Origin of the sequence: Verrucosispora sp. WMMD1129 (assembly GCF_029581255.1) — a bacterium.
GTDB lineage: Bacteria > Actinomycetota > Actinomycetes > Mycobacteriales > Micromonosporaceae > Micromonospora > Micromonospora sediminimaris.
Window position 1 is genome coordinate 1,029,915 of sequence record NZ_CP120741.1, and the last position, 57,671, is coordinate 1,087,585.

At 69.9% G+C, this 57,671-nt stretch carries 51 protein-coding genes, 1 tRNA gene and 2 rRNA genes (1 of these 54 only partly in view); 17 read left to right on the forward strand and 37 right to left on the reverse strand.

The window, feature by feature from the left end; genetic code table 11:
* Positions 1–448: the 5' portion of a GntR family transcriptional regulator gene (locus O7624_RS04635; RefSeq protein WP_282239070.1), read on the reverse strand. Its footprint begins 296 nt before the window's first position; the window shows 448 of its 744 coding nt (coding positions 1–448); it begins with the start codon at positions 446–448; its stop codon lies beyond the left edge, outside the window.
* Between the two features lie 441 nt (positions 449–889).
* On the opposite strand from O7624_RS04635, the gene O7624_RS04640 reads away from it, so the two are divergent.
* The 8 genes from O7624_RS04640 to O7624_RS04675 all read left to right on the forward strand — a co-directional run bounded on the left by O7624_RS04640 (position 890) and on the right by O7624_RS04675 (position 9,405).
* The gene (locus O7624_RS04640; protein ID WP_282239071.1) at positions 890–2,275 is read left to right on the forward strand and encodes an extracellular solute-binding protein; all 1,386 of its coding nucleotides are present in this window, start codon (positions 890–892) and stop codon (positions 2,273–2,275) included.
* Between the two features lie 44 nt (positions 2,276–2,319).
* On the forward strand, positions 2,320–3,219 hold the full coding sequence (locus tag O7624_RS04645) for a sugar ABC transporter permease (protein WP_282239072.1): 900 nt from the start codon (positions 2,320–2,322) through the stop codon (positions 3,217–3,219).
* On the forward strand, positions 3,219–4,130 hold the full coding sequence (locus O7624_RS04650) for a carbohydrate ABC transporter permease (protein ID WP_093409632.1): 912 nt from the start codon (positions 3,219–3,221) through the stop codon (positions 4,128–4,130). Before O7624_RS04645 ends, O7624_RS04650 begins: the two co-directional genes overlap by 1 nt.
* Positions 4,130–5,197 carry an ATP-binding cassette domain-containing protein gene (locus tag O7624_RS04655; protein ID WP_093409635.1) on the forward strand — a complete coding sequence of 356 codons (1,068 nt, stop codon included), beginning with the start codon at positions 4,130–4,132 and terminating at the stop codon, positions 5,195–5,197. Before O7624_RS04650 ends, O7624_RS04655 begins: the two co-directional genes overlap by 1 nt.
* Positions 5,197–6,273, forward strand: coding sequence for an ABC transporter ATP-binding protein (locus O7624_RS04660; protein WP_282239073.1), 1,077 nt, complete (start codon positions 5,197–5,199; stop codon positions 6,271–6,273). The genes O7624_RS04655 and O7624_RS04660 overlap by 1 nt, the downstream gene beginning before the upstream one ends.
* Before the next feature lie 132 nt (positions 6,274–6,405).
* Positions 6,406–7,866, forward strand: coding sequence for an NAD-dependent succinate-semialdehyde dehydrogenase (locus O7624_RS04665; RefSeq protein WP_282239074.1), 1,461 nt, complete (start codon positions 6,406–6,408; stop codon positions 7,864–7,866).
* Complete coding sequence (locus O7624_RS04670; protein WP_282239075.1) at positions 7,863–8,150, forward strand: hypothetical protein; 288 nt, start codon at positions 7,863–7,865, stop codon at positions 8,148–8,150. The genes O7624_RS04665 and O7624_RS04670 overlap by 4 nt, the downstream gene beginning before the upstream one ends.
* A 1-nt stretch (position 8,151) precedes the next feature.
* A complete protein-coding gene (locus O7624_RS04675; protein ID WP_093409645.1) occupies positions 8,152–9,405 on the forward strand; it encodes an iron-containing alcohol dehydrogenase in 1,254 nt (417 codons plus the stop codon).
* Positions 9,406–9,541: 136 nt separating this feature from the next.
* Here the strand turns inward: O7624_RS04675 and O7624_RS04680 are convergent, their stop codons facing one another.
* A complete protein-coding gene (locus O7624_RS04680; protein ID WP_282239076.1) occupies positions 9,542–10,120 on the reverse strand; it encodes a DinB family protein in 579 nt (192 codons plus the stop codon).
* Positions 10,121–10,544: 424 nt separating this feature from the next.
* Entirely contained in the window at positions 10,545–11,006 is a 462-nt protein-coding gene (locus tag O7624_RS04685; protein ID WP_282239077.1) for an SRPBCC family protein, read from the reverse strand.
* A gap of 217 nt (positions 11,007–11,223) precedes the next feature.
* On the opposite strand from O7624_RS04685, the gene O7624_RS04690 reads away from it, so the two are divergent.
* Positions 11,224–11,661: a hypothetical protein gene (locus O7624_RS04690; protein WP_282239078.1), complete on the forward strand. Its 438-nt coding sequence runs from the start codon at positions 11,224–11,226 to the stop codon at positions 11,659–11,661.
* 138 nt (positions 11,662–11,799) lie between these two features.
* Here O7624_RS04690 and O7624_RS04695 read toward each other — a convergent pair whose 3' ends face one another.
* Positions 11,800–12,120, reverse strand: a complete 321-nt coding sequence (locus O7624_RS04695) for a metalloregulator ArsR/SmtB family transcription factor (protein WP_282240535.1) — start codon at positions 12,118–12,120, stop codon at positions 11,800–11,802.
* 15 nt (positions 12,121–12,135) lie between these two features.
* Here O7624_RS04695 and O7624_RS04700 point away from each other — a divergent pair, with 15 nt between their 5' ends.
* Positions 12,136–12,975, forward strand: coding sequence for an SDR family oxidoreductase (locus tag O7624_RS04700; RefSeq protein ID WP_282239079.1), 840 nt, complete (start codon positions 12,136–12,138; stop codon positions 12,973–12,975).
* A 427-nt stretch (positions 12,976–13,402) separates the two neighbouring features.
* Here the strand turns inward: O7624_RS04700 and O7624_RS04705 are convergent, their stop codons facing one another.
* Genes O7624_RS04705 through O7624_RS04715 form a run of 3 tightly spaced genes read right to left on the reverse strand, consistent with a single transcriptional unit; the run spans position 13,403 to position 16,910 of the window.
* Positions 13,403–14,746, reverse strand: a complete 1,344-nt coding sequence (locus tag O7624_RS04705; protein WP_282239080.1) for an MFS transporter — start codon at positions 14,744–14,746, stop codon at positions 13,403–13,405.
* The gene (locus O7624_RS04710) at positions 14,743–15,570 is read right to left on the reverse strand and encodes an SDR family NAD(P)-dependent oxidoreductase (RefSeq protein WP_232511420.1); all 828 of its coding nucleotides are present in this window, start codon (positions 15,568–15,570) and stop codon (positions 14,743–14,745) included. The genes O7624_RS04705 and O7624_RS04710 overlap by 4 nt, the downstream gene beginning before the upstream one ends.
* The gene (locus O7624_RS04715; protein WP_282239081.1) at positions 15,567–16,910 is read right to left on the reverse strand and encodes an NAD(P)-binding domain-containing protein; all 1,344 of its coding nucleotides are present in this window, start codon (positions 16,908–16,910) and stop codon (positions 15,567–15,569) included. Before O7624_RS04715 ends, O7624_RS04710 begins: the two co-directional genes overlap by 4 nt.
* Positions 16,911–17,036: 126 nt before the next feature.
* On the opposite strand from O7624_RS04715, the gene O7624_RS04720 reads away from it, so the two are divergent.
* On the forward strand, positions 17,037–18,167 hold the full coding sequence (locus O7624_RS04720) for a helix-turn-helix domain-containing protein (RefSeq protein ID WP_282239082.1): 1,131 nt from the start codon (positions 17,037–17,039) through the stop codon (positions 18,165–18,167).
* Between the two features lie 421 nt (positions 18,168–18,588).
* On the forward strand, positions 18,589–20,049 hold the full coding sequence (locus tag O7624_RS04725; RefSeq protein WP_282239083.1) for an SDR family oxidoreductase: 1,461 nt from the start codon (positions 18,589–18,591) through the stop codon (positions 20,047–20,049).
* Positions 20,050–20,389: 340 nt separating this feature from the next.
* Here the strand turns inward: O7624_RS04725 and O7624_RS04730 are convergent, their stop codons facing one another.
* Together O7624_RS04730 and O7624_RS04735 are read right to left on the reverse strand one after the other, a co-directional pair.
* Positions 20,390–21,073 (reverse strand): response regulator transcription factor, encoded by a 684-nt coding sequence (locus O7624_RS04730; protein ID WP_282239084.1) that lies wholly within the window; start codon positions 21,071–21,073, stop codon positions 20,390–20,392.
* Positions 21,070–22,299 carry a histidine kinase gene (locus O7624_RS04735; RefSeq protein WP_282239085.1) on the reverse strand — a complete coding sequence of 410 codons (1,230 nt, stop codon included), beginning with the start codon at positions 22,297–22,299 and terminating at the stop codon, positions 21,070–21,072. The genes O7624_RS04730 and O7624_RS04735 overlap by 4 nt, the downstream gene beginning before the upstream one ends.
* A gap of 343 nt (positions 22,300–22,642) precedes the next feature.
* Between O7624_RS04735 and O7624_RS04740 the strand changes: the two genes are divergently transcribed.
* The gene (locus O7624_RS04740) at positions 22,643–23,434 is read left to right on the forward strand and encodes a hypothetical protein (protein WP_282239086.1); all 792 of its coding nucleotides are present in this window, start codon (positions 22,643–22,645) and stop codon (positions 23,432–23,434) included.
* 34 nt (positions 23,435–23,468) lie between these two features.
* Positions 23,469–23,843 carry a hypothetical protein gene (locus O7624_RS04745; protein WP_282239087.1) on the forward strand — a complete coding sequence of 125 codons (375 nt, stop codon included), beginning with the start codon at positions 23,469–23,471 and terminating at the stop codon, positions 23,841–23,843.
* A 137-nt stretch (positions 23,844–23,980) separates the two neighbouring features.
* Here the strand turns inward: O7624_RS04745 and O7624_RS04750 are convergent, their stop codons facing one another.
* From O7624_RS04750 to ald, 11 genes are all read right to left on the reverse strand, one after another.
* Positions 23,981–24,148, reverse strand: coding sequence for a hypothetical protein (locus tag O7624_RS04750; RefSeq protein ID WP_282239088.1), 168 nt, complete (start codon positions 24,146–24,148; stop codon positions 23,981–23,983).
* Between the two features lie 143 nt (positions 24,149–24,291).
* Positions 24,292–25,140, reverse strand: a complete 849-nt coding sequence (locus O7624_RS04755) for a tyrosine-type recombinase/integrase (protein ID WP_282239089.1) — start codon at positions 25,138–25,140, stop codon at positions 24,292–24,294.
* A 108-nt stretch (positions 25,141–25,248) separates the two neighbouring features.
* Positions 25,249–25,322 (reverse strand) — tRNA-Pro (locus tag O7624_RS04760).
* 206 nt (positions 25,323–25,528) lie between these two features.
* Positions 25,529–26,929, reverse strand: a complete 1,401-nt coding sequence (der, locus tag O7624_RS04765) for a ribosome biogenesis GTPase Der (protein ID WP_282239090.1) — start codon at positions 26,927–26,929, stop codon at positions 25,529–25,531.
* Positions 26,926–27,606 (reverse strand): (d)CMP kinase, encoded by a 681-nt coding sequence (gene cmk, locus O7624_RS04770; protein WP_282239091.1) that lies wholly within the window; start codon positions 27,604–27,606, stop codon positions 26,926–26,928. The genes der and cmk overlap by 4 nt, the downstream gene beginning before the upstream one ends.
* A gap of 147 nt (positions 27,607–27,753) precedes the next feature.
* Positions 27,754–28,524, reverse strand: a complete 771-nt coding sequence (locus O7624_RS04775) for a pseudouridine synthase (protein WP_282239092.1) — start codon at positions 28,522–28,524, stop codon at positions 27,754–27,756.
* Positions 28,511–29,485, reverse strand: a complete 975-nt coding sequence (gene scpB, locus O7624_RS04780) for an SMC-Scp complex subunit ScpB (RefSeq protein ID WP_282239093.1) — start codon at positions 29,483–29,485, stop codon at positions 28,511–28,513. Before scpB ends, O7624_RS04775 begins: the two co-directional genes overlap by 14 nt.
* Complete coding sequence (locus O7624_RS04785; RefSeq protein WP_282239094.1) at positions 29,482–30,699, reverse strand: segregation/condensation protein A; 1,218 nt, start codon at positions 30,697–30,699, stop codon at positions 29,482–29,484. The genes scpB and O7624_RS04785 overlap by 4 nt, the downstream gene beginning before the upstream one ends.
* A gap of 46 nt (positions 30,700–30,745) precedes the next feature.
* Positions 30,746–31,669, reverse strand: a complete 924-nt coding sequence (locus O7624_RS04790; RefSeq protein WP_093409734.1) for a ParA family protein — start codon at positions 31,667–31,669, stop codon at positions 30,746–30,748.
* 268 nt (positions 31,670–31,937) lie between these two features.
* Positions 31,938–32,924: a site-specific tyrosine recombinase XerD gene (locus O7624_RS04795; RefSeq protein WP_282240536.1), complete on the reverse strand. Its 987-nt coding sequence runs from the start codon at positions 32,922–32,924 to the stop codon at positions 31,938–31,940.
* An 8-nt stretch (positions 32,925–32,932) separates the two neighbouring features.
* Positions 32,933–34,048, reverse strand: coding sequence for an alanine dehydrogenase (ald, locus tag O7624_RS04800; RefSeq protein WP_093409739.1), 1,116 nt, complete (start codon positions 34,046–34,048; stop codon positions 32,933–32,935).
* A gap of 229 nt (positions 34,049–34,277) precedes the next feature.
* On the opposite strand from ald, the gene O7624_RS04805 reads away from it, so the two are divergent.
* Positions 34,278–34,598: a TM2 domain-containing protein gene (locus O7624_RS04805; protein ID WP_232511426.1), complete on the forward strand. Its 321-nt coding sequence runs from the start codon at positions 34,278–34,280 to the stop codon at positions 34,596–34,598.
* A 74-nt stretch (positions 34,599–34,672) separates the two neighbouring features.
* Here O7624_RS04805 and O7624_RS04810 read toward each other — a convergent pair whose 3' ends face one another.
* The 13 genes from O7624_RS04810 to O7624_RS04870 form a co-directional block, all read right to left on the reverse strand.
* Positions 34,673–35,278, reverse strand: a complete 606-nt coding sequence (locus tag O7624_RS04810) for an NUDIX hydrolase (protein ID WP_282239095.1) — start codon at positions 35,276–35,278, stop codon at positions 34,673–34,675.
* A 70-nt stretch (positions 35,279–35,348) separates the two neighbouring features.
* On the reverse strand, positions 35,349–37,088 hold the full coding sequence (locus tag O7624_RS04815; RefSeq protein WP_282239096.1) for a CTP synthase: 1,740 nt from the start codon (positions 37,086–37,088) through the stop codon (positions 35,349–35,351).
* A 135-nt stretch (positions 37,089–37,223) separates the two neighbouring features.
* On the reverse strand, positions 37,224–39,479 hold the full coding sequence (locus O7624_RS04820; RefSeq protein ID WP_348774976.1) for a hypothetical protein: 2,256 nt from the start codon (positions 39,477–39,479) through the stop codon (positions 37,224–37,226).
* Positions 39,479–40,603: a glycosyltransferase family 4 protein gene (locus O7624_RS04825; protein ID WP_282240537.1), complete on the reverse strand. Its 1,125-nt coding sequence runs from the start codon at positions 40,601–40,603 to the stop codon at positions 39,479–39,481. Before O7624_RS04825 ends, O7624_RS04820 begins: the two co-directional genes overlap by 1 nt.
* Before the next feature lie 159 nt (positions 40,604–40,762).
* The gene (locus O7624_RS04830; RefSeq protein WP_282240538.1) at positions 40,763–42,397 is read right to left on the reverse strand and encodes a lipid II flippase MurJ; all 1,635 of its coding nucleotides are present in this window, start codon (positions 42,395–42,397) and stop codon (positions 40,763–40,765) included.
* A gap of 1 nt (position 42,398) precedes the next feature.
* A complete protein-coding gene (locus tag O7624_RS04835) occupies positions 42,399–43,265 on the reverse strand; it encodes a hypothetical protein (RefSeq protein WP_282240539.1) in 867 nt (288 codons plus the stop codon).
* A gap of 175 nt (positions 43,266–43,440) precedes the next feature.
* On the reverse strand, positions 43,441–44,382 hold the full coding sequence (locus O7624_RS04840) for a copper transporter (RefSeq protein ID WP_093409751.1): 942 nt from the start codon (positions 44,380–44,382) through the stop codon (positions 43,441–43,443).
* A gap of 27 nt (positions 44,383–44,409) precedes the next feature.
* The gene (gene steA, locus O7624_RS04845; RefSeq protein WP_093409814.1) at positions 44,410–45,588 is read right to left on the reverse strand and encodes a putative cytokinetic ring protein SteA; all 1,179 of its coding nucleotides are present in this window, start codon (positions 45,586–45,588) and stop codon (positions 44,410–44,412) included.
* 118 nt (positions 45,589–45,706) lie between these two features.
* On the reverse strand, positions 45,707–47,464 hold the full coding sequence (recN, locus tag O7624_RS04850) for a DNA repair protein RecN (protein ID WP_093409754.1): 1,758 nt from the start codon (positions 47,462–47,464) through the stop codon (positions 45,707–45,709).
* A 57-nt stretch (positions 47,465–47,521) separates the two neighbouring features.
* Entirely contained in the window at positions 47,522–48,406 is an 885-nt protein-coding gene (locus O7624_RS04855; protein ID WP_093409756.1) for an NAD kinase, read from the reverse strand.
* Between the two features lie 79 nt (positions 48,407–48,485).
* Complete coding sequence (locus O7624_RS04860) at positions 48,486–49,346, reverse strand: TlyA family RNA methyltransferase (protein WP_282239097.1); 861 nt, start codon at positions 49,344–49,346, stop codon at positions 48,486–48,488.
* Between the two features lie 16 nt (positions 49,347–49,362).
* Positions 49,363–49,584 carry a hypothetical protein gene (locus tag O7624_RS04865; protein ID WP_210940222.1) on the reverse strand — a complete coding sequence of 74 codons (222 nt, stop codon included), beginning with the start codon at positions 49,582–49,584 and terminating at the stop codon, positions 49,363–49,365.
* Positions 49,581–50,153 (reverse strand): hypothetical protein, encoded by a 573-nt coding sequence (locus O7624_RS04870; protein WP_282239098.1) that lies wholly within the window; start codon positions 50,151–50,153, stop codon positions 49,581–49,583. Before O7624_RS04870 ends, O7624_RS04865 begins: the two co-directional genes overlap by 4 nt.
* A gap of 111 nt (positions 50,154–50,264) precedes the next feature.
* Between O7624_RS04870 and O7624_RS04875 the strand changes: the two genes are divergently transcribed.
* Complete coding sequence (locus O7624_RS04875; RefSeq protein WP_093409767.1) at positions 50,265–50,603, forward strand: SCP2 sterol-binding domain-containing protein; 339 nt, start codon at positions 50,265–50,267, stop codon at positions 50,601–50,603.
* A 5-nt stretch (positions 50,604–50,608) separates the two neighbouring features.
* Here O7624_RS04875 and O7624_RS04880 read toward each other — a convergent pair whose 3' ends face one another.
* Positions 50,609–51,625 carry an HAD-IIA family hydrolase gene (locus O7624_RS04880; protein WP_282239099.1) on the reverse strand — a complete coding sequence of 339 codons (1,017 nt, stop codon included), beginning with the start codon at positions 51,623–51,625 and terminating at the stop codon, positions 50,609–50,611.
* The gene (locus tag O7624_RS04885; protein WP_282239100.1) at positions 51,622–52,476 is read right to left on the reverse strand and encodes a tetratricopeptide repeat protein; all 855 of its coding nucleotides are present in this window, start codon (positions 52,474–52,476) and stop codon (positions 51,622–51,624) included. The genes O7624_RS04880 and O7624_RS04885 overlap by 4 nt, the downstream gene beginning before the upstream one ends.
* On the opposite strand from O7624_RS04885, the gene O7624_RS04890 reads away from it, so the two are divergent.
* A complete protein-coding gene (locus O7624_RS04890; protein WP_282240795.1) occupies positions 52,411–53,976 on the forward strand; it encodes a hypothetical protein in 1,566 nt (521 codons plus the stop codon). The two genes, O7624_RS04885 and O7624_RS04890, sit on opposite strands and share 66 nt — an antisense overlap.
* A 94-nt stretch (positions 53,977–54,070) precedes the next feature.
* Here O7624_RS04890 and rrf read toward each other — a convergent pair.
* Positions 54,071–54,187 (reverse strand): 5S ribosomal RNA (gene rrf / locus O7624_RS04895).
* Positions 54,188–54,288: 101 nt separating this feature from the next.
* Positions 54,289–57,401 (reverse strand): 23S ribosomal RNA (locus O7624_RS04900).
* Between the last annotated feature and the right edge of the window lie 270 nt (positions 57,402–57,671).

Consider the following 57,671-nt stretch of genomic DNA (forward strand, 5'->3'; position numbering starts at 1 on the left):
AGGCGCCGTACGCCGTGGGCCCGGTGCCCCCCTCCAGCTCCGCCATCTCCTCCAGCATTGCTCGCAGACCGGCCACCTGCTCCAGCGATGCGCGTTCGGCGGACCTGCGCGCCGCCGCCGGCTCGAGGAGTAGGCGAACCTCGAGCATGTCCTCGAATCGGCGACGGGTGATCTGGGGTGGAATGCGGTAGCCGGCATGGGGCACCCGCACGACCAGGCCCTCGGCCTCCATGCGGTTCAGGGCGTCCCGGATCGGCGTCTGCGAGACCCCCAGTTCCCGCGCCAGGACGTCGATCGTGACGCGGGAGCCAGGCTCGATCCGCAGCGACATCAGCTGTCCGAGCAGCGTGTCGTACACCTCGTCGGCGAGCCGGCCGCCAGATCTTCCCGACGACGTGCCGCCCGTCACGGCTCGACGGCCCCGCGCGATCATTCCTTCGTCGTCCATCGTGACGTGAGGCCCTTCTTTGCGTCTTCCGGAACCTGTTGACATCAGTCACAACTCTGCGACATGCTGACGCCCCAGCCGGATCGTATAGGAAAAGTGGCGTACGACCGCCATCCTGCACCGTCGCGGAACCACCCGCGATCGCTCTACTTCGATCACCTGGAGCTCCCATGAGCGTGCTCGACGTCCTGCGCGGTTCGTCCCCGGGCCGCAGGTGGACGGGAGGACTGCTCGACGGCACGAAGATCGAGTACATCACGCCGCACTCGTGACGCCGGTCCGCGGGTCAGCCGCCGCGACAGCCCGCCAACCCGCCTGAAACCAACCCGGCAACTGCTCGGCGAAGCACCTAGCGAGGTCGTAGAAGTCCCCACTGAGAAGGCAGGCAAGGATATGCGGTATCAACAGCGAATAGGACGAACATCCGTTCCCGGGCGAAAGGTGCAGCTGGCGACGGCGGCCATGCTGCTGGTGGCCACGACCATGGCGGCCTGCGGCGGTGGCCAGGACGACGGCGAGCAGGCGAGCGCCCCCAAGGCGCCGGCGACCATCCCGGAGCTCACCACGGACCCGCTGACCCTCAGCTTCATCTGGTTCGACTGGCCCCCCGCCCAGGCCCTGGAAGACTTCGCGAACGCGGAGTACACAAAGGAACGGTCGAACGTCACCGTCAAGGTCAACACCGTGCCGAACGCGAACTGGCACGATGCCATGTTCACCCAGTTCGCCGCGCGCAAGACCGACTTCGACATCGCGATCCTGGACTCGCAGCACATCGGCGAGGCCGTGACGAACGGCAACATCCTGGACATCACCGACTTCGTCAAGAACAACATCGAGGTCGATGCCTACAACCCGTACCTGCTGGCGGCCTACGGCCAGTTCCCGCAGGCGGAGACCGGTCAGCGCGACGAGAACGCCAGCCTGTACGGGCTGCCGCTGCTCGGCGACACCTGGACGATGATCTACCGCAAGGACCTGATCGGTGACAAGCCACCGCAGACCTGGGACGAGATGATCTCGGTCGCTGAGAAGTGTCAGGCGGACAACCCCGGCGTCAGCGGGCTGGCGTTCCACCAAGCCAACGGCTCCGACGCCGCAGCCGTCACCTACAACACGGTGAACGGTGTCTACGGCGGCAACCTCTGGGACCCGAAGGCCCGCAAGATCGACGGCGTTCTCAACGACGCCGCGGGCCAGGAGGCGATGGACGTCCTGGTCAACAAGATGAAGCCGCTGACCGCCAGGGGCTCCGGCAACTGGTTCATCGACGAGGTGAACGCGGCGGTCGCCCAGGGCAAGGCCTGCATCGCGTTCAACTGGATCGCCGCGAGCGGCGGCCTGCTCGATCCGAAGGAGTCGACCCTCGGCACCACCCGGGAGCAGATTCTCGACAAGTTGGGTTTCGCCACCCTGCCGAGCCAGAAGACGAACCTGGTCCCGCTCGGCGGCATGGGGATGCACGTGTCGGCCTACTCCGCCGAGGCGAACCAGGTGGAGGCGCTGAACTTCATGAAGTGGTTCCAGCGGGCTGACATCCAGAAGAAGTGGGCTGCGGCCGGTGGGGTGCCGTCGCGTACGGACGCCCTGTCCTCGCCCGAGTTCCTCAATGCCGGGCCGTTCAACCAGGTGTACGCCGACTCGGTGCCGCGGATGCGGGACATGTGGAACGTGCCCGAGTACGCGCGCCTCGTCGACATCGAGAACACCAACGTCAACGCGGCTCTCAACGGTGCGAAGAGCCCGAAGCAGGCGCTCGACGACATCGCCAAGGAACAGCAGAGCGTGCTCGACTCCAGCGGCCGCAAGGGCGGCGGCGGGCTGTGAGTGACCCCGTACCTCTGACAACCGATGCCGGGCAGGTGGCGGCGGTGCCGTCACCTGCACCGGGTCGGTCCCGCCGGCTGAGCGACCGCGGGCTGGCGGTGGCCTTCATCTCCCCCGCGTTGCTGCTGTTGCTCGCGATGTCGGTGTTCCCGCTGCTGTGGGCGCTGTACCTGTCGTTCACCGACTACTCGGCCACCCGCGGGGGGCCCGCCCGTTTCGTCGGGTTCGGGAACTACACAGCCGTCCTGACGTCGGCGCAGGTCCACCAGCGGGCCCTGACGACGTTGATCTACGTGGTCGGTGCGGTCGGCCTGCAGACCGTGCTCGGTTTCGGCATCGCCTACCTGATCTCACGCCGCACGCACGGGCGAGGAGTGCTTACCACTCTGTTCCTGGTGCCGATGATGCTGTCGCCGGTCGTGGTCGGGCTGTTCTGGCGCTTCATGCTCGACGCGCAGTTCGGCGTGATCAACAGCATGCTCGGCTCGCTCGGCCTGGGGCAGGTGGAGTGGCTGACCCGGCAGCGCACGGCGTTGATCTCCCTGATCGTGGTCGACACCTGGCAGTGGACGCCGTTCATCATGCTCATCGCGTTGGCGGGGCTCACCGCGGTGCCCAAGTACCTGTACGAGGCCGCCTCGATCGACCGGGCGTCGGAGTGGTTCCGGTTCCGCACCATCACCCTTCCGTTGGTGTGGCCGCTGCTGCTGATCGCCGTGTTGTTCCGGGCCATCGAGGCCTTCCGGCTGTTCGACCTCGTCTACATCCTCACCAACGGCGGCCCGGGTGTCTCCACCGAGACGTTGTCGTTCCACGTCTACAAGGTCGCGTTCCTGGGCTTCAACACCGGAACCGCCTCGGCGTACGGGATCCTCATGGTCCTCGTCGTCATCGTCCTCACGCAGCTCTACCTGCGCTACCTGAACAGACTCAAGGAGGGCTGATGGCCGTCTCCGTCGACGAGGCCGTGTCCACAGGTCCTGCCCGGGATCGCACGCCCCCCGTGCGCCGTCGAAGCGGCCGGGGTCGCTCGGTGCTGGAGGTCGCGCTGCTGACCGTGCTGGCCGTCGTGATGCTCTTCCCGGTGTTGTGGATGATCGAGACGTCCATCAAGGAAAACCGGGACGTCTACGCCGTCCCCGCCGAGTTCATCGGCTTCACGGTCACGATGGAACATTTCAAGGACGTGTTCGTCGGTCCCGACGGCGGTCGCTCGGCCCTGTCCGTCGCGTTCCTCAACTCCGTCCTGGTCGCCGGGGCCTCCACGGTGCTGGCCACCCTGCTGGGTGTCCCGGCGGCCTGGGCCTACTCACGCTTCGCCGTGAAGGCCAAGAAGGACCAGCTGTTCTTCATCCTGTCCACCCGCTTCATGCCGCCCGTGGTGGTGGTGATCCCGATCTTCCTCATGTACCGCCAGGTCGGACTCATCGACAGCAAGCTCGGCCTGATCCTCATCTACGCCGCGTACAACCTGCCGTTCACCATCTGGATGATGAAGGGGTTCGTCGACGAGGTGCCCGCGGAGTACGAGGATGCCGCGATGCTCGACGGGTACACCCGTCTGCAGGCGTTCCGGCGGTACACCCTTCCCCTGCTCGTGCCCGGCATCGCCGCGACGGCGGTCTTCGCCCTCATCTTCTCGTGGAACGAGTTTGTGTTCGCCATCTTCCTCACCTCCAGCGACAGCGTGCGCACCGCCCCACCCGCCATCGCCGGCCTCATCGGTGGCACCACGACGGACTGGGGTCTGGTGGCCGCCGCCTCCGTGGTGTTCGCCCTACCGGTGCTCGTCTTCGCCTACCTGGTCCGCAAGCACCTCATCGCCGGTGTGACGCTCGGGGCGGTGCGACGCTGATGGCCGGCATCGAGGTAACCGCCCTGCACAAGCGTTACCCGGACGGCACGGTCGCGGTCGAACAGGTGGACCTGTCGATCGGCCACGGCGAGTTGTTCGTGATGCTCGGCCCGTCGGGTTGCGGCAAGACGACCACGCTGCGGGCCATCGCCGGCTTGGAGCGGCAGACGACGGGCGACATCCGCATCGGCGACACGCTTGTCAACGACCTGCCGCCGGCCGAGCGGGACATCGCCATGGTGTTCCAGTTCTACGCCCTCTACCCGCATCTGAAGACCCGCGACAACCTGGCGTTCCCCCTGCGGGCCGAGGGGCTGCCCAAGTCGGAGGTGCTCAAGCGGGTCGACGAGGCCGCCCGGCTGATGCGGCTCGGTCCGCTGATGGATCGGCGACCGCGTCAACTGTCCGGCGGGGAGCAGCAGCGTGTTGCGCTCGCCCGCGCCCTGGTGCGCCGGCCGCGCGCATTCCTGATGGACGAGCCGCTCACCAACCTGGACGCGGAGTTGCGGGCGGACATGCGTACCGAGATCAAGCACCTGCAGGGAGAGTTGGGGGCGACCATGGTCTACGTCACCCACGACCAGGTCGAGGCGATGTCGCTCGGTCACCGGATCGCCATTCTCAACAAGGGCCGCGTCGAGCAGATCGGCACGCCGCTGGAGGTCTACGACCGTCCGGCGAGTCTCTTCTGCGCTGCCTTCATCGGCTCTCCGCCGATGAACCTGATCGAGGTGGAGGTGGCCGACGGGGCGTTGCGCGCTCAGGGCGGGCTGGCGCTCACCCCACCGCCCGGTCTGTCCCGCGACTGTCACCTGGTCGCAGGTGTGCGGCCGGAAGCCCTGGAGGTCACCGCACCGGGGGCGGAGCGTTCGGTCCCGGCCCGTGTGGTCTCGGCGGAGTGGCTGGGCGACGAGATCATCTACGTCGTCGACCACGGCGGCCAGCACGACGTGCGGGTGCGGATGCCACCGACTGTCCGATTCGCAGCTGACGCACAGGTCGGGCTACGGCACACCGGCGGGACCCCGGTGGTGTACGACGTGAGCACGGAAGAGTTGGTGGCCTGATGGGAACCGTGGCAGCGCACGGGCTGTGCAAGTCCTTCGGCAAAGTGCAGGCCCTGGACGGGGTGACGCTGGACGTGCCGGACGGCTCGTTCTTCGTCGTGCTCGGGCCCTCCGGGGCAGGCAAGACGACGACCCTGCGGGCGATCGCCGGTCTGGAGAAGCTCGACGCCGGGTCGGTGCACCTGGACGGCGCGGACGCGACCGGTGACGCCCCGGCCGAACGCGACCTGGCCATGGTCTTCCAGAGCTACGCCCTCTACCCGCGACACACGGTGTACGAGAACATCGCGTCGCCGCTGCTGGCCCGGCGCTGTTCGTCCAGCGAGATCGCCGCTGCCGTCGAGCGGATGTCGCGCCTGCTGCACATCGAACGGCTGCTGCAGCGTCGTCCCGCGCAGCTGTCGGGTGGTGAGATGCAGCGGGTCGCCCTGGCCCGGGCGCTGGTCCGTAGCCCGCGCGCGTTCCTCATGGACGAGCCGCTGACGAACCTCGATCTCAAGCTCCGCGTCGAGATGCGTACCGAGCTCACCCGCATCCACCGCAGCCTCGGCGCAACCTTCATCTATGTGACAAACGACCAGGTGGAGGCCCTGTCCATGGCCGACCAGGTCGCGGTGCTCAAGGAAGGAAAGGTGCAACAGGTCGGCACCCCGACCGAGGTGTACGAGCGTCCCGCCAACCAGTGGGTCGCCGGATTCGTCGGGAGCCCGCCGATCAGTCTGCTCGCCTGCCGCGCCGAGGGAGATCGTCTGGTCGGTGCGCAAGGCTGGACGCTGCCTCGGCCCCACTGGACCACGGCTGAGGACGGTCGTGCGCTGCTGCTGGGCCTGCGCGCGGAGGACCTGTCCGTCGAGCAGCGTGGGCACGCGTCGTTGTCCGGCGAGCTCTACGGGCTTGAGCCGCTCGGTGACCGAACGGTGGTCGACGTCCGAGTGGGAACGGAGATCCTCAAGGTCAAGGCACGACCCACAGTCACCGGAACGCCGGGCGAGCGGCTGCAGGTGACGGTCGACCTGGACCGTGCGCACCTGTTCGATGCGGGCACCGGGCTGTCGCTGCCCGAGGCTGGGCGGTGACCCAGGCCACCGCCACATCCGACCCGCTCGGCAACCTCGCCTCCGACGAGGCTGGACCCCGTCCGGCTACGCGCACAGCGTGGTCGCCGAGGCACGCCAGACAACACCAAGAAGATCAAAGGAGGCGACGCAATGAGTGACCCGATGAGCGTCCTGGCCCCCGAGCACCGGCGACTTCGGATCGGCGACGCCTGGTGCGACGCCACCAGCGGAGCCACCTTTGCCGTCGAGGACCCGGCCACCGGCAAGACCATCGCCGAGGTGGCGGACGCCGACGTCGTCGACGGGCTCGTCGCACTGGACGAGGCGAGCAGGGCAATGGCGGAGTGGGCGGCGACCCCACCACGGAAACGATCAGAGTTGTTGACGGCGACGTACCGGGCACTGACCGAGCGATCCGAGGAGGTCGCCCGACTGATAACGCTCGAGATGGGCAAGCCCCTCGCCGAGGCCCGGGCAGAGGTGGCCTACGGCGCCGAGTTCTTCCGCTGGTTCGCCGAGGAGGCGGTGCGGATCGAAGGGCGCTACAGCACCGCTCCCGCAGGTGGATATCGCATCCTCACCGTGCCGAAGCCGGTCGGCCCGTGCGTCTTCGTGACGCCCTGGAACTTCCCGTTGGCCATGGGCGCCCGCAAGATCGCTCCTGCGCTGGCCGCGGGCTGCACGACGATCACCAAGCCAGCAGCCCAGACCCCGCTCACCATGCTGTTCCTGGCCCGCATCATGGAGGAGATCGGCGTCCCCCCGGGCGTCGTCAACGTGGTGACCACCAAGCGGTCCGGCGAGGTGGTCTCCGCACTGCTCGCCGACAGCCGAACCCGCAAGCTCTCGTTCACCGGGTCGACCGAGGTCGGGCGCGTGCTGCTACGGCAGGCTGCCGACAACGTACTGCGTACCTCCATGGAACTGGGCGGCAACGCGGCCTTGATCGTGTGTGCCGACGCGGACCTGGATGTGGCGGTCGACGGCGCCATGGTGGCCAAGATGCGCAACATCGGGGAGTCCTGCATCGCGGCCAACCGGATCTACGTCGAGGAGCCGGTGCGCGAGGAGTTCACGGCGCGCTTCGCCGAGCGGATGGGCGCGCTGTCGGTGGGCCATGGGCTCGACGACGGCGTGGACGTCGGGGCGTTGATCGACGAAGCCTCGGTCGCCACGATCGACGAACTCGTCGCCGACGCGGTCGATCGCGGCGCCCGGGTCTTGGTGGGCGGCGAGCGCCCGGCCGGACCGGGCCACTTCTACCCGCCCACAGTCCTGGTCGACGTGCCCGAAGATGCGCGGATGCTCAAGACCGAGATCTTCGGCCCGGTCGCGCCGATCATCTCGTTCACGTCCGACGACGAGGTGATGGCGAAGGCCAACGACACCGAACACGGCCTGGTCGGATACATCTTCACCCGTGACCTCCAGCGGGCGCTCCGGTTCACCGAGGGGCTGGATACGGGAATGATCGGCATCAACCGTGGTCTGATCTCGGACCCGTCGGCTCCGTTCGGCGGCGTCAAGCAGTCCGGGGTCGGCAAGGAGGGGTCGCACGAGGGCATCCTCGAGTACCTCGACCTCACCTACGCGGCGATCGACCTGCCGTGACCGACCCGCCGCTCCGGGCGCCCGCCGAGAATCATCGCGCCCTGCGTACGTACGACCTGACCGGTCTGCGCCCGGCGGACGGACCCCGGGTCATGGCCGGCACGAACCCGCTGGCACCAGTGGTGCCGGCCACTCCCCCGGCGCGCCAACCACGGCCGCGGCCACGAGTCCGGGTACCCGGCGCGCGCGCCTGCGGCACCCGGGCGGCCACCCTCGCCGACGCCGTCCAGGTGACCTGGACGTCCGCCCTGCACATCGCCGCCGACGTTTCGGAGAGGCACTGACATGCTTGAGACCGTCCGCGGACCACGCCAGCTGATAGTGGGCGAAGGGGTCGCACAGAACATCCCACGAGTGGTGGCCGAGAGTGGCTCACGCGTCCTCATCTTGACCGACCAGGTCCTTCTGCGGCAGCCGGGCGTGGCCGAGATCGTGGCCGCCGTGCAGGAGAAGGCCGACGTCGTCAAGGTGTTCTCTGACGCGACTCCGGACGTGCCACTCACCGATGTCGATCTGGCTGTCTCAGCCGCCGCCGAGGTGGACGCCGACGTGATCCTCGCCATCGGGGGTGGCACGGTCATCGACCTCGCCAAGATCGTCGGCGTCATCCGGCGGCACGGTGGGACGCCGCGCGACTTCTACGGCGAGTCGAAGGTGCCGGGGCCGACGATCCCTCTCATCGCTGTCCCGACGACGTCAGGCACCGGCTCCGAGCTCACACCCGTCTCGGTGTTGACCGACCCGGACCGCGAGCTGAAGGTGGGGGTCTCCAGCGTCTACATCGTGCCCGACTTCGCCATCGTCGACCCCGAACTCACGTACACCTGCCCGGCGACCGTCACCGCCCACTCCGGCATCGACGCGTTCTGTCACGCGGTGGAAAGCTACACCGCGCGACCCCGGGCCCACGGGCCGCGCGACCCGGTGGAGCAGGTGTTCCTCGGCCGCAACCCGATCACCGACCACTACGCGCTCCTGGCCGCGGAGCGGATCGCCCGTAGCCTGCATCGTGCTGTCAGGGACGGAGGCGACACGGACGCGCGCGCAGACATGTCCTACGGGTCCATGCTCGCCGGGATCGCCTTTTCCCACGCGGGCAACGCGGCCCCGCACGCTCTCCAGTACCCCATCGGCGCAGCCACGCACACGCCGCACGGCCTGGGCGTCGGGCTGCTGCTGCCGTACGCGCTGGACGCGGCCAAGGACGCCGTCGCCGACCGGTTGGCCATCCTCGCCGGGGTCTGCGGGCTCGACGTGACCGATGCCTCGGACGCTGAGGCCGCGGACACGTTCCTCACCTGGCTCGACAGACTCCTCGCCGACATCGGCATCCCGCCCACCTTGGCGGACATCGGCGTGGCCCGCGCCGACCTCCCCCGCTTCGCGCAGATGGCAAGCGGCGTGACCCGCTTGATCCAGAACCATCCAGGCCCGACCGACACCGCCAGCCTGACCGCGATCCTGGAAGCGGCCTGGACCGGGGACCGGGCCCGAAGCGCCCTCACGTCGAGCAGAAACAGTGACCGGCCTTCCACTTGACGCCGAGTCCCACGCCGTCCTGCTGAGCAGGTGTTAAGTGTCGTCAGGCGGGTCGCCCGGCCGCCTCAGACACGAATGCCAATGGGGCTCTCGGACGGATTGAGCGGCATCCGCGGATTGCGCGAAGACCGCTTCGTCAGGCGAACTCGCGCGCGGTGGATTCCAGCCTCTCGCGGTAGGCGGCCCACCACGCTTCGTCGCCCTCGACCACGTTGTCGCCGGGCCGCCGCCAGCCGACCTGGCCGTCGACCAGTTCGCGCACGATGTCGGCGTGCCCGGCGTGCCGGTTCAGCTCGGCGAGCATGTGCACGAGGATGTGGTGCAGCGTTACCGGCGTGTGTTGCCACCACCGCACCGAGCCGGGCGCGTCGATCGGAAGCGTCTCGATCGTGGTGTCCGCATGTGCCCAGACTCGGTGCCACAGGCCGATGATGTCGTCGCGGGACTCGTCGGCCGCGGCCCACATGTCCGTATTCGGCTCCGCGTCTTCGTTCAGGCCCGCGACGGGCTCGGGAAAGGGACGGTCGAACACCTCGCCGAAATACCCCGCGGTCACCGAGGCCACATGCTTGACCAGCCCGAGCAGGTTCGTCCCGGTCAGCACGAGCGGGCGCCGCACGTCGTACTCCGACAGCCCGTCGAGCTTCCCGAGCAGCGCCTCGCGCGCCTCCCGTAGGTACCGATAGAGATTCGCCTTGGCGTCGAGGTCTGTCATGCCGGCCAGGATCTCACCGCCGCCGCCCGCCGCGATGCCCTTTTACGCCCCGCGCTCCGAACCGCAGATCTGCGGCGGTCACGCGATTGCGGTTTCTGACGGCGCCATGTCCATGTGTCAACGTCCGTCGTAACGGTGGGTAGTGCGCGAGTCGCGGCTGCCTCTGAAGCCGACGAGTAGCTCGCCGGCCGGCCAGGCACGTCCACGACGAACAATTTCTCGAACCTCATGGCAGACATGATGGGCGCCCTGGTCGGTGGACCGGAAGGCCATCGTGACCACTCGGATGTCGAGTGGTATGCGGGAGGATGACGCAGATCCGTACCGCAGGGTGGCCGTGCCGCGACACGCGCACCGCGCGACCAGCGGCAGATGCGGGCGTCGTCGGACGCGTTCAGTCCGGATCCGCCATCTCGCGACAGGGCTACCGTTCAACGTGGGCGGCGAGGTTTGCCAGCGAGGACGCGAGCCCGGCCGCGTGATCCTCTGCGGAGATGCCAGAGGGCACGTCGTCGGCTCGGATGTCCACCCGCGTCCCATCGTCGGTTGCTTTGACCTCCCAGGTCATCGTCATGGTGCCCGCATAGTCGGGATCGTCGGCGACGAAGTTGACGGCCTGCACCACCCGGACGCCGGGGACGATGTCAACGAAGCGCGCCTCGACGATGTCGGAGTCCGCGGTGGCCTTGCCCGACGCGGTCGAGGCGTCCGCGTAGGTAAGCACCATCCGGTACGACCCACCCGGCCGGGCATCGAACCGTTCGAACCTACCGCTCATCCCCGCGGGCGGAAGCCAGGCGACGAGGGCGTCTGGATCGACGAGCGCAGCGTAGACACGATCGGGAGGGGCCGCGATCACCCGCGAGGCTCTGTCCGTGCGTGGCATAGCCCCATCATGGCGCATCGTCCAGGCCCCACCTCGGCAGGACCGCACGCAGGCACCGGCCGGCTTCAATGTTGCCCTCGGTGACAAGCGGCTCGCGGCATGTGCGTCCGATCCGCTGCGGAACCGTGCCCTGCCCGCCGTAATAGCGACGACCCGGGGCAGCAATGACACGGGGTGCCCCGACCACGTCAGGGCGCAGGATCCTAGCCTTGGGCTCGTGGAACGTATCGAATTCCGTACCATCGAGCAGGAACTCGGCGTCGGGATGTTCCCGACACTCGTTCCGTACCTTAACGACATATCCCTGCCTGACATGGTTCGCACGGCTGAGCTGCCCTTTGCGCGGCGGGAAGGGAAACCCAACCTCGCGGGCAGCTATGCGGGGCTGCTGGGCGACAGCGTGCGCTGGCCGAGTCGGCACTATCTCGGTGATCCGGTCTTGAGCTGGTTCGGAGACGGCGACACCGTGTTACTGGGGTGTACCTGCGGTGACTGGGGCTGCTGGCCGTTTACCGCGATGGTCACGGTGGCTGAGGACACGGTCAACTGGTCTGGCTATCGCACCGGACATCGTGATTGGGGCTACCACGAACTGCTTCCCGTCACCTTCGATCGCCTCCAGTACGAAGAAGCGCTGCAGACGACAGTTCGCTGAGCAGGCAAGGCCACTTCATCACCCCGTCGGCTCGAAAGGATGAACGTCCTCAACTCGGCAGTTCCGGAAGCCAGGGTGGGCTGTCGCCGACGCCCGCTCGGAGTGGCCAGAAGTGGTTCCTACCTTGGCGCCGTTGTGTCACGTGAGCGGGCGGCCGGTCGCGAGTCCAACCTGGTTGCCGACGTCCTCGCTGTCTGCGGCGGTCAGCACGGCGTCCAACAGACCGGGGAAACGGGCGTTCAGGTCCTCACGGCGCAGCACGACGTAACACCGGGTGCCTTCCTGGCGAGTGCGGGTGAGCCCCGCAGCGCGCAGCACCCGCAGATGGTGGCTCAGCGTCGACTTGGACACCGGCGTTCGCAGCTCTCCCCAGCCGCGTTCGTGGCCGTCGGACAGCAGTCGGACCAGGCCGATCCGGAGCGGGTCGCTCAGCGCGGCCATCACGTCGGTGAGGGTCATCTCGGCGAGTTCCGGGTGCTGCGGATCTTTCACCCGACCATGATAGCTTGTTCGATGTTCTACGAATATCGAACAAGAGGTGGAGTTGTGACCACACCCCCAGACACCGGCCCATTCACCGGTCGCGTGGCCGTCATCACCGGAGCAGGATCAGGAATCGGCCGCGCGGCCACGATCGCGTTTGCCGAAGCCGGCGCGCACGTCCTCGGTGTCGGACGCCGTACGGAGGCACTGCACCGCACCGCGCAAGAGCATGCCGGCATCGCCGTTCTCGCCACCGACATCCGCGCGACCAACGCCGGCCAGGCGATCATCGACGCCGCCGTCGGCCGGTGGGCTCGGGTAGACGTGCTGGTCAACAACGCTGGTGCCACCGCCGTCATGCCGCTCGCCGACACCGTCGCGGACCGCATCACCGAGATGTTCGACCTCCACGTCACCGCGCCCAGCATGCTCGCCCACGCGGCTCTACCCCACCTGCGGCACACCCGCGGCACCATCATCAACATCTCCAGCACCTACGGCCATCGCCCGGTGGCCGGCGCCGCCCACTACGCCGCGTCCAAAGCCGCCCTCGAACAGCTCACCCGATGCTGGGCACTGGAACTGGCCACCGACGGCATCCGGGTCAACGCCCTGGCCCCCGGCCCCACCGAAAGCGAAGCCCTGCGCGCCGCCGGCCTGCCCGAACCCATGGTCAACCAGATCAAACAGGACGAAGCCGCGCGCATCCCACTGGGCCGCCGCGGCCACCCCGACGACGTGGCCAGATGGGTGCTCCGGCTCGCCGACCCCGCCGCCACCTGGCTCACCGGACAAGTCCTCACCGTCGACGGCGGCCTCGAACTCACCTGACAGCAGCAACTCGGCTGACCAACGGCCGCAGCCTGAGCCCACAACTCGGAACTCAGACAGCGTGACGAAGTCGGTCGATCAGCCGAGCACATCCGATAGCCGCAGACCGGGCGCAACGTTCGGTCGCGCCCACCATGATGCCCGATGGCGGGCGGGCGTCCTGGCCGGGCATCCAGGTACCGCCCGGTATGAGCAACCTATGGCGTGCGCCGGGTCCTCATCGAACGCGTCGTCGATTGACCAGTCGTCGATGCGGCGGTGCGGGACGCTTTGGCAGCGGTGGCACCGCGTGATCGCCGAACCCGAACCGGCTCGATGCCGGCAACGTCAGCCCCCATTCTGGCTGCTGGCTCCCCGCCCGATGCTCGGGACGCTGGCCATGCAAGCTTTCGCTCGGCGACCGGTGCCCGGCCTGAGCACGCAACGCTCAACCGGTGTGGCGTGTCCGATCCAGCTTCCAGCGCACTTGGAATGTCAGCGCCGCGGCCATCAGCACCGCCGGGACCACGGTGAAGCCGATCAACAGGGCGGTGTGGGCGGACTCCGGCTGCGTCACGGTCTGCCCCTCGGTGGTGGCGATGAAGCCGCCCAGGGCGAGCACGGCCGAGTACACGTACGGGCCGATTGCGGTGCCGGTGGCTTCGGTGGCGGTCCAGACACCGGTGTAGGCGCCAGCCCGGACGGTGCCACGCTGCTCGGCGGCCGCGACCGCGTCCGGGACCATCGAGAACGCGAACAGCTGCAGCCCGGCGAACGCGATGCCCAGGACGCCGACCACCGCGACAGCCGGCCCGGTGCCGTAGCCGAGCAGCGGCGCCAGCGAACCGGCCACGAAGACCGCCTGGCAGATCAGCAGGCCACGCTGCTTGCCGATGCGCCTGGACACCTGCATCCACACCGGACCGGCGACGACCGCTGGACCGAGGAACGCCCCCATGAACAGGGCGGTTAGCCCAGAGTTCTCGAAGACGTACTTGGTGTAGAACGGCAGCGCTGCGAGGAACAGGTGAGTAGTGGTGCCGGTGAACAGGTAGGACAGCACCAGCGCGCGGAAGTCGGGATCCCGCCAGGCGACCGCGATGTCACCGATGGTCGAGTGGGCCGCCTGCTGGTCGGGCATCCGGAAACCGGCGTGGGCAGTGAGACGCCGTACCCCGGTCAGTGCGACCAGCCCGGAGATCACCATGACGCCGGAGAGCAGCAGGGCCATCCAGCCGTAGTCGCCGCGCCGTCCCGACTCCACCAGCGCCGGTGCGGCCACACCGGCACCAAGCAACCCGAGGGTGAGGAAAAGCATCCGGAACATGAACACCCGGGTGCGCTCGTGATACCCGACTCGAAGATCGGACGGGGTGGTCAGGTAGGGCACCTGGAAACACGCGAAGAACAGGTTGCCGGCGATGAACCAGCCGCCCACCCAGAGCGCCGCCGATGCGCCGGAGAAACCGGCGGGCACCGAGAACATCGCCACCATGGCCACCGGAAGCAGCAGACCGACCCGCAGCATGCCGAGCCGGTGTCCGCTGCTGCGCGCTTCCCGGTCGGATCGGCTGCCCAGCATCGGATGCACGATGATGTCGATGATCTTCGGCAGCAGCAGGGTGAGACCCGCCAGGAACGGCGAGACACCGAGCGTATTGGTGAGGAAATAGAGCAACAGCAGGCCGGGAACGGTCACCCAGACGCCCATCCCGACCGAACCGGTGGCGTACGCGATCAGGTCACCTGCCCTGCTCCGTACCTCGCCCGCCGCCCCGCGCAGCGCCGTCATCGGGTCGCCTCGTGCCGTGCGACCACACCCGCGGCCAGCTCGGCGCCCTGGAACGCGCCGGAGCGGACCCGGCCGGCGAGGATGCGCGCCACGATCCGATCGGTCAGCGCGGGCAGGTGACGGGCCAGGAAGAACTCGACCGCGCCCCGCCGGGTGGTGGGTAGATCACGGCGAGGACGACGACTGAGCGCGGCGCGCAGCACGGTCCGGACCACCCCGTCCAGCGGCTCGTATTGGCTCATGCCCTCCAGCGACAGCCCGGCCGCGGCCGTCGAGTCGTGGATCGGGCTTCGTACCGCCGACGGGTACACGCAGGTGACGCCGACATGGGTGCCGAGCTCCAGACGCAGCGCGTCCGCGTACGCGACCAGGGCGCGCTTGGAGGCACCGTACGCAGCGGCCAGCGGCAACTGCATGACGGCCATCCGCGAGCTGAGCATGACTATCCGGCCACCAGAGGCGACCAGCGCGTCCACACATGCGGCGGTGACCCGCCAGGTGCCCAGCAGGTTGATGTCGAGCTGGCGGCGTACTTCCGCACCCGGCGCCAGCTCGGCCGGGGCCGGCCCACCGATCCCGGCGTTGTTGATCAGCAGGTCGAGCCCACCGAGCTGGTCAATTGCTTCGCGTACCACCGCCGGCACCGCGTCGTCGTCGGTGATGTCGCAGGCCAGGACCCGGACCGGGTCATCGGCACGGGGGGCCAGGTCCAACCCGACGACCTGGGCCCCCAGCTCGTCCAGCCGGGCACAGATGGCCCGGCCGAACGTGCCGGAGGCACCGGTGACGAGGACACGCAATCCGCGGGGGTCTCGGGCGCTCAAACCACACTCTCCTCGGCGGTGAAGGTGCGTCCGCCCCGGGCGAGGCGATTCCGACCAGCCGCGATCTCCCTGGGCAGGTCGGCGACGTACCGGTCGAAATCGATACGCATGTGCGGCCGCGCGTTCGTGCCCCACCGTGCGATGGCGGCGCGCAAGGCTCGCTGCACGGCGTGCTGCTGTTCGTCGATGCCGGGCAGGGCATAGCCGCCGGAGAGATATGCGGCGAGAAGTTTGGCCTGGACCTCCACGACCGGCAGAGCGGCACCGGTGGACTGCATCAGGCCGACGAATGCCAGGCTGGGGTCGTCGAGATGGAAGACCCGCTGGTACAGCGGCAACTGTTGGGGGTCGGGGCCCAGCCATTGAGGGGACAGGAACGGGATACTCACCCGGTACCCGGTGGCCCAGACGATCACGTCGACCGGGTCGGCGCTGCCGTCGGTGAACATCACCCGTTCCCCGTCCAGCCGTTCGATGCCGGGACGTGGGGTCACCTCGCCGTGGGTGAGCCGGTGCAGGATCGTGTCGCTGATCGTCGGATGGTTCTGGAACAGGCCACCGGCCGGGGCGGGTAAGCCGTACCTCTGCGGGGTCCCGACAGCGAGCCGCAACAGGGTCTCGGCGATGCGCTGCCGCAGCCGCCACGGCAGGGCGGCGAGGGCACCGCCGGTCGCGTCGGCCGGGCGGCCGAACAGGTACTTGGGGACGATGTGGACGCCGCGCCGGGCGGAGAGCAGGACCGGCCCCCGAGCGACGTGCGAGGCGTCCACCGCGATGTCCATGGCCGAGTTGCCCATGCCGACGATCAGCACCCGCCGATCCAGGAAGACGTCCGGAGTGCGGTAGTCGTGGGCGTGCATCTGGGTGCCGTGGAACGTGCCCGGATAAGCCGGATCCGGATAGCGCGGATCCCAGTTGTGGCCGTTCGCGACCACCACGGCGTCGTACCGGTCGGTGTCACCGGACTCGGTCGTCACCGCCCAGAGCCGGTCACGCTCGACGCGGGTGACCGTGCTCCCGAACCGGATGTGCGGAATGAGCCCGAACGACTGCGCATAGTCGGCCAGGTAACTGGCGACGCGACTGGCCGACGGATAGTCGGGCCAGTCCGCGGGCATCGGAAAATCCGCGAACTCGGTGCGGCGTTTGCTGGTGTTCAAGTGCAGGGAGGCGTACGCCGGAGACAGGCCGCTGCTGTTGTCCCTGACCCACAGGCCACCGGGCCGGTCACCCTTCTCGTACGCCACCACCGCACAACCGGCGTCGAGCAGCGCCTTCACCGTGGCGAGACCGGCCGCTCCCGCACCGATCACCGCCACCCGACTCGAAGAAACGGCCATGGTGCTCCTCGACGGTTGTAGCTTCCGCCAAACCGTAGGGCCTGGCACGGGGGCGATCACATGGCGTGGAGCACGCAGTTTCGGGTTCTTGTTGTAGCGCAGCACAACGGCGGAGAGCATGACAGGATGACGCATCCGGACGGCTGGACGACGATGGTGAACCTGATCGAACGCGTCGTGGGCGATGACGAACTGCTGCCGTCGGTGGTCGCCGGAGTCCGTACCACCGTGCGGGAGGTCTCCGCACTGCCCACCTCCGACATCGCCGGGCACACCCGCGCTCTGCTGGTGGCCGCAACCCGCGCACTGGCCGCACGGCGCGGCCCCACCGAAGCTGAGCTGTCGTTCGTCGCGGACCTCGGTGTCACCCGTGCCCGGCAGGGCGTGCCCATCGAATCGGTGCTGGGCGCGATCCACGTCGCCGAGCGCGCGATCTGGGCCCGGGCCCGGGAACTCGCCCGAGACCAAGGCGTCAGCGCCGAGCAACTGCTGGACGTCCGGGACCTTTACGACGACTGGGCCGAGGCCGTCCGGGCCCGGCTGATCAGCGCGCATCGGGCTACCGGAGCCAGCACGGATCCGCTTCCCGAGCGCCGGGACACGGCACTGCTGCGGCGGCTGCTCCAGGGTGGTTCGGCGGCCACGCTGGCAGCCGCCGAGGCCGGCCTTCCGGTCACCGACGGGCTGTGGGTGCTCGTCGCCCGGCCCGGGGAGACCGCCGCCGGCATCGAACGAGCCGTGCGCGAGCACCCGCCGGTGCTGTGCGCAACCGTGGACGACCTGATGGTCGGAGTTCTGTCCCGGGCTCCGTCCGCCCGCCTGAAGGGGACCGCGGCCGTGGCAGGGCTCGCCGGTCCGGCCGAACCGGAGAAACTCGCGCCGGTGCAGCGGCTCGCCACCGCGGCCCTGACCGCCGCCGAGTCCACCGGCCGCACCGGACTGATCCACATTGCCGATGTGGCCTGGCTGGCGGCGTTGACCGAGCGGGCAGACCTGGCAACGGTGCTGCTCGACCGCTACGCGCCCGCTTGGGTGGCACTCGGACCGACTGCCGAATCGGTGGCGCACGCCGTGCTCGCCTGGCTGGAGAGCGACCGCGATGTCGACCTCGCCGGGGCGAGACTTTTCGTGCACCCCAACACGGTTCGCAATCGGGTCCGGCGCTTCGCCGCCGTCACCGGCATCGACCCGGCGGGCACCTTCGGTGCCATGACCGCCTGGTGGCTATGCCGAACCTGGCTGCGCAACGCGACCTGATCTCGCACCGTGCGGATCACCACCCTCCCACCAGACGGGAAGATCGGAGCCGAAAATGGGGATTGTCGACCACTAGCCTCGATCATTCACCGCTGATGTCGGCCGCTTCGGTCCCGCGCCTGTGATCGCTGGTGTTCGATGCGGTCCGGTCGGGTCATGGTGAGGGGCCGTCTGTCGCGGCGGTGGGTGGTCGGTCCGGTGGTCGGCTCCCCTATGGGACGTGCTGGCCCATCCCCTGCTACCCGCCACAGACGGGCCGGACCTGAACATATAGACCTGGTCGAGGTGTGACCTCTACGGTCTTCGGGCTGGTGAACAGGCACGGGATGCGTCGGAGGCCGCGCGGTGCGTACAGTTCCGGGTCGGACTTGGGGTGCGCCGGATAGATCCGGCGCAGGGAACGGGACGAGACAGCGACAGCATGACGGCGGACAGAATTACGGAAACCGGTCAATACCGCATTGACCCGGCCCTGCTGGAGACTTGTCTCAGCGTCTTCGAGGCGTTGGAGGACCTGCCTCCCGATCACCCCGACGTGGTGCGGGTGCAGCGGGCCACCGCGAAGCTCTACAAGATGATCAAGCAGCGACGACGTAAGGAACGGCGGGATGCCATCGCGGCAGCCGACCGCGCGGTGACGGCGGCCACCGCCACCGCCGCCCCAGGCCGGATCGACGACGAGACCCAGGGCAACCCACTCGCCTCCCCCACCGTAGGTGCCACGGCCGGCGTCCTGCACAAGCCGCGTGGCTGCTACATCTGCAAGCAGCGCTACCGCGATGTGGATGCCTTCTACCATCAGCTCTGCCCGCCCTGCGCCGCACTGAACCGGGAGCGCCGCGACGCCCGCACCGACCTGACCGGCCGGCGCGCGCTGCTCACCGGCGGCCGGGCGAAGATCGGCATGTACATCGCGCTGCGGCTGCTGCGCGACGGCGCGCACACGACGGTGACCACACGGTTTCCCCACGACGCGGTCCGCCGATTCGCCGCGATGCCCGACAGCGGGCAGTGGCTCCACCGCCTGCGGATCGTCGGGATCGACCTACGCGACCCCGCCCAGGTCATCGCCCTCGCTGACTCGGTAAGCGGCCAGGGACCACTCGACATCCTGATCAACAACGCGGCGCAGACCGTCCGCCGCACGCCTGCGGCGTACGCGCAACTCGTCGCCGCGGAGGCGGCGGCCCTGCCGGACGGCCCACTGCCGGAGATGATCACATTCGCCAAACCGGCCGGCCGGGGCGACCCGGCGGGTAGCCTGACAGCCCCACTGAACTCGCCCACCATCACCCCGCACGCGCTCACCGCGCTGGCGCTGACCAGCGGCTCCGCCTCACCGGCACGGATCGCGACAGCCAGCGCCATCGACGCCGGCGGTCTGGTCCCGGACCTCGACCCGGTCAACAGCTGGGTGCAGCGGGTGCACGAAGTGGACCCGGTCGAACTGCTCGAAGTGCAGCTGTGCAACGTGACCGCGCCGTTCGTCCTGATCAGCCGGCTGCGACCGGCGATGGCCGCAGCGACCGCCCGCCGCAAGTACGTGGTGAACGTGTCGGCGATGGAGGGCCAGTTCGCCCGCGGCTACAAAGGGCCAGGGCACCCACACACCAACATGGCCAAGGCCGCGCTCAACATGCTGACCCGCACCAGCGCCCAGGAGATGCTGGCCGACGGCATCCTCATGACCAGCGTCGACACCGGCTGGATCACCGACGAGCGGCCACACCCCACGAAGATGCGCCTGGCGGACGCCGGCTTCCACGCTCCGCTGGACCTCGTCGACGGCGCGGCCCGGGTCTACGACCCGATCATCCGCGGCGAACAGGGCGAAGACCTGCACGGCTGCTTCCTCAAGGACTACACACCCTGCGCCTGGTGATCGCTGCTGCCCTGCCGAAAACCTCATCCACGCAGGGACCGGGAGCACAGGCCGCGAGGACCCCACGACACGGGTGGTCAAGCCATGGGAGTTCGTGTCGGAGGGGCGACGTCGACCACGAATCCATAATCGTCGTTCGCGGCGAGCTGCGACTCACGCCCAGGTAAACCGGCCGCCGGCGTCGGCGAGCAGGTCGAACGAGCACACGAGCGCGCCCTGCTCTCGGCGGCGGCCGATGACGTACCACTGCGGTCCCGGGCGGCCGGATGGTACTGGTGGCGGCGGTGGCCGTGCTCGCCGGCCTGGCCGCGGCGATCGCACGCGAGCGGCGCCCGTGAGTTCATGACCGCGAGCCGGGCGTGGCGTCGCGTCCCGGGGTGACCAGGCCACTCTCGTACGCGACCACGACGGCCTGTGCTCGGCTGGCGAGGCTAAGCTTGGTCATCGCCCGATGTAGGTGGGTCTTGACCGTCGCCTCGCTGACCACCAGTCCGCGTGCGATGTCGCCGTTGGTCATGCCGGTGCCGACCAGCCGCAGCACCTCGATCTCGCGAGCGGTGAGCCCCCGCAGGTCAGGTAGTGGCGTTTCGGGGAGGTGGGAGTCTCGGGTGTATGCCTCGATCAGGCGTCGGGTGACCGTGGGGGCGAAGAGCATGTCACCGGCCGCCACGGTCTGGATGGCCGCGATGAGGCGATCCGGTGGCGTGTCCTTGAGGAGGAATCCGCTGGCGCCGGCGCGCAGAGCGGCGTAGACGTACTCGTCCAGGTCGAACGTGGTCAGCACGAGGACCCGTGGATGGTGCGTCGCGTCGGCGAGGATGCGTTCGGTGGCGGTCACCCCGTTCAGGCGTGGCATCCGGATGTCCATCAGGATCACGTCCGGACGGCGAGCCTCCGCCTGGATCACCGCCGTCTGGCCGTCCTCGGCCTCACCGGCCACGGTGAGACCCGGTGCGGCATCGATCAACGCGGCCAGCCCGGCGCGAATCAGCACCTGGTCATCGACGACGAGCACGCTGGTCATGCACGGCCCTCCCCTGGCTCAGCCCACTCCGCTTCCGCGGCCGGCGTGGGTAACGTGAGCAAGACCTCGAATCCACCATGTGGCCGGCTGCCGGTGACGAGAGTTCCACCATAGACTCGGGCGCGTTCCCGCATCCCGATTAGTCCGTGCCCGGGCTTGGCGTCGTCTCGTGATTCGGCCATGCCGCGACCCGCATCGCTTACCCGAACCACGAATCGGTCGGCGTCGTAATGCAGAGTCACTGTGGCGCAGGTCGGGCCGGCGTGCCGCAGGACGTTGGTAAGGCACTCCTGGATCACGCGGTACGCGCACAGGTCAAGGCCGGCCGCGAGGGGGCGTGGCACGCCGACCACCACCACCTCGACCGGAACGCCCGCCCCGCGTACCCGCTCCACCAGCTCGTCGAGGCGGTCGATGCCCGGTGAGGGTTGGTAGGTCTCGCCGTCGAGCGCACCGTCGACCTCGTCCGCGTCGACGTGCAGCACCGCCAGCACCCGACGCATCTCCCGCAACGCCTCACCACTCGTCCGCAGGACCGTTTCCAGCGCGGTGCGCGAGGTTACCGGATCGGACTCGAGTACGTACCTGGCCAGCCCCGCCTGCACGGAGATGACCGACATGTGGTGTGCGACCACGTCATGCAGCTCTCGCGCGATGTGCACCCGCTCCTCGGTGACCGCACGGCGGGCCCGCTCCTCGCGGTCGCGGCGCAACCGCTCCGCGAGTACGGCGAGGCGCCGGTTGCGCTCCGCCAGTTGCTGGGCGCTGTTCCCGAAGTGCCATACGACAGCAGTCCAGACCACGCTCTGCGCCAAGGCAGCCCACGCGAAGCCGGCGCCGAGGGCGAGTCCACCGTAGAACCATACCGTGGCCACCACAACGGCGGCGGTCACGCTTATCCGGGATGGCCGGTGGGCGGCCACCGTGTACAGCGCCAGCAGAGCTCCCGCGCTGTTCACCACCGGCCAGTAGCCGGTGGCGATATACCCCACCCAGAGTGTGCAGTACAGGAGCAGCACGGAGCTGGGAGCCCGCCGGCGCGCCACCAGAGTCGCGTTGACCAGGCATGTCAGTGCGTAACCCACGCCGTCGAGCTCGCGGAACTGCTCCGGCGGATCCTGCCGGCCGAGCACCAGGCTGACCGCGGCGGTCGCCCCCGCCAACGCCACATCTACCAGCAGCGGATGCCGGTCCGACAGTTGCCTCAGGTGCGCCACCGCTCGCATGCCCGCGAAGGTTAACGGGGCGGGCGGCGGCGCCTACGACGAGGGTTTACCGGACGTGCTCTTTGTTCAACCACTGGTAGCAATACATCAATCGATGGATGGACGATGTGACACGGCATGATTTCGTACCTTCGTTCCCAGCCACAGCCACTCACCGGAGGAGGCGAGGATGGGACGACGAGGTCGGGTGACAGCACTTCCGTGGACCGGCTTGACCCTGACTGCCGCATTGTTGGCGTCCGGATGTTCGGGGACCGCCGCGGAGGCGGACCACTCCCATGGAGTGCCGGACCTGCCGCCACCCGGGGCAGCCACCTCAATTGTCCTGCCACTGGACGACTATGTGATCAGCCCGGAGGAGCAGGAGCGGGCGGATCGAGCCCAGGCGGCACTGGAGGTGTCGTGTCTGGGCCGGTTCGGCCTGACCTGGTCCGGGCCGGACGAGCCGGACCTGTTGGCCGGCCGGGCGATACTCGCCGCAGGGCTGGCCGAGCGGTTTGGGCTCGTCGATGAGGCACAGGCAGTCGCGCATGGCTACCACCCGCCGCGCTGGAGCGCACGGGGGTTGATCGCCTCGCGGGAGGACGCTCACCACCACGAGCCTCCGGCGGATGTGGCCGAGGTGCTGTTCGGACAAAGATCCACTATAGATGGCGATTCGGTGCCGGCGCAGGGGTGCCGGGGTGAGGCCTCGCGCCAACTTTCGGCCAACACCCGTCCGCTGGCCACCATTTCGCTTGTCACGCGCCTGGAGGAGGAGGCGGCGCGGGAGGCCGCCACCGATGACCGGGTTACCGCGATGTTCGACGCGTGGAGCGCCTGCATGGCGGAGGCCGGCTACCACTACTCGACACCGATGAGTGCCGCCCGGGACCAACAATGGCGCCGCGCCCCGAAACCGTCGCCCCAGGAGATCGCTGTGGCCGGAGCGGACGTCGCCTGCAAGACAGCGGTCGGCTATCTGGACACCATAGTGGAGGCCACCGCCGAGTCCCAGCGAAACCTCATTGAGTCTTACGTTGACGAGCTGGATCGGGTGAAGCAGTCGCTCACCGTCGGGGCGCACAACGTCACCATGGCTCTCAGCTCGCACGTCCCGTCCGACCAGGGGAGGTGGAGCCCAGCACATCGGTGAAATCTGTCAATCGATACTTGGATCGGAGGAGACTATGCGACGCAGGATCATCGCACTACTGGCCGCAATCGGCATCGGCACGGCGGCCTTGTTGGCCGCACCGACCCCGGCGAGCGCCCACGGGGTGAGCCAGGGCAACGACTACGCCCTACATTCGTACAACGGTAGAGTCCTCACCATCTGTGACGCGGAAAACGACGGGCACCGGGTCTGGGCGGGGTACTACACCAGCGCGTCGTACTCGTACCAGACCGCACCTGTAATCTACGGCAGCAACACGTCGGGCGTTGACTGCACCACGTACGAACTCTCCCACGTGCTGACGAACCTCCGGGTCGTTGAGGACAAACCAGGCAGCAGCAGTAACTACTACGGGTCGTGGCATGGCTACCCGGTAGCGGGTACCTGACAAACTCCGGGCCAGGGCACTCACGGCAGCGCCGCTGATCATGGATGCCCTGGCCCGGCAGCGTGCCGGGCGCGGCTGGATGGAGTTTGTGACCACCGATCCGCCTCTCCCGCTGCTCGGTCCCCGCCGGCATGGCGTTATCGGTCGCGGCCTTCCAGGTTGAGGCGGTGCCGGTCAGCGAATGCGCGGGCGCGTACCTCGTTGTTGAACGCGGTGTCGATCTCGTCGTCCCATTCGTCGTCGGACGCGTCGTCCTGCGGGTCGGCGGGGTGCTCGGCATTCGTGGTAGACGAGCCAGCAGCCACGTATTCCGTCGAGAAGGTCTTCGAGCATGTCGCGGGCGGGACGACGTGGGTCCAGAGTGGTCAACCGGATCGTCGTGAACTCGGTCTGCGCCTCGGGGTCGTCCGCCCCGTACCGTCCTCGGAGGTCCATCCGAGCAGGAGCATCAGGTCACCGGTGTCGCCGCCGGCGCGTTTCCACTCGTGGGCGAAGCTGTGCCGCCACCGGTGCGCGTGCACGTCCGCCACCCCGGCCGCGGCGCCAACCGTTTTAGCAGGATCTTGATGCCGTTCGGAGTCAACGCTGCGGTGCCTCGTTCGGCCAGCCACAGGTGCGGCAGGGCGGCGCCCTTGTGCTTGTCCCGGGCCCGCAGATACCGCGACAACGCCCGGGCCGTCTTGGGCCCGAACCGCACCCGCCGATCCTTGGCGCCCTTGCCGTGGAAACGCACCGACTCCGTGTTCAGGTCCACATCGGCGACCAGCAGGTTGCCGACCTCCGACAGGCGGGCGCCGGTGTTGCAGTACACCCGGATCAACGCCTCGTCACGCAGGTTCGCGAAGCCTTTGCCCTTGCATGCGTCGAGAAGCTTGCTGGTGTCCTCGTCGCGCATGACCGGGATCAGCTTGCGGGGTGTCTTCGGCTGCCGCACCCGCTGCATCGGCGAGCGGTCGATGGCCTCCTCGTCGAGGAGCAGCCACTTGAAGAACTGCTGCAGCCCTTTGTGTTTGTTCACCGCCGTCGACGCGGACCTGGTCTCGATCATCCAACCCTGGAACGCCTCTACATGCGCCCGCGTCACCGCACACGGATCCTCGGCCGCATCGGCGGCGTCCGGATCCGGCGACTGCTCTGTCAGGTAGCGACCTAGCTGCGCGTCGGCGAGGAGGTAGTTGTAGCGGGTGGTCTCCGGATAGTTCCCCGCCCGCAGGGACCGGTCCCAGTCGCGGGAACCCGGCCCAGGTCCGGGAGAGCCCGACGGTGAGTTTCTGAAGATCCAGTAGTGGCATGACAACCTGCCCGAGTCAAGGAGTCCAACAGCGGCGTGCTAGACCAGACATCTATGCCGAGCAATGAAAAGAGGGCTCCCGCAAGTCTCTGACCTGCGGAAACCCTCTCGCTGTCGGGACGGCCGGATTCGAACCGACGACCCCTTGACCCCCAGTCAAGTGCGCTACCAAGCTGCGCCACGTCCCGATTGCCACCACCGGGATCTCCCCGCGACAGCCGGTACAGCTTAGCGCAGGCTCCGCTCCGCTCGCACCGACCCCTCCTGGCACCCCAGTAGCGCTGGAGCCGCGCCAGAGCTGGCTACTGTGGCGCGACGACGCACCCCACCACCGCTAGGGCGTCCTAGGAAACTGGTTAACTTGGGCGGTTCGCGCGCAGCGGGGAGCCGAGGGTCAGCCGTGGGCTTTGCCGCGGCCGCCGGGTCCGAGCTTCTTGCGGGGGCGTACCGAGATCTCGATCGGGCTGCCCTCGAAGCCGAACTCCTCGCGCAGCTTGCGCTCGACGAAGCGCTGGTAGCCGGCGTCCAGCGGACCGGTGGTGAAGAGCACGAAGCGCGGCGGGGCCACCCCAGCCTGGGTGGCGAACAGGATCCGTGGTGCCCGACCGCCACGCACCGGGTGCGGGGTGGCCTGGACCAGGGCGGTGAGCCACGCGTTGAGCTGTGCGGTGGGGATCCGCGTCTCCCAGCTGTCCAGCGCCCGGTGCAGGGCGGCGGCGAGCTTGTCGACCGCCCGGCCGGTCTTCGCCGACAGGTTCAGTCGGATCGCCCACGGGATGCGACGCAGCTCCCGCTCGATCTCCTTGTCCAGGTAGTACCGGCGGTCGGCATCGACCAGGTCCCACTTGTTGAAGGCGATCACCAGCGCCCGGCCGGACTCGGTGACCATGGACAGGATCCGCTGGTCCTGCTCGCTGATCGGCTCGCTGGAGTCCAGCAGCACCACCGCCACCTCGGCCGCCTCGATCGCCGAGGCGGTACGCAGGCTGGCGTAGTACTCGGTGCCGCTGGCCCGGCCGACCCGCTTGCGCAGCCCGGCCGTGTCCACCAGGTGCCAGGTGTCGCCGCCGATGGTGACCAGGCTGTCCACCGGGTCGACGGTGGTGCCGGCGACCGCGTCGACCACCGCCCGTTCCTCGCCGGAGAAGCGGTTCAGCAGGCTGGACTTGCCGACGTTCGGCCGCCCCACAAGCGCCACCCGACGCGGGCCCCGAGGGCGGTACTCCGCCACCTTCGGCGCCTCCGGCAATGCCGCCAGGATGGCGTCGAGCAGGTCACCGGAACCACGTCCGTGCAGTGCCGAAACCGGGTGCGGTTCGCCGAGGCCGAGTGACCACAGCGAGGTGGCCTCCAGCTCGATGTTGGTGTTGTCGGCCTTGTTGGCCACCAGGATCACCGGCTTGGCGCTGCGGCGCAGCATCTTCACCGCCGCCTCGTCGACGTCGGTGGAGCCCACCGTCGCGTCGACCACGAAGACCACCACGTCGGCGGTCAGCACGGCGGTCTCGGCCTGGGCGGCGATCGCTGCGGCGCGATCCTTCGCGTCCGGTTCCCAACCGCCGGTGTCCACCACGGTGAACGCCCGCCCGGACCACTGCGCGTCGTAGGGGACCCGGTCGCGGGTGACCCCCGGGACGTCCTCGACCACCGCCTGGCGGCGGCCGATGATGCGGTTCACCAGCGTGGACTTGCCCACGTTGGGGCGGCCGACCACGGCCACCACCGGTTGTGGACCGGTCTGCTCCTCGGTGTCCAGGTCCGGCTCACGCAGCTCGACCCAGCCGTCGTCACTCACGCCACTGACCGTTCGGCAAGTAGGGCCCGCAGGCGCGCCACGACCTCGTCGATACCGAGCTCGGTGGTGTCGAGCACCACCGCGTCCGGCGCCTGGGCCAGCGGGTCGGCCTTGCGGGTCGAGTCCAGCTGGTCACGCCGGGCCAGGTCGGCGGCGGTGGCGGCGACGTCGGAGGCGTTCTCGGCGCTCCGCCGCGCGGCACGTGCCGCGGCCGACGCGGTCAGGTACACCTTCAGGTCGGCGTCGGGCGTCACCACGGAACCGATGTCCCGTCCCTCGACCACGATCCGACCAGCCTTGTTGATCATGTCCCGTTGGCGGGCCACCAGCAGCGCCCGGACCGCCGGCACGGCAGCCACGGCCGAGACTGCGGCGGTCACCTCGGGGCCACGGATGTCGGTCTCGACGTTCACCCCGTCGACAGTCACGCCGTACCCCGCGGGGTCGGTGCCGATGCGCAGATCGACCTCGCCGGCGACCTTCGCCACCGCCTGCGCGTCGGTCAGGTCGACGCCGGAGCGCAGCACCGCCCAGGTGATCGCCCGGTACATCGCACCGGTGTCGAGGTAGCGCCCGCCGAGGCCCGTGGCGAGCCGTCGGGAAACGGTGGACTTACCCGAACCGGACGGCCCGTCCACAGCGACCACGCAGCGCCCGGCCCGCACGTTTTCCTCCACCGTCGTCCTCCTCAGCCCGTACCTCACGATCCGTCGGAGACGACCGCGAGCGGTTGACCACACAAGTCCAATGATGCCCGGCGCCGTGCAGCGCCACCGGCCGGGCCGTCAGGCAGCCTACCCGCAGCCGTACCCGCGACTGCCGCCTCAGTCACCCACGGCCTTGAACAGGGCGGCGACCTCCGCGTTGGTAAGCCTCCGGGTCCGCCCGGCACGCAGGTCGCCGAGCCGGATCGGCCCGATGGAGGTACGCACCAGCCGGCTCACCGGGTGGCCGACCTCCGCGAGCAGTCGGCGTACGATGTGTTTGCGGCCTTCGTGCAGAGTCAGCTCGACCTGAGCGGTACGCCCCAGACTGTCCACCACTCGGAAGGCGTCGACGGTCACCGGTCCGTCCTCCAGCTCGACCCCGGCCGCCAACCGCTTGCCGAGGTTGCGGGGAATCGGGCCGGAAACCTCACACAGGTAGGTCTTCGGCACCCCGTAGGAGGGGTGCATCAGCCGGTGGGCCAGGTTGCCGTCGTTGGTGAGCAGCAGCAGGCCCTCGCTGTCCGCGTCGAGCCGCCCGACGTGGTAGACGCGCTGCTCGACCCGGTTGCCGAGAAAGTCGGCGAGCGCGGTACGCCCCTTCTCGTCCGCCATGGTGGAAACCACCCCACGCGGCTTGTTCATCGCCAGGTAGACCAGCCGGGTGTCGGCCGCCAGCCGCTCGCCGTCGACGTGGATGACCGCCGTGGTCGGGTCGACCTTGTCGCCGAGCTGCGCCACTCGCCCGTTGACCGTCACCCGCCGACGGAAGATCAGATCCTCGCAGGCACGCCGGGAGCCGACACCGGCGGCGGCGAGCACCTTCTGGAGGCGTTCCGGGCCGGTGTAGACGGGGGCGTCGGGGCGGGGGGTGCGGTCATCGCGCGGCATCGGCAAGCTCTTCTACGTCGTCGGGGAGGAAAGGGGCCAGGGGCGGCAGGTCGTCGAGGCTGTTCAGGCCGAGCTTCTCCAGGAACAGGGTGCTCGTCCGGTACAGGTAGGCCCCGCTGTCGGACTCGGTGCCGCACTCCTCGACGAGGCCGCGAGAGACCAGGGTACGGATCACCCCGTCGCAGTTGACACCGCGGATGGCGGAGATGCGCGACCGGGTCACCGGCTGCTTGTACGCCACCACGGCCAGGGTCTCCAGCGCGGCCTGGGTCAGCCGGACCGACTGCCCGTCGAGAATGAACCGCTCGACGTAGGTGGCGTATTCCGGTCGGGTGTACAGCCGCCACCCGCCCGCCGCCCGACGCAGCTCGAACCCGTGGCCGGCGGCGGTGAAGCTGGCGGCGATCTCGTCCAGCATCGGGCCGATCCGCTCGGCCGGCTGCTCCAGCACCTGGGCGAGGACGAGTTCGCTCACCGGTTCGTCGACCACCAGCAGGATCGCCTCCAGCGCGCCACGCAACTCCGTGTCGTCGAGTTCCGGTGCCGGCTCCGGTACCGGCCGGACCCGCGCCCCTGACCGCTTCCGCCCCAGATCCGGAACCCCCTCCCCCGTCCTCCCACCATCCCCGCCCCCTTCCTCACCGCGCCCCTCGACCAATTCGATCTTGGACGGGAACGGCCCCTGGAGGGGCACCTCCGCACCAAGGTCCGCGGCCTCCTCCACCACCGCAACCGAGGCGGCGGTGGATGGAGCAGCGGGATCGGCGGGCGAGGCCGGATCAGTGGACGGGCCGGGATCAGTGGACGGGCCGGGATCAGTGGACGGGCCGGGCTCGGTGGTTGGGCCGGGCTCGGTGGTTGGGGCGGAATCCTCTGGTGGGGCGGGAGCCGGGCGTTGCCACGGCGGCACCCAGGCGGCGGCCTGCTCGGCCAGGGAGTCCGGCCGCTCTTCGTTGCTCATCCAGCACGCTCCTCGGTCGTTCCCATCGCCTCAGCCTCGTCGGCCCCAGCACCCTCGACACCGCCCTCGTCAGCACCGTCACCAACCGGGCTCTCGGCCGCCACCACGGTGCCACCCGCCTGCGGCCCGGCGGACAGCTCCGGGGACGACTCGTCGGACAGCTCCGTGGACGGCCCGTCGGACAATTCGCCGGTCGGGCTGGCGGACGGCTCCGGGGCCGGAGCGGGCTGCCCCGAGGACGGCTCGGGTGGTGTCCCGGCGTACTCGTCGATGGCCAGCGCCGGCCCGCCGTCGGCGGGACCTGTCCAGCGCACGGTCAACTCCTCCAACGCCTGCTCCTGGACGAAGGCCACCACACCCTGTCGGTACAACTCCAGCAGGGCGAGGAACCGGGCAACCACCTCCAGGGTGGCCTCGCAGTCGGCGCAGAGCAGCGAGAAACTGGCGGTGCCGGCCCGACGCAGCCGTTCGGCGATGACGCCGGCGTGTTCCCGGACGCTGACCCGGACCATGTGCACGTGGGCGACGGACACCTCGGGCACCGGCTTCGGGGTCATCGCCCGCACCGCCAGCTTGAGCAACCGTTGCGGGCCGACGCCGAGCACCAGGTCGGGCAGCGCCTCGGCGTAGCGGGCTTCGAGGGTGACGGCCCGCGGGTAGCGCCGACCGCCGACCTCCTCCAGTGCGGCGATGTGCGCCGCCGCCTCCTTGTATGCCTTGTACTGCAGCAGCCGGGCGAAGAGCAGGTCCCGCGCCTCCAGCAGGGCCAGATCCTCCGGGTCCTCGACCTCGGCGGCGGGCAGCAGCCGGGCGGCCTTCAGGTCGAGCAGGGTCGCGGCGACAAGTAGGAACTCGCTCGCCTCGTCCAGGTCCCAGTCGTCGCCCATGGCCCGGATGTAGGCGATGAACTCGTCGGTCACCTGGTGCAGAGCGACCTCGGTGACGTCGAGCTTGTGCTTGCCGATCAGTTGCAGCAGCAGGTCGAACGGGCCGGTGAAGTTGGCCAACCGCACGGTGAAGCCGGTGCCCTCCGCCGGCTCCGCGGCCACCGCCGGCCCGGTCGGCACCACCGGCTCCGCGGCCACCGCCGGCTCAGCTGGCACCGCCGGCTGAGCAACGATCATCGGCTCCCCGCCGGGGTCCGGGACGGGTGGGTCAGCCGCGACCGGCGGCGGGTCAGCCGCAGCGGTCGGGTCGAGGGGCGGGGCGCTCACGCCGACGACGGTAGTCCACGGTCGGGACACCTCGGTTCAGCGCCTCCTACCGCTCGGCCTGCGCGGCGATCACCTCGCGGGCCAGCTGACGGTAGTTGCGGGCACCCGAGGACGCCGGGTCGAGCGTGGTGATGGGTGAGCCGGCGACGGTGGACTCGGGGAACTTCACGGTCTTGGTGATCACCGTCTGGTAGACCTTGTCGCCGAACGCCTCGACAACCCGTTGGAGCACCTGACGACAGTGCGTGGTGCGGCTGTCGTACATGGTCGCGAGGATCCCCTCGAGCTCCAGGTCGAAGTTGAGCCGCTCACGCACCTTGTCGATGGTGTCCAGCAGCAGCGCCACGCCGCGCAGGCTGAAGAACTCGCACTCCAGCGGGATGAGCACGCCGTGCGCGACGGTCAACGCGTTGATCGCCAGCAGACCGAGTGACGGCTGGCAGTCGATCAGGATGTAGTCGTACTCCTTGCGGATGCTCTTGAGCACCCGGGCCAGAGCCATCTCGCGGGCGACCTCGTTGACCAGCTGGATCTCGGCGGCGGAGAGGTCGATGTTCGCCGGCAGCAGGTGCAGCCCGGCCACATCGGTCTTGATGAGCACGTCGTCGGCGGTGACGTCGTCCTGCATGAGCAGGTTGTAGACCGACAGGTCCAGGTTGTGTGGGTTGACGCCCAGCCCGACGGAGAGGGCGCCCTGCGGGTCGAAGTCGACCAGGAGCACCTTGCGACCGTACTCGGCAAGTGCGGCACCGAGGTTGATGGTCGTGGTGGTCTTGCCGACGCCGCCCTTCTGGTTGGCCATCGCGATGATGCGGGCCGGCCCGTGCCGATCGGTGGGCATCGGTTCCGGGATCGGCTTGCGCATGGTGTAGGCGGCCGGGTCCGCCGGGCCCAGATCCGAGCCGAGGGCGTTCTGCTGCTCGCGGAGCTCCGTCGTCCAGGTCTCGGCACGGTCACCGTTGCCAGCCATGTCCTCGATGCCCCCTCCCGACGACCGTGCGGCGTCGGAGCCGCCCGACGTCCTTCGCGGTGCCGCTGCGCACCCCGGTCCACTCGCCGCGAGGGCCGCGCCATGCCGACTGTACGCCACCGGCCAGCAGGGCGTTCGGCACCCGCTCGGCGTGTCGGCCGGTAGCACCGACCACCAGCAGGTCAGGCCGTCAGCACCCGGCCGGCTCCGGGCCGCGACCACACCGCCGGTCACCGGCCGAGCAGGTACGGCGGGCCACCGTCGACGGTCAGTTCAGCGCTCGGGGATGTGCGGTGGCGTAGACCTCGCGCAACCTGTCGACGGTGACCAGTGTGTAGACCTGGGTGGTGGTGACCGAGGCGTGGCCGAGCAGTTCCTGCACCACCCGCACGTCGGCCCCACCGTCGAGCAGGTGGGTGGCGTACGAATGGCGCAACGTGTGCGGTGACACGGCCTTGGGGCCCTCGACGGTCAGCCCGGCCCGTTGCGCGGCGCGGCGCAGGATGGTCCAGGCGCCCTGCCGGGTCAGCGGGCCGCCCCGGGCGTTGAGGAAGATCGCCGGGGTGCCCCGGCCGGCGGCGGCCAGCCCTGGTCGGGCGCGCACCAGGTACGCACCGAGCGCCCGCAACGCGTACCCGCCGATCGGCACCAGGCGGGTCCGGCCGCCCTTGCCACGTAGCACCGTCACTCCGTCGTCGAGGTCCACGTCGTCCACGGCGGTGCCGACGGCCTCCGAGATCCGCGCTCCGGTGCCGTACAGGAACTCCAGCAGCGCCCGGTCGCGCAGCGCCAACGGGGCGGCGTCCCCCGCCACGTCGACCGGGCCGGCGGTCTCCAGCAGGGCGACCACGTCGTCGACCGGCAGCGCCCGGGGCAGCCGTCGGGGTGCGGCGGGGGGCCGCACGTCCCGGCTCGGGTCGGCGCCGACCAGGCCCTCGCGTAACGCGAACCGGTGCAGTCCGCGTACCGCGCTGGCGGCGCGGGCCGCCGAGGAGACCGCGAGCGGCGGGTGACCGTCGGCACCGGAGCGCAGCCGGGCCAGGTGGCGTTCGATCTCCCCGGTGGAGACGGCCGACAGGTCGGTCACCCCGGCGGTGGTCAGCGACCCGAGGTAACGGTCCAGGTCCCGACGGTACGAGGCGAGCGTGTTCGCGGCCAGTCCACGTTCGACGGTGAGGTGGTCCAGGTAGCCGCGGACGGCACGACGCAGGGCCGGCGCGGGCTGCTCGCCCCCGCCGGCCTCGCCGTCGGTCAGCCGGTCGGTCAGGCCAGCACCTCGGTCAACGGCAGGGTGGGCAGGCCGTGCGCCTCGGCGACCGGACCGTAGACGACCTGCCCGTCGTGGGTGTTCAGGCCCAGTGCCAGCGCCGGGTCGTGACGCGCGGCCTCGCGCCAGCCGTGGTTGGCCAGCTCGAGGGCGTACGGGAGGGTGACGTTCGTCAGCGCGTAGGTGCTGGTGTTCGGCACCGCGCCGGGCATGTTCGCCACGCAGTAGAAGATCGAGTCGTGCACCCGGTAGACCGGGTCGGCGTGGGTGGTGGGCCGCGAGTCCTCGAAGCAGCCACCCTGGTCGATCGCGATGTCGACGAGCACGCTGCCCGGCTTCATCCGGGAGACCAACTCGTTGGAGATGAGCTTCGGCGCCTTCGCGCCGGGCACCAGCACCGCGCCGATGACCAGGTCCGCGTCAAGCACCGCACGCTCGATCTCGTACGCGTTGGAGGCGACGGTCTGCAGGTGGCCCCGGTAGATGGCGTCGGCCTGGCGCAACCGGCCGACGTTCTTGTCCAGTAGCAGCACCTCGGACTGCAGGCCCAGGGCGATCGCGGCCGCGTTCATGCCGGAGACACCGGCACCGATGACCACGGTCTTGGCCGCGTACACACCGGAGACGCCGCCGGGCAGCACCCCCCGGCCACCGCCGGTACGCATCAGGTAGAAGGCGCCGACCTGCGGGGCGAGTCGTCCGGCCACCTCGGACATCGGGGCGAGCAGCGGCAGCGACCGGTCCGGCAGCTCGACGGTCTCGTAGGCGATGCCGGTCACCTTCCGGTCGAGCAGGGCCTGGGTGCAGTCCCGGGAGGCGGCCAGGTGCAGGTAGGTGAAGAGCACCTGGCCTTCGCGCATCCGGTGGTACTCCTCGGCGACCGGCTCCTTCACCTTCAGCACCAGGTCGGCGGCGTCCCAGACCTCGTCGGCGCTCTCCAGGATCTTGGCGCCGGCGGCGGCGAACTCCTCGTCGGTGATGCTCGACCCGAGCCCGGCGCCGGCCTCGACGAAGACCTGGTGACCGCCGCGGGTGAACTCGTTGACGCCCGCGGGCGTGATCGCCACCCGGTACTCGTGGTTCTTGACCTCGCGTGGGATGCCGACCTTCACGATGCTGACACCTCTCTTCGGGGCACGTTCACCCCGACTGCGCGGTGCCGCGGCGGCCCCATTGCCGCCCCGGTCAACCGGTCCCGCCGGCGGCAGTCTAGGCGTGACCGCACGTCAGCGGAGCCTGCACTGTGACACCTGCTCGCCATGGCCGTTGACGATGTGTCAGGTGTGAGTACCCGGGCCGGCGGTGGACGTCACATCAGCCGTCAGGACAGTCTTCGGCACCATCGTCCCATCTGGTGCACACCGGTGCGGACAACGCGTTAGTGGATCACTATTGTGTCGCCCCATGACCACTCCTCCAATGCAGCCCGGGTACCCCCAGGGCGTTTCTGACAAGAGCAAGGTCGTCGCGGGCGTCCTGCAGATCGTGCTGGGCGGCTTCGGCGTCGGCCGGTTCTACATGGGCGACACCAAGACGGGCGTCATTCAGCTGATCGTCACCCTCGTGACCTGCGGTATCGGCAGTATCTGGGGCCTCGTCGACGGCATCCTGATCCTGGTGAACGGCGGCGTCGACGGACAGGGCCGGCCGCTGCGCGACTGACCCACGAGACCACGCGGGGGCCGGGCGGTGCACCGCCCGGCCCCCGCGTCGTGTTCCACGGGACCGCGTACCGGTCAGCGGGGCAGCGGGGCGTCCGCCCGGCGCAACCCCGACCAGCCGGTGTCGCGGGCGCGGGCGGCAGCGAGCAACCCGGCCACACACGGTCCGTTGCTGATCTCCCCCGCCAGCACCATGCCGACCGCCTCATCCAGGTCGATCCGGACGATCTGCAGGTCGGCCTCCTCGTCATGACGGTCGTGTCGCTGCTCCACCGGCACCTCGCCGAGATCCCGCGCCAGGAAGACCCGGACCAGCTCGTCGGTGAACCCGGGCGAGCTGTGCACGTCGACGAGCACGTCGAGCCGGCCGGCGGTGAGATCGACCTCCTCGGCCAGCTCACGCGTTGCCGTCACCGACGGGTCCTCGCCGGAGACGTCGGTCAACCCGGCCGGCAACTCCCACAACCGCCGGCCCACCGGCTGACGGTACTGCCGGATCAACACCACCTGACCGGCGTCGTCAAGCGCCACCACCGCCACCGCGCCGACGTGCCGGACGAGGTCACGCGCGGCGGTGCCACCGCCGGGCATGGTGACCTCCTCGGTGACCACCTCGAAGATCCGGCCGCGGTAGCGCAACTCCCGCGACCGCACCTCGTAGCGGTGCTCGACGGCGCTCATCGGCCCACCATCGGGTCACCCACGCCGGCCTCGGCCCTCATCGCCCCTTCGATTCCTGCCCACCGTCCGCTCACGAGGCCGAGGCCGCCTTCGTGGCGGCGCCGTTGCGGACGGCCCGTTCGGCCGAGGCGGTGTCCAGGTCGACCGGAAGCTGATCGGCCTGCGAGTACGTCACCGCGGCGTGGACGAAGGCGGCGAACAGCGGATGGGGCCGGGTGGGGCGGCTCTTGAGTTCCGGATGCGCCTGGGTGGCCACGAAGAACGGGTGCAGATCGCGGTCCAGCTCGACGAACTCGACCAGCCGACCGTCCGGCGAGGTGCCCGAGATGTGCAGCCCGGCCTTGGCGAGCTGGTCGCGGTAGGCGTTGTTCACCTCGTACCGGTGCCGATGCCGCTCGCTGACCTGGGTGCTGCCGTACGCCTCAGCGACGATCGACCCCTCGGTGAGCGTCGCCGGGTACGCGCCCAGCCGCATGGTGCCGCCCAGGTCGCCCTTGCCGGCGACGATGTCCTGCTGATCGGCCATGGTGGCGATGACCGGGTGCACCGCCTCGGCGTCGAACTCCAGAGAGTTGGCGCCGTCCAGGCCGGCCAGGTGCCGGGCCACCTCGATGGTCATGCACTGCAGGCCCAGGCAGAGCCCGAGCAGCGGAATGCCGTTCTCCCGGGCGTACCGGGCGGTGCCGATCTTGCCCTCGATGCCCCGGACGCCGAAGCCGCCGGGGATGACGATGCCGTCGGCCCCGGCCAGGGCGGCCGCCGCACCGGTCGGGGTGACGCAGTCGTCGCTGGGCACCCACCGCAGGTGGACCCGGGCCCGGTGGCCGAAGCCGGCCGCCCGGATCGCCTCGCTTACCGACAGGTACGCGTCGGGCAGGTCCACGTACTTGCCGACCAGCGCGACGGTGATGGTGTGCCGTGGCTGGTGCACCCGCTCCAGCAGGTCGTCCCAGCCCTCCCAGTCCACGTCCCGGAAGGAGAGGTTCAGCCGGCGCACCACGTACGCGTCGAGCCCTTCCCGGTGCAGCACCTTCGGGATGTCGTAGATGCTGGGCGCGTCCGGCGCGGCGATCACCGCTTCGGCGTCGACGTCGCAGTAGAGGGAGAGCTTGTGCTGGAGCTTCTCCGGGATGTCCCGATCGGAACGGCACACGATGGCGTCGGGCTGGATACCGATGCTGCGCAGCTGGGCGACCGAGTGCTGGGTCGGCTTCGTCTTCAGCTCCCCGGAGGGGGCCAGGTAGGGCACCAGCGAGACGTGCAGATAGAAACAGTTGTCGCGGCCCAGGTCGTGGCGTACCTGCCGGATCGCCTCCAGGAACGGCAGCGACTCGATGTCACCGACCGTGCCGCCGACCTCGGTGATGACCACGTCCGGGGTGCGGCCGTCGTCGTCCGGGTCGGCCATGGCCAGGATCCGGGACTTTATCTCGTTGGTGATGTGCGGGATCACCTGGACGGTGTCCCCCAGGTACTCACCGCGCCGCTCCTTGGCGATCACCTCGGAGTAGATCTGGCCGGTGGTGACGTTGGCCTTGCCGGACAGCGACCGGTCCAGGAAACGCTCGTAGTGGCCGACGTCGAGATCCGTCTCGGCGCCGTCCTCGGTCACGAAGACCTCACCGTGCTGGAACGGGTTCATCGTGCCCGGGTCGACGTTGAGGTACGGGTCGAGCTTCTGCATCACCACGCGAAGCCCCCGCGCGGTCAGCAGGTTGCCGAGACTGGAGGCGGTGAGCCCCTTACCCAGCGAGGAGGCGACGCCTCCGGTGACGAATATGTGCCTGGTCGTCCGTGCTGAAGGGGCCAAGGCCTGCTCCCGTGTCGTCCGTCGCGGTCGTGCAGACCGCCGAGCCGATCAGCGAAGTGATCACGCGATCCACGGGATTCCACGGTAACACCTCCCCAACGGCCGGCCGGTGCCGCACCCGGTACCGCCGCCGAGTCACCCGGTCGCGACCTCGGCCGACGACCGTGCGCCCGGCCCGTCACCGCCCGGCCTGTCACCGGTTGACCCGCCATCAGCCGGCCCGCCGCCGTCCGGCCCGCCATCGTCCGGGCGACTACCGTCCGGCCCGCCGCCGGCCGGGCGGTCCGCTCCCGGCTGGGTGCGGTCCGCCGAGTGGTCGAGCACCCGCAACGCCGACAGCGCCGCCAACGGCACCACCACGGCTGCCGCAGCCCCGGCCACGTCCAACGCCGCGGCGCTGAGCAGCCCGCCGATCACCGCCGCCACCGCGGTGCCCGCCATCGCCGCCCGGATCGCCGGGTAGATGCCGAACAGCCGCATCAGCCCGCCCCAGGGTTGCAGCAGCGCGAACCAGACCAGCAACGCGCCGGCCAGCGCCAGCACCGTCAGCGGACTGTTGACCAGCGTGTCGAAGCTCGCCGCGCTGGACCGCTGCACGGTCAGCCCTCCGGTACCGTCGCCGAGCGCGGCCAGGAACCGGCCGAGGCTGCCCCGCTCCGCCGGGGTCCGACCCAGATCCACCACCGCGAACCCGACCGTCACGGCCAACCCGGCCATCGCCGCCCAGGCGAGCCGGGTCAACGTCAGCCAGCCACCCGCGCTGATCGCCGCCGCCACGCTCACTCCAGCGGTCAGGGCGATCGCGCCGATCGAGTCGGCACCCAGATACGCGCTGCCGACGATCACCACGGCGGCCCCGCCGACGACGACCATGACGGTCGGACGCCAGCCACGGCGCACCCGCTGGGCGAGCCAGCCGGCGCTGAGCAGGGCGGCGGCAGCGAAGACGCCGAGACCGACGGTACCGAGGCCGGCATAGCGGCCCCCCTCCAGCGCGGAGTAACCCACCACCCCGTTGAGCTGCAGCCGGGCCCCGGTCACGACGTCCAGGCCAACGGCCAACATGGTCAGCCCGGCTACCGCGCCGAGCGGACCCAGGGTGGCGCGGTAGCCGGGTGTCAGCCGAACCAGCAGCGTCGCGGCAGCCAGCAACACGGCGGTCAGCCCGGCGAACGAGGCCGCCGGATACGCGAAGCGCCACCACGGCGCGGCCTCGGCGACCAGCGCCGCCGGTATCGCGAGCGCGGCGGCGACAAGCAGCACCTCCACCGTCGCCACCACCGGACGCGGCACCGGTTTCGGTCCGTACGGCCCGGCGTGCCGGCGGGCCCGGCGCAGCAGCGGCAGCACCGCCACCGCGAGCGCCACTTGAACGACGGCCAGCAGGGTGAAGAACCCGCCGGCCACCTTCCGCTGCGCGGCGGCCTCCCGGTCCGCGTCCGCCGGCTCGGCGATCGCGGCGGACAAATCGGCCGGCCGGCCGTCGACCGACTCGGCGGGCCGGCCGAGGAACGGCCGGTCCGGCATCGGACGACCCAGGACGGTCAGCGCGGTCGGGGCCAGGTCGATCAGTTGCAGATAGCCACGGCGGTCCGTGCTGGGCGAGGTCAGCCAGCCCTCTTCCCAGCCCGGACCGTGGGCAACGGCCACGTGCAGCCGGGACGGCAACTGAGTGTCGGAGACCCCGGCGACGATCACCAGCGATCGCGGCGGCCGGCCGTCGAGCACCCGGGCCAGTTGCGCGTCGGCAGCCCGAGCCGCCGCCGCCCGTACCGCCGGGTCGTCGCCCTCCACCGTGCCGAGATCGACGATGCTGAGCACGCAGGAGCCGAGCAGCCCGGCGGGATCCGCCGGCAGCGTCGGCGCGTACCGGTCGACCCGACCGAACGGTCGGGCGGCGGCCACCGCCGCGCCCGGTCCGACCGCCACCGAACACCGCACCGACTCCGACAGCGCGCCGGGTACCGTGCCCCACGGCAACCGCTCCTGGTTGTGCACGGCAACGCTCTCCTGATCCGGCAGGTTCGCGCCGATGCCGTCCGGCTGCTCCACCGTCACGTCGACGGGCGGACACTGCCCGTCCCCGCCGCGGCTGCCGGGCCAGGCGGCGAAGCTGCCCGCGCCGAGAGTCAGCCAGCCGTCCACGGGGCAGGTGGGTCGATGTGCGGACCGCACCGACAGCGACCCGATCGAGCCCTCGCGGGCCAGCCGCCACAGCGTCGGCGTACGCTCCGCGTCCACATCGTCCCAGCGCAGCCCGGCCACGCCGACGAGAACCACATAGTCGGCGCTCTGCCGGGCCGGCGGGCTCTGCGGGCGGGCGGCCAGCGCGGTGACCCCGAGCGCCACCACCACCAGGGTGAGCAGGATCGGAGCGATACGGCGCAGCATCACCGGCGTCCCGTCGACGGTGCGTCTGCGTCCGGCGATGCCGGCCCGGCCGGGCCGGGTGTCAGCTCGGCGTAGAGCGCGAGCAGTTGGGTGCGGGTCTGCGCCTCCGTCGGCCAGGTCAGTGCCCGTGCCGCGCCGCGCCGCGCCAGTTCGGCGCGGCCGGCCTCGTCGTCGAGCAGGCCACGCACCGCCGCGTCGACCGCGTCCACATCACCTGGCGACACCAGCACCGCCGCGTCACCGACAAGTTCCGGCAGCCCACCCACCGCGGTCGCCACCAGCGGTACGCCGGCCCGCAGCGCCTCCTGCGCGAACAGTTGACGGGCCTCCCAGTCGCTGGTCACCACCGCGAGGTCGGCGCCGGTGAGCAGATCGGCCACGTCCGTGCGGTGCCCCAGCAGGGTGACCGGTGCGCGGGCGGCGCTGATCCGGGCGGCCAGCGGCAGGTAGGCCGGTCCGCTGCCGGCGATCACGACGACCGGCGGCGGGGTGCGCTCCCGCCATCGGGCGGCGGCGTCGACCAGGACGTCGTACCGCTTCTGCGGATGCAGCCGGCCCACCGACAGGATCAACGGCTGGTCGGCCGCGACCGCGAACTCGGCCCGCACCGCGGCCCGGCGACGGCGCGGCGCGGGCAGTTCCGGCGCGGCGACCGGGGCGAGCCGGGCATCCCCCGCGCCCAACGCGACGGCCCGCGCCACCAGGTCACCCGAGGCGCCGAGGGTCACCCGGGCGTTCCGCGCCACGATCCGCTCCACCAACCGGGACAGGGCGCCGCGTACCCCGCCGGCCAGCACCGCGTTGTGCCAGGTGACCACGAGCGGGGCCGCCGGCCGGGCCAGCACCGCCACCAGCCCGGCGCGCAGCCCGTGCGCGTGCACCACGCTCACCTGCTCGGCGGCGAGCCGTCGGCGCAGCACGCCGACGGCGCGGGCGTCGCCCGGCGTGGGGCTCGCCGGAATCTCCACCGGCCGGAACCGGGCACCGGCGGCCACGAAGTCGAACTGGTCCTGGGTCGCCGCCGGCCCGCAGACCAACACCGGCTGCCCGGCCTCGGCCAGCCCGCGCGCCACCGACCGGACATGCTGACCGACCCCGCCGGTGCTGGAAGCCAACAGCAACATCACCGTCCCCGGCTGGCCCGGAACGGCCGCCGGCCCATTCGTCGCGCTCACCGGACCCACTCTCCGTTCGCGACCGGGCGGCTCGCAAGCTCACTCCTCGCGCTCACCGGACCGACTCTCCGTTCGCGACTGCGGGGCTCGCAAGCTCACTCCTCGCGCTCACCGGACCGCCTCCTCCTTCCGGTCACCTGGCCGGGCCCGGCGCAGGCGTCGACCCAGGCCGGTCAGCAGTGGCCGCAGGTCCTGTCGGTCGACCAGCCATACCACGGCGAGGAACACGACAGCGACCAGGACTCCGGACAGCATGCCCTGCATCAGTGCCGTCCACCGCGCCGGGGGGTCGCCCCCGGCGCCCAGCAGCCGTAGCATCCCCACCGCCGCGACGGCGGCCGCACCGCCGGCCAGCAGACCGGCAGCGCCGGCCCGCCCGGCGCCGGCCAACGCCTCCCGGCCGGCCGACCGGGCGACGGCGACCAGCAGCAGCGCGCCGAGCAGCAGCATTCCCGCCGAGTTGGCCAACGCCACCGCCAGCACCCGGTCGGCCACCGGAAGCAGCGCAGACAGCGGAAGCAACGCCAGCGGTACCGCCAGCCAACCGGCGGTGATGGTGGCGGTCGCCGCCCGCGTCGCGCCCCGGGCGTACAACGCGCGGGACAGCACCGCGAACAGCCCGTACCCGAGCAGCCCGGGCGCGTAACCGGCGATCGCGGCGGCGGTCGCGTCGCTGTCGAGCGGGAAGAACCGGCCGATCGGGCCGGCCACACCGACAAGTGCCGCAGCGCCGAGGAAGCTGCACAACAGCACCCCACGCAGGGTCGCCGACAGCACCTTCCGGTAGGTCCGCTCGTCCGCGCCCGCCGCCGTGGCCAGGGTCGGGTACGCGGCGGTGGCCAGCGGCACCGCCAGCACCGCCCAGGGCAGCAGGTAGAACGTCTGGGCCAGGTTGAACACCTGGAACGCCTCGGTCCGGCCGCTGGAGAGCCGGTAGAGGATCACCGCCAGCGCGACCTGTTGGGCGGTGACCGTCACCACGCCGGCCACCGCCAGCCCGCGTACCCGGGCCCGGGCGTCGGCCGGGAACGCGTACCCGGGGCGCAGCGTCAGCCGCAGCCGACGCAGCGGGATCAGCAGCGACAGCGACAACACCACCACGCCGAGGGTGGTGCCGACCGACAGGATCAACTCACCGCCGCGGCCGGCCTGCGCCACGCTGGCGCCCGTACCGGCGGCCCCGGCGAAGACCAGGTAGACGACGACCACCGTGAGGCTGGACAGCAGCGGCGCGATCACCGGCCAGGCGAACCGCCGGTGCGCCTGGAGCACGCCGGTGAGCACGATGCCGATGCCGTACAGCGGCAGTTGCGGCGCGAAGACCCGCAGCATCCGGGCGCCGGCCGCCAGTTCCTCCGGTGACCGGCTGTCGCCGAGCGCGGTGATGATCGGCCCGGCGCCCAGGGCCACCAGCACCGCCAGCGGCACGAGCAGCGTCACCGTCCAGGTGAGCAGGGCGCCGGTGGTGGCCGCGACCGCCTGCCGGTCCCCCGCCGCGACCGCGCCGGCGAGCAGCGGTACGACCAGGCTGGCCAGCGCCCCGCCCGCGACGATCTCGAAGATGATGTTCGGGATGGTGTTCGCCAGGACGTACATCGCGCCCAGGTCGCTGTCCTGCACCACCCAGGTGAACACGGCGGTACGCCCGAACCCGGCCAGCCTGCTGACCACGGTGAGTACGGCGATGAGGGCTGCCGCTCCGGCCAACCGGCCGGCGCCGGCGAGGGGGGCCGGTCTGGTCACGTCAGTCGGCGCGTCGGCCCAGCGCGTCGAGTTCACGCAGCCCCGGCGTGCTCGCGATGACCTTCGTGAAGCTCACCTTCTCGCTGGCCGCGGTGAGCCCGGCGAGGACGGCGAGCAGCCCGGCCCGGCCGACCGGGCCGGTGCGGGCGGCCAGCGCCACCCCGAGCACCGCGCCGAGGGCGTTCGCGCCGCTGTCACCGAGCATCACGTCCTCGGCCAGGTCTTCGGGGAGCAGCCCGGCGGCGGCACCGGCCGCGCCCGAGGCGATCCCACCGTGCCGGCCACCGCTCAGCGGCGCACCGAGCAGCAGACCCGACTTCAGTGCCCGTCCGGGACGCAGGTCGAGCAGGTTGACCAGGTTCGCCGTGCCGGCCACCACCCCCGCGCCGAGCAGCACGTCGACGACTCGTCCCCAGATGCCCTGCCGGCGCCGACGACGATGCCCGGCCACCCCCGGGTCGGCGGCGAGCAGGGCGGCCGCCCCCAGACCGGCCGCGCCCACCCCGACGATCTTGACGAGGCCGGCGGTGACCCGGCCCTGCCGCAACGCGGCCAGGTGCCCGGCGAAACCCTTTGCCGCCTTCTGCTCCGGACGGGCACCGACAACGTCGTCGTAGAGGCCCACGGCACCGGCGCCGAGCCCGGCCACCAGGGTCGCCGCGCCGGCCGGCACGCTCGCCGCCCCGCAGGCCGCGGCACCTGAGGCCCCCAACGCGAGGGCCGGGCCGGCGGCCAGGGTCACGGTGCGTTCCCGGAAGTTGGTCCGCTCCAGGGCCACCGCGGGCGGTGAGGTACGGATCTCGCGCAGCGCGTACCGGGCAGCGACCGCCCCGACCCCGGCCACCAGGAGTCGACCGAAGACCGTCACGTCGCCGTCCCGCTCACTCACGCCATCCCCTCCCGCCGGCCGGCGGACATCGTCGGAATCGGGCACCGGGTGCCCCGTCAGGCCACTGAACCCTTGCCGGCCCGCACCGCTCGGCGGGTGCGTACCCGCGCCGACGCCGCGACGGGTCGGAGCGTGCGAAGTGGGTGAGAAGGGTTCACTGGGGCAGTCTAGGCACCAGCGAGGCGGCGCTGTCACCGACGCCGAAGTGACCGGCCTTACGCTCGGCGAGCTGCTGCACCAGCGCCAGGGTGGTGACCAGTTGCCCCTGGACCGTGTTGGCGTTGTCGATGGTCGAGATGGTCTGGGCGAGCACCGCGTCGCCCCGGACGAAGGCCACCAGATTGCCGCCGGCCGAGCCGTTGCCGGCCACCACGATGCCCCCGGTCCGGTCGAACTGCTCGGCGATCTTGACGACGGACTCGTCCTTCTTGGCGGAGTCCTTGTCCACGTACGGCTGCCCGCTGACCACCACGACGGCCTCGGCCGGCGCGGTGATCCGGTCCGACGTGGTCAGGTAGTTGGCGTTGCCGTACGCGGCCAGCACCGCCCGCCGGTCGGCCTCGGTGACCGGCTCGGCACCGGCGGGCTGGTCCAGCAGTACGGTCGCCAGCAGGGCGCTGGAGGTCTCGACGCCGTGGCCGTTGCCGGGCAGCCCCGCGGTCGGCGCGTCGGTCGGTCGGGCCGCGGTGACCGCCAGTTCGAGCAGGTCGTTGTTGTTCTCCGGGTTGATGAACTTGTCCTGCAGGTCGATCCGCCCGGTGACGTCGGCACCGGCCAGCTGGAGCATGTTGAGCACCCCCTCGGTGTGCTCGCGACCGGTGGGCAGGCTGAGCACCAGCACCCGCTTGCCGCTGAGCGTGCCCGGCAGCATCACCTGGGCCATCTCGGCGGCGAAGTCCTCCTCCAGCTCCAGTTCCCGCTGCATGTTCTGGACCGCCTGGCGCTGGTGCTGGTTGTCCTTGCGTAGCTCGTTGACGGTCTCCCGGAGCGAGTCCGCTACCGGACCGTTGAGTGCGGCGGTACCGACCACCAGGCCGATCGCCAGGGCGAGGAAGACCGCGGTCAGGGACACCACGTGGTACCGGAAGTTGATCACGCTTGAAGCCTCTTGATCGGTCGGGAGCTAGAAAAGCTGGCCGAGCTGGAACACGAAATTGTCCCACCACTCGGAGACCACGCCCAGGTACGCCTTACCGACGGTGGAGACGGCCACCGCCGAGGCCATGGCGGCGAGTGCGGAGAGGACCAGCAGCAACAGGGACGACCCGGAAATGCTCTGCCGGTACAGCCGGCTGACCCCCTTGGCATCGACCAGCTTGCCACCGACCTTGAGCCGGGTGAGGAACGTCGACGCCATGCCGCCGCGCCCCTTGTCGAGGAACTCCACGAGCGTGGCGTGGGTACCCACCGCGACGATCAGCGAGGCGCCCTTCTCGTCGGCCAGCAGCATGGCGAGGTCCTCGCTGGTGGCGGCGGCGGGAAAGGTCACCGCCGGTACCCCCAGGCCGTTGACGCGCGGCAACCCCGGCGCCCGCCCGTCCGGGTACGCGTGCACGATCACCTCGGCGCCGCAGCGCAGCACGTCGTCGGTGACCGAATCCATATCGCCGATGATCATATCTGGGGTGTAGCCCGCCTCGACCAGAGCGTCGGCGCCCCCGTCGACGCCGATCAGCACCGGCTTGAACTCCCGGATGTACGGGCGCAGCACGTCCAGGTCGGCCTTGTAGTCGTAGCCCCGAACCACGATCAGACAGTGCCGGCCCTGCACCTCGGTGGCGATCTCGGGCACGCCGACGCCGTCGAGCAGCAGGTCCCGCTCCTGCTTGAGGTAGTCCATGGTGTTGGCGGCGAACGCCTCCAACTGCACCGACAGGCCCTCCCGGGCGTCGGTCATCGCCTTGGCCACGCTCTCGGCGTCCTGGCGACTACCGTGCGCCACCGGGTCGTCGTTCAGGTAGACGGTGTTGCCCTCGATGCGCACCGTGTCGCCCTCACGGATCCGCTCGAAGATGCCCTCACCGAGGTCGTCGAGCAGCGGAATACCCGCCGAGATCAGCACCTCCGGCCCGAGGTTCGGGTAACGGCCGGAAACCGACGGCTTGGCGTTCAGCACCGCGCCGACACCGACCGCGACGAGCGAGTCGGCAGCGACCCGGTCCAGGTCGACGTGGTCGATGACCGCGATGTCGCCGGGGCGGAGCCGGCCGACCAGCCGCTTCGTGCGACGGTCGAGGCGCGCGGTGCCGAGGATCTGTCCCGGTTCCGCGTTCCGGGCCCGGCGCAACGTGGGTAGACGCATCGTGACCATCCTGGCATGTGAGGCAGGCGAATCTGTCGCGACATGCCTGAGCAGGGCCGCCTACCCAGGGAAACACACATGGGCGAAGGCCGGTGTGCCTCCGCTCACAATCGCGGTCTCAGGACCGCCGTTCCCTGGCCGCCACGGCCAGGAGTTCCTCGGCGTGAGCGATACCCAGATCCGAGTCCGGCAAACCCGCAAGCATCCGGGCGAGTTCCCGGGCCCGCTCGGTGTCCTCCACCACCCGCACCCCGCTGGTGGTGACCGCACCGCCGGTGTCCTTGGCCACCACCAGGTGCCGGTCGGCGAAGGCGGCGACCTGAGGCAGGTGGGTCACCACCAGGACCTGGTGGCTGCGGGCCAGTCGGGCCAGCCGCCTGCCGATCTCCACCGCCGCCTGACCGCCCACCCCGGCGTCGACCTCGTCGAAGACCAGCGTCGGCGGGCCGCCGGAGCCGGCGAAGACCACCTCGATGGCGAGCATCACCCGGGACAGCTCACCGCCGGAGGCACCCCGTTGCAGAGGCAGCGACGGCGCACCGGGGTGCGCCAGCAGCCGCAGCTCGACCTCGTCACCGCCGTCGGGCCCGACACCTACGTCGACCCCGTTGACCGGCAACGTCGGCTCGGCCCGCCCGGCGGGTCGGGGCAGCACCGCCACCTCGATCCGGGCGTGTGGCATCGCCAGCCCGGCCAGCTCGACGGTGACCTGATCGGCGAACCGCGCCGCCGCCTCCTGCCGGGACAGCGACAGCCGGCCGGCCAGCTCGGCCACCTCGCCGGCCAACCGGGACGCCTCCCGGTCCAGCTCGTCGAGCAGCTCGTCGGAGTTGTCCAGCTCGGACAGTCTGGTCCGGGCCCGCTCCGCCCAGGCGATCACGCCGTCGACATCGTCGGCGTACTTACGGGTCAACGCGCGCAACGCGGCCCGCCGCTCGTAGAGCGCCTGCAACCGAGCCGGGTCGGCGTCCAGGCCGGCGAGGTATGTGGACAGCTCCACCGAGACGTCAGCGACCAACGTGGCCGCCTCCTCCAGACGGACGGCCAGTTCACCGAGCGCCGGATCGGTGCCGGCCTGCGCCTCAAGCGTGCGCCGGGCGGTGCCCAGCAGCGTCGAGGCGTCCGGGGTGTCGTCGGTGGCCTCCAAGCCGCCGGCCACGCACTGATGGGCCAACTGGGCCGCGGTACGCAGACCCTCCGCGTGCTCCAGTCGCTGCGCCTCCGCCTTCAGCTCGTCGTCCTCGCCCGGCTGCGGATCCACCCGGGTGATCTCGTCGAGCCCCAACCGCAGCAGGTCGGTCTCCTGATGACGTTCCCGCGCATTGCGCCGCCGGTCGGCCAGGTCGTCGACCACCCGACGCCACCGGGTGAACGCGTCCCGCGTCGCGTCGAGCAGCTTCTCGTGCTCGGGACCGGCGAACCGGTCCAGCGCGGCCCGCTGTTCGGCCGGGCGCAGCAGCCGCAGTTGGTCGGACTGACCGTGTACGGCGACCACCTGCTCACCGACCTCGCCGAGCATCGACACGGGCATGCCGCGGCCACCCAGATGGGCCCGGGACCGGCCCTCCACCGTGACCGTGCGGCTCAGCAGCACGCAGCCGTCCTCGTCGGGCTCACCTCCGGCGTCGGTGATCCGGGCGTGCACCGTCTCCGCCACCCGGCCACCGAGGCGCAGCCGGCCCTCGACCACGGCACGGCCGGGTTCGGCGCGTACCCGGCCGGCGTCGGCCCGGCCACCGAAGAGCAGGCCGAGCCCGGTCACCACCATGGTCTTGCCAGCACCGGTCTCGCCGGTGATGACGTTCATGCCGCCGGCCAGCGGCAGCGTCGTGTCCTCGATGACGCCCAGTCCGGTGATGCGTAGCTCCTCCAGCACAGCAACCGACAGTAGACGCGCTCCCCGACACTTGACCAGCCGGCGCGGGTCCCGGCCTCAGCGGCGGTTGCCTCGCCAGCCGTGCACCGGGAGGTCGAACTTTGCCACCAGGCGCGCGGTGAACGACCGGTCCCGCAGCCGCACGATCCGCACCGGCAGGGTGCCCCGCCGCACGGTGACCCGGGCGCCCGGCGGCAGATCGTAGACCCGCCGCCCGTCGCAGCAGAGCACGGCCAAAGTGGTGAACGGGTCGACGGTGATCGTCATGGTGGAGGTGGGTGCCGTCACCAGCGGTCGGCTGAACAGCGCGTGCGCGCTGATCGGCACCAGCAGTAACGCCTCCACCTCCGGCCAGACCACCGGCCCGCCGCCCGAGAAGGCGTACGCCGTGGAACCTGTGGGCGTGGCACACACCACGCCGTCGCAGCCGTAGCGGGACAGCGGCCGCCCGTCGACGTCGACGAGCAGTTCCAGCATCTGGGCCCGCTCGCCCTTCTCGACGCTGATCTCGTTGAGGGCCCACGACTCGATGGTCGGCCCACCGTCGAACTCCGCCGTCACGTCGAGGGTGAGCCGCTCATCGACGCTGTAGTTGCGGCTGACCACGTCACGGACCGCTTCGTCGAGATCGTCGATCTCCGCCTCGGCGAGGAAACCGACCTTACCGAGGTTGATGCCGAGCAGCGGCACCTTCGCCGGCCGGGCGAGCTCCGCGGCGCGCAGGAACGTCCCGTCCCCACCGAGCGCGAAGACGATCTCGGCGCCTTCGGCCGCCTCCGGCCCGGTCACCGGCACCACGCCCGGCAGGTCGAGATCCTCGGCCTCCTCGGCCACCACCCGCACCTCGAACCCGGCGGCGATCAGGTCCGCAGCGACCGCACGGGCATGCTCGGTGCTGCGCCGCCGGCCGGTGTGCGTCACCAACAGGGCCGTGCGGGTCACCGCGCCGCCGCCCCGCTCCGCTCACCGGCGGCCTGAGCCGCCACGCTGCTGTGCCAAACGGTTCGCTCGCTCCGCTCGCTCACGTGGCCACCTCCTCCGTCACCTCGTCCGGTCCGTCACCGGACGTCACCGGGCCACCTGGCCCGGCCGCCACCACGGCCCGCACCCGCTCCGGGTCGGCCGGTGGCGCGTCCCGGCGTAACCATACGAAGAACTCGACGTTGCCGCTCGGCCCCGGCAGGGGGCTGGCCGCGAGATCCGCCAGCCCCAGCCGCAGCGTCGCGGCTGCCGTGGCGACCTCGAGCACCGCCTGCGCCCGAAGCTCCGGATCGCGCACCACCCCACCGGCGCCGACCCGCTCCCGGCCCACCTCGAACTGCGGTTTGACCATCAGCGCCAGGTCACCGTCGGCCCGGGTGCAGGCCGCCAGGGCCGGCAGCACCAGCCGCAACGAAATGAACGACAGGTCGGCGACGGTCAGGTCGACCGGGCCGCCGATCGTCTCCGGCACCAGCGTCCTGACGTTCGTGCGTTCGAAGACCCGTACCCGGGGATCGTTGCGCAGCGACCAGGCCAGCTGGCCGTAGCCGACGTCCACCGCGACCACCTCGGCGGCCTCGGCGCGCAGCAGCACGTCGGTGAAGCCACCGGTGGACGCGCCGGCGTCCAGACAGCGTCGACCATGCACCGTCAGCCCGGCAGGGGCGAAGGCGGCGAGCGCACCGGCCAGCTTGTGCCCGCCCCGGGAAACGTACTCGGAGGTCGGGTCGGCACCGCTGACCAGCAACGGATCGGCGGGATCAACCATCGCGGCGGCCTTGCGGGCGGGCACCCCACGCAGCTGCACGCGGCCAGCCTCCACCAACGCGACAGCCTGCTCACGGGAGCGGGCCAGACCGCGACGGACGAGTTCGGCGTCCAACCGGTTACGCCGTGCCATGGATGGACGCGCCTCCTCAGGCCTGGTCGATGGTGGCCAGCGTCTCCCGCAGCGTCTGGTACGCGGCCTCGTACTGGGCGATCTGGTCGGCGGGTCCGAGCGTCGCGGCGTTCGCGATCGCCTGCATCGCGGCCTCCACCGCCGGGTGACCGTCGTCCTGCCCGCCCTCGCCGGTCCAGCGCTGCGGCGGCGGACCCGGGCGCGGACCCGGCGGCGGGCCGGGCCGCGGCGCGGTCATGCGGCACCGTCCGGGCGCGGCGGTGCGGCCTTGGCCGGTCGCGACGTCGGTTCACTGTCAGCGGTACGCACGACCGTTCCGGATGCCTTCTTGGCCACGGTCTTCTTCGCGACCGCCTTCTTGGCCACCGCTTTCTTGGCCACCGCTTTCTTCGCCACCGCCTTCGTCGGCGGGGCCGCGGCGGCGGTCGATGGCGTGCCGACCGAGGGGGTCTCGACGGACTCGGGGGCCGCCACCGGGCCCGGCGCGGCGCCGCTGGTGGGCGTACCGGAAGCGGCCCGGAGCTGGCGTTCCAACTCGCGCACCCGGCGGTCCAGTTCGGCGACCTCCTCGGCGGTGGCCAGGCCCACCACGCCGAGCGCCCGCTCGACCTCGAACCGCACCAATTTGGTCAGGGCCTCACGGTTGGCCGCGCCGGTCGACCGCAACTCCTCGGCGAGGGTCTGCAGCTGGGCCGCCGTCGCACCGGTCGATCCCATCGCCCGGCGCACCGCGTCCTGTGCTTTCTTCCGGGGCGCCTCCGTCAGGCCCATGGCCAGTTCGAGGTAGGTACGCCACGCGTCCTGCATGCCTGAGTCCTTTCGCCCGACGGCTGTGCAGGTGTCACGCTACCGGGCCGTCGGAACCGTCCTGTGCGGTACGGTGCCGGGAGACGACGTGGTGTGGCGAGGAGGCGATTGGTGGCCACGGTGGACGAGTGTCGGCAGGCGTTGCAGGATCTGGCCGCCCGGCTCGAACGCAACGCGGAGACCGTACGCGATCGCGTGGACCTGGATCGCACCCTGGCCTGCCGGATCACCGATCTGGAGACCGCCTTCCACGGCCGGCTCACCGGCGGGAGGCTGGTGGAACTCGCCGACGGTGACGACCCGAAAGCGAAGATCGCCATGAGCACCACAAGTGACGACCTGCTGGCCCTGGTTCGCGGCGATCTCGACGTCACCCGCGCCGTCGCCAACCGCCGCGTGTCGATCAAGGCGAACCCGTTCGACCTGATGAAGCTGCGCAAACTGCTCTGACCCGGTCAGGGTGCCAGGGCGAGTCGCTCCAGCGCCTTCGCCGCCTCTGGGGAGGCCGGCCGGATCGGGCCGGTGGGATGACTGCGCCAGGCCACCGCGCAGAGCGCGGCGAGCGCGTCAAGCGCACGCCCCGAGCCGGACAGCTGCCAGTCGTCGGCCCCGGTGATGGTCACCTGCCAACCACCGTGGTCGGCGTCCGACGCCGGCACCCGTACCACACCGTCGGGGTCGAAGAGGCCGGTCAGGTCCCATGAGACGTACGTCGGCCGCCGCTCTGCGGGCGCGCCGAGCAGCTCGGCGGCGTCGCTGACCCCGGTGAGGACCAGCAGGCTGTCCAGACCGGCCCGGTTGGCGCCCTCGATGTCGGTGTCCAGCCGATCGCCGACGACCACCGTACGACCGATGTCCGCCCGCCGGGCGGCGGTGGCGAACAGCTCCGGTGCCGGCTTACCGACGATCTCGTCCGGGTTCCGGCCGAGCGCGGTGGCCAGCGCGGCCACCAACGCGCCGTTGCCCGGCAACGGCCCACGCCCGCTGGGCAGGGTACGGTCGGTGTTCGTGGCCACCCAGGTCGCGCCGGCCCGTATCGCAACCGCGGCCTCGGCCAGATCGGCCCAGCCCACCTGCGGGCCGTACCCCTGGATGACCGCGACCGGACCCTCGTCGGCCGTGGAGACCGGCTTGAGCCCGGCCTCGCTGATCTCGGCCCGGAGCGCCTCGGCACCCACCACGAGCACCGGCGCGCCAGCCGGCAGCCGCTCACCCAGCAGCTGGGCGGCTGCGGCGGCGCTGGTGAGCACCTCATCCGGTCGCGCCGGCACACCCATCCCGGTGAGCAGGTCGGCCACGTCGGCGGCACGGCGCGAGGCGTTGTTCGTCGCGTACGCGACGGCTCGGCCCTCACCGTGCAGCCGGGCGACCGTCTCGACCGCGCCGGGGATCGGCTGGTCGATCAGGTAGATCACTCCGTCCAGGTCGAAGACGACCAGGGCGTAACCGTCAACCAGCCGGTCCCCGCTCATCGCTGCCGTGCCTCCGGCTCCGCAGTCCCGTCCGCCTCGCGGCGGTCCGCACCCTCCGGTGCGGCCTCGATGTCCGCTGCCACGTCCTCGGCCGGCTCCACGCCGGTGGTCGCATCGTGCTCGGGTCCGTCGGACGCCAGGTCACTGCCGACCGGGTCATCCTGGTCGGACACCTCGGCGATGGTCGACGGGCCGGCGTCCGGGCTGGTCGGTACGGCACCGGGGGCACCGGGACCAGCTACCAGTTCCTCGGTCACCTCGTCCTCGTCGTCGCCCTCGATGACCACACCGTCGAGTTCGAGCAGCCGCTCGGCCGCGTCGGTCTCCGCCTCGGTGTCCACCTCCGCCGCGCGGGAGAACCACTCCCGTGCCTCGGCTCGCCGCCCGACGGCCAGCAGCGCGTCGGCGTACGCGTACCGCAGCCGTGCCGTCCACGGCTGGACGGTGTCGCTGGTCAGGTCGGGGACCTGGAGCATCGCCACGGCCGCGTCCCGCTGGCCGAGGTCGCCGCGCGCACCAGCGGCCACGATCAGCAGTTCGGTCGCCACCGCCGGGTCCAGCTTCTCCTGGTCGGCACCCCGGAACAGGTCGATGGCACGCTCGGGACGGCCCAGTGCCCGCTCGCTGTCCGCGATCACCGCAAGGTGGCTCTGCGCACCGCTCATCCGGTGGTACGTCCGCAGCTCCGCGATGGCCGACTGCCACTCCCCGGCGTGGTAGGCGGCCAGGCCGACTGCCTCCCGGACTGCGGAGATCCGCGATGCGAGCCGGCGAGCGGCCAGTGCGTGCGCGAGTGCCTCGGCCGGGTCGTCGTCGATCAGTTGGCCGGTCGCCACGAGGTGCCGGGCCACGGTGTCCGCGACCGGCTTCGCCAGCGACAGCAGTTCGGCGCGGACGTCCTTGTCCAGGTCGGTCGCGACGATCTCGTCGGAAAGCGCCGGCGCCTCCGTACGACCGTCCTCGGCCGTACCAGGTCCGTCCCGGTCCTCACGCTGCCCGAAGCGACGCTCGCCGTCCCGGAATCCACCGCCGCGGCGCTCGCCGCCACGATCATCCGCCCCACGACGGAATCCGCTCTCCCGGCGCTCACCGAAGCCACCCGCTCCACGAGCGCGGTCACCGCCACGGAACCCGCCCTCACGGCGCTCCCCGTCGCGGAAACCACCGTCCCGGCGGTCACCGCCACGGAAACCACCCTCACGACGGTCACCGCCACGGAAACCACCCTCACGACGGTCACCGCCACGGAAACCACCCTCGCGACGCTCCCGGAAATCGCCGTCCCGGCGCTCACCGCCACGGAAACCACCCTCGCGACGGTCACCGCCACGGAAACCACCCTCACGGCGCTCCCCGTCGCGGAAACCACCCTCACGACGGTCACCGCCACGGAAACCACCCTCGCGACGCTCCCGGAAATCGCCGTCCCGGCGCTCACCGCCACGGAACCCGCCCTCGCGACGGTCACCACCACGGAAACCACCCTCGCGACGGTCACCCTCGCGGAAACCACCCTCGCGACGGTCACCGCCACGGAAACCACCTTCACGACGGTCACCCTCGCGGAAACCACCCTCGCGACGCTCGCCGCCACGGAAACCACCGTCCCGGCGCTCGCCGCCACGGAAACCACCGTCCCGGCGGTCACCGCCACGGAAACCACCTTCACGACGGTCACCCTCGCGGAAACCACCCTCGCGACGCTCGCCGCCACGGAAACCACCGTCCCGGCGCTCGCCGCCACGGAAACCACCTTCACGGCGGTCACCGCCACGGAAACCACCCTCGCGACGGTCACCCTCGCGGAAACCACCTTCACGGCGCTCGCCGCCACGGAAACCACCCTCGCGGCGGTCACCGCCACGGAAACCACCTTCACGACGGTCACCCTCGCGGAAGCCACCGTCCCGGCGGTCACCGTCGCGGAAACCACCGTCCCGGCGCTCGCCGCCACGGAAACCACCGGAGCGTTCGCCGCTATCGCGTCGGAACCCTCCGTCGCGACGGTCGCCATCGCGACGGTCGGCGCCACGGAAACCCCCAGTGCCACGGTCCCTGTCGCCGGAGCCGTCGCGACCGCCGAAGCTGCGGTCGCCGCGCTCGCCTCGGAACCCACCGCCAGAGCGGTCGCTGTCGCGGAAGCCGCCCTCGCGACGGTCGCCGTCTCGGCGGAAGCCGCCGGACCTGGGACGGTCGCTGCCGTACCCGCCGGCGTCGCGTCCGCCGTTGCGAGAGCCTCGCTCCTCTCCCCGGTCCTGGCGCGACGGGCGGTCGCCGCGGCGGGGCCCGCCGTCGCGATCCGCCGACCGACCCTCGTACCCCCGGGGGCGGTCCCCGCCCTGAGGTGCTGAACTCACAGGTACATCCTTCCTGAGTACGCCGTATCAACGGCGCAACGCAGTCGAGGGCCGACCCGATTCCGGGTGGCCCTCGACTGTGACGTGTGTCCGGCGGTGTCCTACTCTCCCACACCCTCCCGGGTGCAGTACCATCGGCGCTGGAGGGCTTAGCTTCCGGGTTCGGAATGAGACCGGGCGTTTCCCCTCCGCCATGACCGCCGTAACCTTATCAACATGTCAAACAACACCAACACCAACACCAACACGCTTGTTGGGGTGTTGTTTGTTTGTTGTGAGTTACACAGTGGACGCGTAGCAACTTTGATAGTCAAGTCCTCGGCCTATTAGTACCGGTCAACTGAACCCGTTACCGGGCTTACATTTCCGGCCTATCAACCCAGTCGTCTAGCTGGGGGCCTTACCCCCACAAAGTGGGGTGGGATACCTCATCTTGAAGCAGGCTTCCCGCTTAGATGCTTTCAGCGGTTATCCCTTCCGAACGTAGCTAACCAGCCGTGCCCCTGGCGGGACAACTGGCACACCAGAGGTTCGTCCGTCCCGGTCCTCTCGTACTAGGGACAGCCCTTCTCAAGTATCCTACGCGCACGGCGGATAGGGACCGAACTGTCTCACGACGTTCTAAACCCAGCTCGCGTACCGCTTTAATGGGCGAACAGCCCAACCCTTGGGACCTGCTACAGCCCCAGGATGCGACGAGCCGACATCGAGGTGCCAAACCATCCCGTCGATATGGACTCTTGGGGAAGATCAGCCTGTTATCCCCGGGGTACCTTTTATCCGTTGAGCGACACCGCTTCCACACGCAAGTGCCGGATCACTAGTCCCGACTTTCGTCCCTGCTCGACCCGTCAGTCTCACAGTCAAGCTCCCTTGTGCACTTGCACTCAACACCTGATTGCCAACCAGGCTGAGGGAACCTTTGGGCGCCTCCGTTACCCTTTAGGAGGCAACCGCCCCAGTTAAACTACCCACCAGACACTGTCCCTGAACCGGATAACGGTCCGAAGTTAGATACCCGAATCAACCAGAGTGGTATTTCAAGATTGCCTCCACCCATACTGGCGTATGAGCTTCACCGGCTCCCACCTATCCTACACAAGCCGACTCAAATACCAATGTCAAGCTATAGTAAAGGTCCCGGGGTCTTTCCGTCCTGCCGCGCGTAACGAGCATCTTTACTCGTACTGCAATTTCGCCGGGCCTGTGGTTGAGACAGTGGGGAAGTCGTTACGCCATTCGTGCAGGTCGGAACTTACCCGACAAGGAATTTCGCTACCTTAGGATGGTTATAGTTACCACCGCCGTTTACTGGCGCTTAAGTTCTCCGCTTCGCCCCGAAGAGCTAACAGGTCCCCTTAACGTTCCAGCACCGGGCAGGCGTCAGTCCATATACATCGAATTACTTCTTCGCATGGACCTGTGTTTTTAGTAAACAGTCGCTTCCCCCTGCTCTCTGCGGCCATACAACGCTCCACCCGCGCGGGGCTTCACGTCTCCGGCCCCCCTTCTCCCTAAGTTACGGGGGCAATTTGCCGAGTTCCTTAACCACAGTTCGCCCGATCGCCTCGGTATTCTCTACCTGACCACCTGTGTCGGTTTGGGGTACGGGCCGCTCAGAACTCGCTAGAGGCTTTTCTCGGCAGCATAGGATCACTGACTTCACCTGAATCGGCTCGGCATCACGTCTCAGCCTTCATGACGTGCGGATTTGCCTACACGTCGGCCTACACGCTTACCCCGGCACAACCACCGGCCGGGCTCAGCTACCTTCCTGCGTCACCCCATCGCTTGACTACTACCCGCCAGGTTCCCACGCTCCCCCAGCTTGGTCCGAAGACCGCACCAGGCTCGGGTGGTTAGCACAACGAGGTTCATCAGGGACGCTCCTTCGCGGGTACGGGAATATCAACCCGTTGTCCATCGACTACGCCTCTCGGCCTCGCCTTAGGTCCCGACTCACCCAGGGCGGATTAACCTGGCCCTGGAACCCTTGGTCATCCGGCGGAAGGGTTTCTCACCCTTCTTTCGCTACTCATGCCTGCATTCTCACTCGTGCCGCGTCCACAACTAGGTCACCCCGCTGCTTCACCCCCGGCACGACGCTCCCCTACCCACCCACACACCTGGATGCCCACCTCGAAAGACAGACACCGGGCTCTGTGTGAGTGCCACAGCTTCGGCGGTGTGCTTGAGCCCCGCTACATTGTCGGCGCGGAACCACTTGACCAGTGAGCTATTACGCACTCTTTAAAGGGTGGCTGCTTCTAAGCCAACCTCCTGGTTGTCTATGCGACCCCACATCCTTTTCCACTTAGCACACGCTTAGGGGCCTTAGCTGGTGATCTGGGCTGTTTCCCTCTCGACTACGAAGCTTATCCCCCGCAGTCTCACTGCCGCGCTCTCACTTACCGGCATTCGGAGTTTGGCTGATTTCGGTAAGCTTGTAGGCCCCCTAGACCATCCAGTGCTCTACCTCCGGCAAGAAACACACGACGCTGCACCTAAATGCATTTCGGGGAGAACCAGCTATCACGGAGTTTGATTGGCCTTTCACCCCTAACCACAGGTCATCCCCCAACTTTTCAACGTTGGTGGGTTCGGCCCTCCACACGGTCTTACCCGCGCTTCAGCCTGCCCATGGCTAGATCACTCCGCTTCGGGTCTAGAACATGCGACTCAAACGCCCTCTTCAGACTCGCTTTCGCTACGGCTCCCCCACACGGGTTAACCTCGCCACATGCCACTAACTCGCAGGCTCATTCTTCAAAAGGCACGCCGTCACCCCGCAAGGCTCCGACGGATTGTAGGCGAACGGTTTCAGGTACTATTTCACTCCCCTCCCGGGGTACTTTTCACCATTCCCTCACGGTACTCGTCCGCTATCGGTCACCAGGAAGTATTTAGGCTTACCAGGTGGTCCTGGCAGATTCACGGCAGATTTCAGGAGTCCGCCGCTACTCGGGAACACCCACAGAAGACCAGCAGCTTTCACCTACCGGACTATCACCGTCTACGGTCGGCCTTTCCAGACCATTCAGCTAACCACTGGCTTTATCACTCCTCACACGAGTGTCAGCTCGTGTAGCAGGGTCCCACAACCCCGACCACGCAACCCCTGACAGGTATCACACGCAACCGGTTTAGCCTCAATCCGCTTTCGCTCGCCACTACTCACGGAATCACATGTTGTTTTCTCTTCCTACGGGTACTGAGATGTTTCACTTCCCCGCGTTCCCTCCACACACCCTATGAGTTCAGGTGCAGGTGACATCACATGACTGATGCCGGGTTACCCCATTCGGACACCCTGGGATCACAGCTCGGTTGACAGCTCCCCCAGGCCTATCGCGGCCTCCCACGTCCTTCATCGGCTCCTGGTGCCAAGGCATCCACCGTTCGCCCTTGACAACTTGACCACAAAGATGCTCGCGTCCACTGTGCAATTCTCAACAAACAACCAACCCACAACCCACCGTCTCCCACCAGCCCGGCAACCACCGGCGGTATGAGAAACCAGGCCATGCCTGGCGCCACTCAGGACACCACGTCCCAAGCATCGGCTCTGAAAGACAACCACCACGGGTTGTTCCTTCAGGACCCAACAGGGTGCCCTACGCCTCCCCCAGCCGCACCACAACCCCGTTCCCACCACCCCACAGGGCAGCTGTACTAGGAAATTCCGGCCG

Bases quoted from the DNA above. Each gene is read 5' to 3' on its own strand.
- O7624_RS04735 (WP_282239085.1), bottom strand. From the start codon at position 22,299: ATGCGAGCGGTGGCGCACCTGAGGCAACTGTCGGACCGGCATCCGCTG.
- steA (WP_093409814.1), bottom strand. From the start codon at position 45,588: ATGCGTCTACCCACGTTGCGCCGGGCCCGGAACGCGGAACCGGGACAG.
- O7624_RS04705 (WP_282239080.1), bottom strand. From the start codon at position 14,746: ATGACGGCGCTGCGCGGGGCGGCGGGCGAGGTACGGAGCAGGGCAGGT.
- O7624_RS04650 (WP_093409632.1), top strand. From the start codon at position 3,219: ATGGCCGTCTCCGTCGACGAGGCCGTGTCCACAGGTCCTGCCCGGGAT.
- O7624_RS04880 (WP_282239099.1), bottom strand. From the start codon at position 51,625: ATGAGCGGGGACCGGCTGGTTGACGGTTACGCCCTGGTCGTCTTCGAC.
- O7624_RS04730 (WP_282239084.1), bottom strand. From the start codon at position 21,073: ATGACCAGCGTGCTCGTCGTCGATGACCAGGTGCTGATTCGCGCCGGG.
- O7624_RS04660 (WP_282239073.1), top strand. From the start codon at position 5,197: ATGGGAACCGTGGCAGCGCACGGGCTGTGCAAGTCCTTCGGCAAAGTG.
- O7624_RS04825 (WP_282240537.1), bottom strand. From the start codon at position 40,603: ATGTTGCTGTTGGCTTCCAGCACCGGCGGGGTCGGTCAGCATGTCCGG.
- O7624_RS04680 (WP_282239076.1), bottom strand. From the start codon at position 10,120: ATGACAGACCTCGACGCCAAGGCGAATCTCTATCGGTACCTACGGGAG.
- O7624_RS04775 (WP_282239092.1), bottom strand. From the start codon at position 28,524: ATGCCGCGCGATGACCGCACCCCCCGCCCCGACGCCCCCGTCTACACC.
- O7624_RS04655 (WP_093409635.1), top strand. From the start codon at position 4,130: ATGGCCGGCATCGAGGTAACCGCCCTGCACAAGCGTTACCCGGACGGC.
- O7624_RS04720 (WP_282239082.1), top strand. From the start codon at position 17,037: ATGACGCATCCGGACGGCTGGACGACGATGGTGAACCTGATCGAACGC.
- O7624_RS04695 (WP_282240535.1), bottom strand. From the start codon at position 12,120: ATGACCCTCACCGACGTGATGGCCGCGCTGAGCGACCCGCTCCGGATC.
- O7624_RS04865 (WP_210940222.1), bottom strand. From the start codon at position 49,584: ATGACCGCGCCGCGGCCCGGCCCGCCGCCGGGTCCGCGCCCGGGTCCG.
- O7624_RS04810 (WP_282239095.1), bottom strand. From the start codon at position 35,278: ATGAGCGCCGTCGAGCACCGCTACGAGGTGCGGTCGCGGGAGTTGCGC.
- O7624_RS04685 (WP_282239077.1), bottom strand. From the start codon at position 11,006: ATGCCACGCACGGACAGAGCCTCGCGGGTGATCGCGGCCCCTCCCGAT.
- O7624_RS04790 (WP_093409734.1), bottom strand. From the start codon at position 31,669: ATGGCTGGCAACGGTGACCGTGCCGAGACCTGGACGACGGAGCTCCGC.
- O7624_RS04870 (WP_282239098.1), bottom strand. From the start codon at position 50,153: ATGCAGGACGCGTGGCGTACCTACCTCGAACTGGCCATGGGCCTGACG.
- O7624_RS04665 (WP_282239074.1), top strand. From the start codon at position 6,406: ATGAGTGACCCGATGAGCGTCCTGGCCCCCGAGCACCGGCGACTTCGG.
- O7624_RS04725 (WP_282239083.1), top strand. From the start codon at position 18,589: ATGACGGCGGACAGAATTACGGAAACCGGTCAATACCGCATTGACCCG.
- O7624_RS04715 (WP_282239081.1), bottom strand. From the start codon at position 16,910: ATGGCCGTTTCTTCGAGTCGGGTGGCGGTGATCGGTGCGGGAGCGGCC.
- scpB (WP_282239093.1), bottom strand. From the start codon at position 29,485: ATGAGCAACGAAGAGCGGCCGGACTCCCTGGCCGAGCAGGCCGCCGCC.
- O7624_RS04820 (WP_348774976.1), bottom strand. From the start codon at position 39,479: ATGCTGCGCCGTATCGCTCCGATCCTGCTCACCCTGGTGGTGGTGGCG.
- O7624_RS04860 (WP_282239097.1), bottom strand. From the start codon at position 49,346: ATGGCACGGCGTAACCGGTTGGACGCCGAACTCGTCCGTCGCGGTCTG.
- O7624_RS04675 (WP_093409645.1), top strand. From the start codon at position 8,152: ATGCTTGAGACCGTCCGCGGACCACGCCAGCTGATAGTGGGCGAAGGG.
- O7624_RS04745 (WP_282239087.1), top strand. From the start codon at position 23,469: ATGCGACGCAGGATCATCGCACTACTGGCCGCAATCGGCATCGGCACG.